59 protein-coding genes, 1 tRNA gene and 1 pseudogene (2 of these 61 only partly in view) are annotated in these 53909 nt (G+C 72.5%); 26 read left to right on the top strand and 35 right to left on the bottom strand.

All coding sequences use genetic code 11. The annotated features are described in order from the left end of the window. Positions 1 to 224: the 3' end of a trehalose-phosphatase gene (otsB, locus tag AB0J33_RS26445; protein WP_363617110.1), read on the top strand. It extends 2338 nt beyond the left edge of the window; only the last 224 of its 2562 coding nucleotides appear in the window; its start codon lies beyond the left edge, outside the window; the stop codon is at positions 222 to 224. Between the two features lie 153 nt (positions 225 to 377). Here the strand turns inward: otsB and cobA are convergent, their stop codons facing one another. The 3 genes from cobA to cobC are packed head-to-tail and all read right to left on the bottom strand — an operon-like array spanning position 378 to position 3875. Further along, entirely contained in the window at positions 378 to 1664 is a 1287-nt protein-coding gene (cobA, locus tag AB0J33_RS26450; protein ID WP_363616999.1) for a uroporphyrinogen-III C-methyltransferase, read from the bottom strand. A 40-nt stretch (positions 1665 to 1704) separates the two neighbouring features. Then, entirely contained in the window at positions 1705 to 2790 is a 1086-nt protein-coding gene (gene cobT, locus AB0J33_RS26455; RefSeq protein WP_363617112.1) for a nicotinate-nucleotide--dimethylbenzimidazole phosphoribosyltransferase, read from the bottom strand. After that, positions 2790 to 3875 (bottom strand): Rv2231c family pyridoxal phosphate-dependent protein CobC, encoded by a 1086-nt coding sequence (cobC, locus tag AB0J33_RS26460; protein WP_363617001.1) that lies wholly within the window; start codon positions 3873 to 3875, stop codon positions 2790 to 2792. The genes cobT and cobC overlap by 1 nt, the downstream gene beginning before the upstream one ends. Before the next feature lie 121 nt (positions 3876 to 3996). Here cobC and AB0J33_RS26465 point away from each other — a divergent pair, with 121 nt between their 5' ends. Further along, entirely contained in the window at positions 3997 to 6126 is a 2130-nt protein-coding gene (locus AB0J33_RS26465; protein ID WP_363617003.1) for a transglycosylase domain-containing protein, read from the top strand. Between the two features lie 51 nt (positions 6127 to 6177). Here AB0J33_RS26465 and AB0J33_RS26470 read toward each other — a convergent pair whose 3' ends face one another. Continuing rightward, positions 6178 to 6747 (bottom strand): GNAT family protein, encoded by a 570-nt coding sequence (locus AB0J33_RS26470; protein ID WP_363617005.1) that lies wholly within the window; start codon positions 6745 to 6747, stop codon positions 6178 to 6180. Next, on the bottom strand, positions 6744 to 8147 hold the full coding sequence (locus tag AB0J33_RS26475; RefSeq protein ID WP_363617007.1) for a cobyrinate a,c-diamide synthase: 1404 nt from the start codon (positions 8145 to 8147) through the stop codon (positions 6744 to 6746). Before AB0J33_RS26475 ends, AB0J33_RS26470 begins: the two co-directional genes overlap by 4 nt. A 262-nt stretch (positions 8148 to 8409) precedes the next feature. Between AB0J33_RS26475 and AB0J33_RS26480 the strand changes: the two genes are divergently transcribed. After that, positions 8410 to 9231, top strand: coding sequence for an SURF1 family protein (locus AB0J33_RS26480; protein WP_363617009.1), 822 nt, complete (start codon positions 8410 to 8412; stop codon positions 9229 to 9231). A 10-nt stretch (positions 9232 to 9241) separates the two neighbouring features. On the opposite strand, the gene AB0J33_RS26485 is transcribed toward AB0J33_RS26480, so the two are convergent. The 4 genes from AB0J33_RS26485 to AB0J33_RS26500 form a co-directional block, all read right to left on the bottom strand. Next, a complete protein-coding gene (locus tag AB0J33_RS26485; protein WP_363617011.1) occupies positions 9242 to 10834 on the bottom strand; it encodes an ATP-dependent DNA ligase in 1593 nt (530 codons plus the stop codon). A gap of 92 nt (positions 10835 to 10926) precedes the next feature. Further along, a complete protein-coding gene (locus AB0J33_RS26490; protein ID WP_030333429.1) occupies positions 10927 to 11133 on the bottom strand; it encodes a hypothetical protein in 207 nt (68 codons plus the stop codon). Positions 11134 to 11210: 77 nt separating this feature from the next. Beyond that, positions 11211 to 12554 (bottom strand): dipeptidase, encoded by a 1344-nt coding sequence (locus AB0J33_RS26495; protein WP_363617114.1) that lies wholly within the window; start codon positions 12552 to 12554, stop codon positions 11211 to 11213. 129 nt (positions 12555 to 12683) lie between these two features. Beyond that, positions 12684 to 13418, bottom strand: coding sequence for a hypothetical protein (locus AB0J33_RS26500; protein WP_363617014.1), 735 nt, complete (start codon positions 13416 to 13418; stop codon positions 12684 to 12686). 225 nt (positions 13419 to 13643) lie between these two features. Here AB0J33_RS26500 and AB0J33_RS26505 point away from each other — a divergent pair, with 225 nt between their 5' ends. Beyond that, positions 13644 to 14045, top strand: a complete 402-nt coding sequence (locus tag AB0J33_RS26505; RefSeq protein ID WP_363617116.1) for a rhodanese-like domain-containing protein — start codon at positions 13644 to 13646, stop codon at positions 14043 to 14045. Between the two features lie 269 nt (positions 14046 to 14314). Here AB0J33_RS26505 and AB0J33_RS26510 read toward each other — a convergent pair whose 3' ends face one another. The 3 genes from AB0J33_RS26510 to ssb all read right to left on the bottom strand — a co-directional run bounded on the left by AB0J33_RS26510 (position 14315) and on the right by ssb (position 17902). Further along, complete coding sequence (locus AB0J33_RS26510; RefSeq protein ID WP_363617016.1) at positions 14315 to 15856, bottom strand: cobyric acid synthase; 1542 nt, start codon at positions 15854 to 15856, stop codon at positions 14315 to 14317. Beyond that, a complete protein-coding gene (locus AB0J33_RS26515) occupies positions 15853 to 16839 on the bottom strand; it encodes a cobalamin biosynthesis protein (RefSeq protein WP_363617118.1) in 987 nt (328 codons plus the stop codon). Before AB0J33_RS26515 ends, AB0J33_RS26510 begins: the two co-directional genes overlap by 4 nt. A 301-nt stretch (positions 16840 to 17140) precedes the next feature. Continuing rightward, the gene (gene ssb / locus AB0J33_RS26520) at positions 17141 to 17902 is read right to left on the bottom strand and encodes a single-stranded DNA-binding protein (RefSeq protein ID WP_363617018.1); all 762 of its coding nucleotides are present in this window, start codon (positions 17900 to 17902) and stop codon (positions 17141 to 17143) included. A gap of 303 nt (positions 17903 to 18205) precedes the next feature. Here ssb and AB0J33_RS26525 point away from each other — a divergent pair, with 303 nt between their 5' ends. Together AB0J33_RS26525 and AB0J33_RS26530 are read left to right on the top strand one after the other, a co-directional pair. After that, a complete protein-coding gene (locus AB0J33_RS26525; protein WP_363617020.1) occupies positions 18206 to 18625 on the top strand; it encodes an HPF/RaiA family ribosome-associated protein in 420 nt (139 codons plus the stop codon). Between the two features lie 261 nt (positions 18626 to 18886). Beyond that, the gene (locus AB0J33_RS26530; protein WP_363617022.1) at positions 18887 to 19978 is read left to right on the top strand and encodes an alpha/beta hydrolase; all 1092 of its coding nucleotides are present in this window, start codon (positions 18887 to 18889) and stop codon (positions 19976 to 19978) included. 22 nt (positions 19979 to 20000) lie between these two features. On the opposite strand, the gene AB0J33_RS26535 is transcribed toward AB0J33_RS26530, so the two are convergent. Then, positions 20001 to 20564: a hypothetical protein gene (locus AB0J33_RS26535; protein WP_363617024.1), complete on the bottom strand. Its 564-nt coding sequence runs from the start codon at positions 20562 to 20564 to the stop codon at positions 20001 to 20003. Positions 20565 to 20856: 292 nt separating this feature from the next. On the opposite strand from AB0J33_RS26535, the gene AB0J33_RS26540 reads away from it, so the two are divergent. The 4 genes and pseudogenes from AB0J33_RS26540 (at position 20857) to AB0J33_RS26555 (ending at position 22060) form a co-directional block, all read left to right on the top strand. Beyond that, a tRNA-Arg gene (locus AB0J33_RS26540) sits at positions 20857 to 20929 on the top strand. Between the two features lie 53 nt (positions 20930 to 20982). Beyond that, positions 20983 to 21363, top strand: a complete 381-nt coding sequence (locus AB0J33_RS26545) for a VOC family protein (protein WP_363617120.1) — start codon at positions 20983 to 20985, stop codon at positions 21361 to 21363. Between the two features lie 306 nt (positions 21364 to 21669). After that, positions 21670 to 21792: pseudogene (locus AB0J33_RS26550) on the top strand (ankyrin repeat domain-containing protein); the annotation flags it as partial. Positions 21793 to 21814: 22 nt separating this feature from the next. Then, entirely contained in the window at positions 21815 to 22060 is a 246-nt protein-coding gene (locus AB0J33_RS26555; protein WP_363617026.1) for an ankyrin repeat domain-containing protein, read from the top strand. Between the two features lie 5 nt (positions 22061 to 22065). Here the strand turns inward: AB0J33_RS26555 and AB0J33_RS26560 are convergent, their stop codons facing one another. Further along, positions 22066 to 22632, bottom strand: a complete 567-nt coding sequence (locus AB0J33_RS26560) for a hypothetical protein (protein WP_363617028.1) — start codon at positions 22630 to 22632, stop codon at positions 22066 to 22068. A 160-nt stretch (positions 22633 to 22792) separates the two neighbouring features. Further along, positions 22793 to 23791, bottom strand: coding sequence for a hypothetical protein (locus AB0J33_RS26565; protein WP_363617030.1), 999 nt, complete (start codon positions 23789 to 23791; stop codon positions 22793 to 22795). 226 nt (positions 23792 to 24017) lie between these two features. Here AB0J33_RS26565 and AB0J33_RS26570 point away from each other — a divergent pair, with 226 nt between their 5' ends. The 5 genes from AB0J33_RS26570 (at position 24018) to AB0J33_RS26590 (ending at position 28389) form a co-directional block, all read left to right on the top strand. Then, positions 24018 to 24413 carry a VOC family protein gene (locus tag AB0J33_RS26570; protein WP_363617032.1) on the top strand — a complete coding sequence of 132 codons (396 nt, stop codon included), beginning with the start codon at positions 24018 to 24020 and terminating at the stop codon, positions 24411 to 24413. A gap of 118 nt (positions 24414 to 24531) precedes the next feature. Next, positions 24532 to 25710, top strand: coding sequence for an ATP-binding protein (locus AB0J33_RS26575; protein ID WP_363617122.1), 1179 nt, complete (start codon positions 24532 to 24534; stop codon positions 25708 to 25710). Continuing rightward, positions 25700 to 26908 carry a hypothetical protein gene (locus tag AB0J33_RS26580; protein ID WP_363617034.1) on the top strand — a complete coding sequence of 403 codons (1209 nt, stop codon included), beginning with the start codon at positions 25700 to 25702 and terminating at the stop codon, positions 26906 to 26908. Before AB0J33_RS26575 ends, AB0J33_RS26580 begins: the two co-directional genes overlap by 11 nt. After that, entirely contained in the window at positions 26881 to 27594 is a 714-nt protein-coding gene (locus AB0J33_RS26585; RefSeq protein ID WP_363617035.1) for a response regulator transcription factor, read from the top strand. The genes AB0J33_RS26580 and AB0J33_RS26585 overlap by 28 nt, the downstream gene beginning before the upstream one ends. A gap of 72 nt (positions 27595 to 27666) precedes the next feature. After that, complete coding sequence (locus AB0J33_RS26590; RefSeq protein ID WP_363617036.1) at positions 27667 to 28389, top strand: hypothetical protein; 723 nt, start codon at positions 27667 to 27669, stop codon at positions 28387 to 28389. On the opposite strand, the gene AB0J33_RS26595 is transcribed toward AB0J33_RS26590, so the two are convergent. From AB0J33_RS26595 to AB0J33_RS26620, 6 genes are all read right to left on the bottom strand, one after another. Next, positions 28271 to 29251 carry a DJ-1/PfpI family protein gene (locus AB0J33_RS26595; RefSeq protein WP_363617038.1) on the bottom strand — a complete coding sequence of 327 codons (981 nt, stop codon included), beginning with the start codon at positions 29249 to 29251 and terminating at the stop codon, positions 28271 to 28273. The genes AB0J33_RS26590 and AB0J33_RS26595 overlap by 119 nt on opposite strands. Before the next feature lie 4 nt (positions 29252 to 29255). Further along, positions 29256 to 29864: an isochorismatase family protein gene (locus AB0J33_RS26600; RefSeq protein WP_363617040.1), complete on the bottom strand. Its 609-nt coding sequence runs from the start codon at positions 29862 to 29864 to the stop codon at positions 29256 to 29258. An 80-nt stretch (positions 29865 to 29944) separates the two neighbouring features. Further along, positions 29945 to 30700, bottom strand: coding sequence for a lysophospholipid acyltransferase family protein (locus tag AB0J33_RS26605; RefSeq protein WP_363617042.1), 756 nt, complete (start codon positions 30698 to 30700; stop codon positions 29945 to 29947). Between the two features lie 96 nt (positions 30701 to 30796). Beyond that, a complete protein-coding gene (locus tag AB0J33_RS26610; protein WP_363617044.1) occupies positions 30797 to 32857 on the bottom strand; it encodes a glycogen debranching N-terminal domain-containing protein in 2061 nt (686 codons plus the stop codon). Then, positions 32857 to 33228 carry an SCP2 sterol-binding domain-containing protein gene (locus AB0J33_RS26615; RefSeq protein WP_363617046.1) on the bottom strand — a complete coding sequence of 124 codons (372 nt, stop codon included), beginning with the start codon at positions 33226 to 33228 and terminating at the stop codon, positions 32857 to 32859. The genes AB0J33_RS26610 and AB0J33_RS26615 overlap by 1 nt, the downstream gene beginning before the upstream one ends. Before the next feature lie 220 nt (positions 33229 to 33448). Next, complete coding sequence (locus AB0J33_RS26620; protein ID WP_334502076.1) at positions 33449 to 33865, bottom strand: CBS domain-containing protein; 417 nt, start codon at positions 33863 to 33865, stop codon at positions 33449 to 33451. A gap of 215 nt (positions 33866 to 34080) precedes the next feature. On the opposite strand from AB0J33_RS26620, the gene AB0J33_RS26625 reads away from it, so the two are divergent. Beyond that, positions 34081 to 34662, top strand: coding sequence for a nucleotidyltransferase family protein (locus AB0J33_RS26625; protein ID WP_363617049.1), 582 nt, complete (start codon positions 34081 to 34083; stop codon positions 34660 to 34662). Between the two features lie 15 nt (positions 34663 to 34677). On the opposite strand, the gene AB0J33_RS26630 is transcribed toward AB0J33_RS26625, so the two are convergent. The 4 genes from AB0J33_RS26630 to AB0J33_RS26645 all read right to left on the bottom strand — a co-directional run bounded on the left by AB0J33_RS26630 (position 34678) and on the right by AB0J33_RS26645 (position 39137). Continuing rightward, the gene (locus tag AB0J33_RS26630; protein WP_363617124.1) at positions 34678 to 35118 is read right to left on the bottom strand and encodes a PPOX class F420-dependent oxidoreductase; all 441 of its coding nucleotides are present in this window, start codon (positions 35116 to 35118) and stop codon (positions 34678 to 34680) included. Positions 35119 to 35324: 206 nt separating this feature from the next. Further along, positions 35325 to 36350 carry an aspartate-semialdehyde dehydrogenase gene (locus tag AB0J33_RS26635; RefSeq protein WP_363617051.1) on the bottom strand — a complete coding sequence of 342 codons (1026 nt, stop codon included), beginning with the start codon at positions 36348 to 36350 and terminating at the stop codon, positions 35325 to 35327. 163 nt (positions 36351 to 36513) lie between these two features. Continuing rightward, positions 36514 to 37851, bottom strand: a complete 1338-nt coding sequence (locus AB0J33_RS26640; RefSeq protein WP_363617053.1) for a pitrilysin family protein — start codon at positions 37849 to 37851, stop codon at positions 36514 to 36516. Further along, on the bottom strand, positions 37848 to 39137 hold the full coding sequence (locus AB0J33_RS26645) for a pitrilysin family protein (RefSeq protein ID WP_363617055.1): 1290 nt from the start codon (positions 39135 to 39137) through the stop codon (positions 37848 to 37850). Before AB0J33_RS26645 ends, AB0J33_RS26640 begins: the two co-directional genes overlap by 4 nt. Before the next feature lie 102 nt (positions 39138 to 39239). Here AB0J33_RS26645 and AB0J33_RS26650 point away from each other — a divergent pair, with 102 nt between their 5' ends. After that, positions 39240 to 39977 carry a phosphodiesterase gene (locus AB0J33_RS26650; RefSeq protein WP_363617057.1) on the top strand — a complete coding sequence of 246 codons (738 nt, stop codon included), beginning with the start codon at positions 39240 to 39242 and terminating at the stop codon, positions 39975 to 39977. On the opposite strand, the gene AB0J33_RS26655 is transcribed toward AB0J33_RS26650, so the two are convergent. Then, complete coding sequence (locus AB0J33_RS26655) at positions 39944 to 40162, bottom strand: hypothetical protein (RefSeq protein ID WP_363617059.1); 219 nt, start codon at positions 40160 to 40162, stop codon at positions 39944 to 39946. The two genes, AB0J33_RS26650 and AB0J33_RS26655, sit on opposite strands and share 34 nt — an antisense overlap. Before the next feature lie 273 nt (positions 40163 to 40435). Here AB0J33_RS26655 and AB0J33_RS26660 point away from each other — a divergent pair, with 273 nt between their 5' ends. The 5 genes from AB0J33_RS26660 to AB0J33_RS26680 all read left to right on the top strand — a co-directional run bounded on the left by AB0J33_RS26660 (position 40436) and on the right by AB0J33_RS26680 (position 43961). After that, positions 40436 to 41530 carry a 3-deoxy-7-phosphoheptulonate synthase gene (locus AB0J33_RS26660; RefSeq protein WP_363617061.1) on the top strand — a complete coding sequence of 365 codons (1095 nt, stop codon included), beginning with the start codon at positions 40436 to 40438 and terminating at the stop codon, positions 41528 to 41530. A gap of 289 nt (positions 41531 to 41819) precedes the next feature. Beyond that, positions 41820 to 42674, top strand: a complete 855-nt coding sequence (locus tag AB0J33_RS26665) for a helix-turn-helix transcriptional regulator (protein ID WP_363617126.1) — start codon at positions 41820 to 41822, stop codon at positions 42672 to 42674. Between the two features lie 107 nt (positions 42675 to 42781). Further along, complete coding sequence (locus AB0J33_RS26670; RefSeq protein WP_363617063.1) at positions 42782 to 43465, top strand: SDR family NAD(P)-dependent oxidoreductase; 684 nt, start codon at positions 42782 to 42784, stop codon at positions 43463 to 43465. A 54-nt stretch (positions 43466 to 43519) separates the two neighbouring features. Continuing rightward, positions 43520 to 43744: a hypothetical protein gene (locus AB0J33_RS26675; RefSeq protein ID WP_363617065.1), complete on the top strand. Its 225-nt coding sequence runs from the start codon at positions 43520 to 43522 to the stop codon at positions 43742 to 43744. A 22-nt stretch (positions 43745 to 43766) separates the two neighbouring features. Further along, positions 43767 to 43961, top strand: a complete 195-nt coding sequence (locus tag AB0J33_RS26680) for a hypothetical protein (RefSeq protein ID WP_091405645.1) — start codon at positions 43767 to 43769, stop codon at positions 43959 to 43961. Positions 43962 to 44015: 54 nt separating this feature from the next. On the opposite strand, the gene AB0J33_RS26685 is transcribed toward AB0J33_RS26680, so the two are convergent. From AB0J33_RS26685 to AB0J33_RS26695, 3 genes are read right to left on the bottom strand one after another with little or no spacing between them, the layout of a single operon-like run. Beyond that, on the bottom strand, positions 44016 to 44558 hold the full coding sequence (locus AB0J33_RS26685; RefSeq protein ID WP_363617067.1) for a DUF1360 domain-containing protein: 543 nt from the start codon (positions 44556 to 44558) through the stop codon (positions 44016 to 44018). A gap of 54 nt (positions 44559 to 44612) precedes the next feature. Beyond that, a complete protein-coding gene (locus AB0J33_RS26690; RefSeq protein ID WP_363617069.1) occupies positions 44613 to 44951 on the bottom strand; it encodes a hypothetical protein in 339 nt (112 codons plus the stop codon). Next, positions 44951 to 45292 (bottom strand): DUF6158 family protein, encoded by a 342-nt coding sequence (locus AB0J33_RS26695; RefSeq protein WP_363617071.1) that lies wholly within the window; start codon positions 45290 to 45292, stop codon positions 44951 to 44953. The genes AB0J33_RS26690 and AB0J33_RS26695 overlap by 1 nt, the downstream gene beginning before the upstream one ends. 134 nt (positions 45293 to 45426) lie before the next feature. Here AB0J33_RS26695 and AB0J33_RS26700 point away from each other — a divergent pair, with 134 nt between their 5' ends. After that, on the top strand, positions 45427 to 45849 hold the full coding sequence (locus AB0J33_RS26700; protein ID WP_363617073.1) for a hypothetical protein: 423 nt from the start codon (positions 45427 to 45429) through the stop codon (positions 45847 to 45849). 25 nt (positions 45850 to 45874) lie between these two features. Beyond that, positions 45875 to 46204, top strand: a complete 330-nt coding sequence (locus AB0J33_RS26705; RefSeq protein WP_363617075.1) for a DUF3817 domain-containing protein — start codon at positions 45875 to 45877, stop codon at positions 46202 to 46204. A 49-nt stretch (positions 46205 to 46253) separates the two neighbouring features. Here AB0J33_RS26705 and AB0J33_RS26710 read toward each other — a convergent pair whose 3' ends face one another. Continuing rightward, positions 46254 to 46775: a DUF6232 family protein gene (locus AB0J33_RS26710; protein WP_363617077.1), complete on the bottom strand. Its 522-nt coding sequence runs from the start codon at positions 46773 to 46775 to the stop codon at positions 46254 to 46256. A gap of 502 nt (positions 46776 to 47277) precedes the next feature. Here AB0J33_RS26710 and AB0J33_RS26715 point away from each other — a divergent pair. Further along, positions 47278 to 48255 carry an NlpC/P60 family protein gene (locus tag AB0J33_RS26715; protein ID WP_363617079.1) on the top strand — a complete coding sequence of 326 codons (978 nt, stop codon included), beginning with the start codon at positions 47278 to 47280 and terminating at the stop codon, positions 48253 to 48255. A 72-nt stretch (positions 48256 to 48327) separates the two neighbouring features. On the opposite strand, the gene AB0J33_RS26720 is transcribed toward AB0J33_RS26715, so the two are convergent. The 4 genes from AB0J33_RS26720 to AB0J33_RS26735 all read right to left on the bottom strand — a co-directional run bounded on the left by AB0J33_RS26720 (position 48328) and on the right by AB0J33_RS26735 (position 52640). Continuing rightward, a complete protein-coding gene (locus AB0J33_RS26720; RefSeq protein WP_203148097.1) occupies positions 48328 to 49317 on the bottom strand; it encodes a sigma-70 family RNA polymerase sigma factor in 990 nt (329 codons plus the stop codon). A 378-nt stretch (positions 49318 to 49695) separates the two neighbouring features. Continuing rightward, positions 49696 to 50637, bottom strand: coding sequence for an N-acetylmuramic acid 6-phosphate etherase (gene murQ / locus AB0J33_RS26725; protein ID WP_363617082.1), 942 nt, complete (start codon positions 50635 to 50637; stop codon positions 49696 to 49698). After that, positions 50634 to 51548, bottom strand: a complete 915-nt coding sequence (locus AB0J33_RS26730; RefSeq protein WP_363617084.1) for a MurR/RpiR family transcriptional regulator — start codon at positions 51546 to 51548, stop codon at positions 50634 to 50636. The genes murQ and AB0J33_RS26730 overlap by 4 nt, the downstream gene beginning before the upstream one ends. Before the next feature lie 75 nt (positions 51549 to 51623). Then, the gene (locus tag AB0J33_RS26735; protein ID WP_363617086.1) at positions 51624 to 52640 is read right to left on the bottom strand and encodes an NAD-dependent epimerase/dehydratase family protein; all 1017 of its coding nucleotides are present in this window, start codon (positions 52638 to 52640) and stop codon (positions 51624 to 51626) included. Between the two features lie 114 nt (positions 52641 to 52754). Between AB0J33_RS26735 and AB0J33_RS26740 the strand changes: the two genes are divergently transcribed. After that, positions 52755 to 53447, top strand: a complete 693-nt coding sequence (locus tag AB0J33_RS26740; RefSeq protein WP_363617088.1) for an SDR family NAD(P)-dependent oxidoreductase — start codon at positions 52755 to 52757, stop codon at positions 53445 to 53447. Here the strand turns inward: AB0J33_RS26740 and AB0J33_RS26745 are convergent. Beyond that, a protein-coding gene (locus tag AB0J33_RS26745) for a thymidylate kinase (RefSeq protein ID WP_363617128.1) crosses the window boundary here: on the bottom strand, positions 53432 to 53909 show its 3' portion. The gene runs 191 nt beyond the window's last position; 478 of the gene's 669 nt are visible here — the last part of the coding sequence; the start codon falls outside the window, past its right edge; it ends in the stop codon at positions 53432 to 53434. The genes AB0J33_RS26740 and AB0J33_RS26745 overlap by 16 nt on opposite strands.

A 53909-nucleotide genomic window follows, 5' to 3' on the forward strand; every position in this document is an offset into this window, starting at 1 on the left:
ACATCTGCACGGCGTGGCTGATCGAGGCGTACCTGCGCACCGGCCGCCGCACCGACGCCGAGGAGCTGTTCGCGCAGATGGTGCTGACCGCCGGCCCGACCGGGCTGCTCCCCGAGCAGTACGACCCGCTCGCCGAGCGCGGCCTGGGCAACCACCCGCAGGCGTACAGCCACCTCGGGCTGATCCGCTGCGCCCTGCTGCTGGACAACATGCTCAAGCAGTAATCCCGAGCACGCACGAAGGGGGGCCGGAGCGCAGATCACGCTCCGGCTCCCCTTTCGTCGATCTTGCACTTTCGGTTGCCGTTTTGCGGCGGATATCCCCTATGCCGCAACAGAAAGTGCAAGATCGCGGCGGGCGGGGGTGGGGTGTGGGGGTTAGCTGTTGAGGGCAGCCACCACGTCGCCGACCACGACGACTGCGGGTGGGCGCAGGTCGGCGGCGAGCGTCTCGGCCGCGACCTCGCCCAGCGTGGACCGCAGCACCCGCTGAGCGCCCGTGGTGCCCTCCTGGACGACGGCGGCCGGTGTCTGCGGGGACCGGCCGTGGGCGATGAGGGTGGCCGTGATGGCGTCGAGGTTCTTCAGCCCCATCAGGATCACCAGCGTGCCGCGCAGACCGGCCAGGGCGTCCCAGCGCACCAGCGAAGCCGGCGAGTCGGGTGCCACGTGCCCGGAGACCACGGTGAACTCGTGCGCCACCGCCCGATGGGTGACCGGGATCCCGGCCGCCGCCGGGGCGGCGATCGAGCTGGTCACCCCGGGCACCACCGTCACCGGCACGCCGGCCGCCGCGCAGGCGAGCAACTCCTCGCCGCCACGGCCGAAGACGTACGGGTCGCCGCCCTTGAGTCGGACCACGAAGGCGCCGGCCAGCGCGCGGTCGACCAGGATCTGGTTGATCTCCTCCTGGGCCCGGGACGGGCCGTAGGGGATCTTCGAGGCGTCCACCAGCTCCACGTCGGGGCGCAACTCGTCCAGGAGCAGCCCGGGGACCAGCCGGTCGGCGACCACCACGTCGGCCTCGGTGAGCAGCCGCCAACCCTTCACGGTGATCAGCTCCGCGTCCCCCGGCCCGGCACCGACAAGCGCCACCCGCCCGGCCTGTCGCCCGCCGGGCGCACCTGCCGCACCTGTCGTCCCGACCGCACTGGCCGCACCGGTCGCGGCGTCGGATCGGCTCTGCGCCGCAGCGCTCCCGTCCGAGAGCGGGCCGACGGCGAGCAGGTCGCGGATCGCGTCGCGGACGGTCATCGCGCGGCGGGGGTCGCCGCCGCCGAGCACCGCCACGGTGACCGGGCCGTGCCGGGTCACCGCCGGGGTCCAGGCGGTGGCGGCCGTCCGGTCGTCGGCCCGGACGCAGAAGATCCGCCGCTCGGCGGCCACGGCGCTGACCGAAGCCGCCGCTGCCGGGTCGTCGATCGCCACCTGGACCAGCCAGGCGCCGTCCAGGTCCGCGGGCACGAACCGGCGCGCAACCCAGTGCAGCCGGCCCGCGTCGACCCGGGCACGCAGCGCCGGGGTCAGCTCCGGGGCCACCAGCAGGACGTCCGCGCCGGCGTCCAGCAGCGCGGGCACGCGTCGGGTGGCGACCGCGCCGCCGCCCACCACGACCACCCGCCGCCCGTCGAGCCGCAGACCGAGGGGGTACGGGTTGGCGGTCACGCCGCACCACCGAGGCGGGCGGCTCGCTCGCTGCGCGTGGTCACTTCTCGGCCACCCCGGCGGAGTCGAAGGTGGCCACCTCGTGCAGCACCCGGACCGCGCCGCTGACCACCGGCAACGCCAGCAGCGCGCCGGTGCCCTCGCCGAGGCGCAGCCCCAGGTCGATCAGCGGGTCCAGGCCGAGGTGGCGTAGCGCCACCGTCGCACCGGGCTCGGCCGAGCGGTGCCCGGCGACCATGGCGCAGACCGCCGCCGGGGCGAACGCGGCGGCGGCGAGCGCGGCCGAGACCGCGATCACGCCGTCCAGCAGCACCGGTGTGCGGCGGGCCGCCGCGCCCAGGATCAGCCCGGCCAGGGCAGCGTGCTCCAGGCCACCGACGGCGGCCAGTACGCCCAGCGGGTCGGCGGGGTCGGGCGCGTGCCGGGCCAACGCCGCCCGCACCAGGGCCACCTTGTGCGCGTACGTCGGATCGTCGACCCCGGTGCCCCGGCCGGTGGTGTCGAGCGGATCGGCGCCGGTGAACGCGGCGATCAGCGCGGCTGCCGGGGTGGTGTTGCCGATGCCCATGTCACCGGTGAGCAGGATGCCGGCCCCGGCGTCGATCAGCTCGTCGGCGATCCGGATGCCGGTCTGCACCGCCGCCAGTGCCTCGTCCCGGGTGAGCGCGGCGGTCACCGCGAGGTCGCGGGTGCCCCGGCGAACCGACGCGACAACCAGCCGGGGAACGGCCGGGTCGAGGACCGTCGGCGTGGCGGCCGGCTCGCCGGGCAGCGGGGTGGCCACGCCGACGTCGACGACGGTGACCGAAGCGCCGGCCTGTCGGGCGAACGCGTTGACCACCGCCCCTCCGGCCAGAAAGTTGCCGATCATCTGCGCGGTGACCTCCTGCGGCCAGGGGCTCACCCCCTGGGCGTGCACGCCGTGGTCGCCGGCGAAGATCGCCACCGCGGCCGGCTCGGGCAGCGGTGGTGGGCAGGCCCCGGCCAGGCCGGCGAGGCGTACCGAAAGCTCCTCCAGCGAGCCCAGCGAGCCCACCGGCTTGGTAAGCCGGCCGTGCAGCTCCCGGGCGGCGGCCATGGCCGTGTCGTCCGCCGGGCGGATCGCCGCGATCGTGGTCTCCAGCATCATGCCTCCATGGTCTCGCGCAGCACCTCGATGAACGCGTCGGTGGTGTTTCGGTCGCGTACCGCCACCCGCAGCCAGTCCGGGCCGAGCCCGGGGAAGGTGTCGCCTCGGCGCACCGCCCAGCCGCGCTCGCGCAGGGCCGCCCGGATCGGGGTCGCGCCCGGCAGGTGCAGCAGCACGAAGGCGCTGGCGGGACGGCCGACGACGCGTACACCGGGCAGGTCGGCGAGGCGTGCGACCAGGTGGTCGCGGTCGGCGGCGAGGTCGGCGGCGATCGCGCGTTCGGCCTGGACCGCGACGGTGCTGGCGCAGGCCGACGCGGCGGCGAGCGCGGGTGTGGAGACGGCCCAGAGCGGTTGGACGGCGGCCAGCCGGGACAGCAGCTCCGCAGCGCCCAGCAGGTAGCCGATCCGCAGGCCGGCCAGCCCCCAGGTCTTGGTGAGGCTGCGCACGACGAGCAGACCGGGCAGGTCGCGGCGGTCGGCCAGCGACTCCGGTTCGCCGGGGTGCCCGAAGGCGATGGTGGTGTCGGCGAACGCCTCGTCGATCACCAGCACCCGGCCGGGGCGGGCCAGCGCGGCGAGCGTGTGGGCGGGGTGCAGCACCGAGGTCGGGTTCGTCGGGTTGCCGATCATCACCAGGTCGGCGTCGGCGGGCACCCGGGACGGGTCGAGCCGGAAGTCGTCGGCCGCGTCGAGCAGCACCCGCTCGACCGGGTGTCCGGCGGCCCGTAGCGCCGCCTCCGGCTCGGTGAACTGAGGGTGCACGACCACCGGGCGGCGGATGCCGCGCAGCGCCTGGGCGATCAACACGAAGCCCTCGGCGGCGCCGGCGGTGAGCAGCACCTCGTTCGGGTGACGGCGGTGGCGGGCGGCGATGGCCGCCCGGGCCGGCGCCGGGTCCGGATAGCGGGCCAGGTCGGTCAGGGTCGCGGCGATCGGGTCGGCCAGCCAGGCGGGGGGCCGCGCCCGCCGGACGTTGACCGCGAGGTCGATCAGACCGGCGGTCGCCTCCGCGTCGCCGTGGTGCGCGAGGTCCGGCTCGGTCCCGGTTGGCGGGTCGACCGCGCGCGGCTGATCACACATGTCCGCGATCCTGCCGGGAAGGTAGCCGGCGGAACAGTCGATCCCGACGTAAGCCGCGTCACCACTCGCCGGTTTAAGAGTTCTTCTCATGTACGAATCGGAAATGTCATAACTTGACCAGGTGAGCAACCGACCCCTTGCTGCCGCTGGTCGTCTCGTCCCTCTCCTGCGCGCCGGACTGATCGCCGGAATCGTGATCGCCGCCGCCGCGTACCCACTGGTCGCCTTCACCGGGCTCGGCGCGAAGGCCACCGCGCACGCCGTGGACCAGAAGACCAGGGTGCTGAAGACCGCCCTGCCCGCCGAGACCTCGTACGTCTACGCCCCCGACGGCAAGACCGTGCTGACCATGTTCTACGAGGAGTACCGGCAGTACACCAAGCTGTCGGACATGTCGCCGAACATCCAACAGGCGATCGTCGCCGCCGAGGACTCCCGCTTCTACCAGCACCACGGCGTCGACCCGAAGGGCGTCGCCCGCGCCTTCGTCGCCAACGCCCGCTCCGGCGGCTCCCAGGGCGCGTCCACGCTGACCATGCAGTACGTCCGAATGGCCCTGCGGGACAGCGCGACCACCCCCAAGGAGGTCCAGGAGGCCACCCAGCAGACCAGCGTTCGCAAGGTCAAGGAGATGCGGATGGCGCTGGACCTGGAGAAGGAGCTGAGCAAGGAACAAATCATGGAGCGCTACCTGAACTCGGCGTACTTCGGGCACCGCGCGTACGGCATCTACGCGGCCAGCGAGATCTTCTTCTCCAAGACCCCGAAGGACCTCACCCCGGTCGAGGCCGCCACCCTCGCCGGGCTGGTCAAGTCCCCGTCCGAGTACGACCCGGCCGACTCCGACCAGAAGGAGGCCACCGGGCGGCGCAACTATGTGTTGGACCGGATGAGCCAGCTCGGCTACCTCTCCCCCGACTCGGCCGCCGCCGCCAAGTCCGAACCGATCCGACTCAAACTGACCACCCCGCCGCACGACTGCGCCGCGGTGCCGGAGAAGTACAACAGCTGGGGCTTCGCCTGCGACTACCTGAAGAACTGGTGGAGTTCCCAGCCCGCGTTCGGGGCGACCCGGATGGAACGGATGGACAACCTACGCCGGGGCGGCTACCGGATCGTGCTCAGCCTCGACCCGAAGATCCAGGAGGCGGCGGAGAAGAGCGTCGGCACCAAGGACGCCACCGGCAGCCCGTTCGCCAACGGGATCGTGGTCTCCGAGCCGGGCACCGGACGGGTGAAGGCCATGGCGGTGAACCGGACGTACTCGCTGGACCTGGCCGAGAACCCGCAGAGCTCCAACCCCGAGGCCGGGCCGAAGGTGAAGGCCAACTACCCGAACACGGTGGCGCCGCTGCTCGGCGGTGGAGACCTCGCCGGCTACCAGGCCGGGTCGACGTTCAAGATGTTCCCGATGCTGGCCGCGCTGGACGCGGGAATGACCCTCTCCACCTCGTTCAACGCGCCATACCGCTACAGGTCGGCCGTCTACGACGGCTGGTCCCCCTCGAACGCCAGCGGCGCCATGACCGGCCAGCAGACCATGTGGTCCGGCTTCGGCAAATCGGTGAACACGTACTTCGTGTGGCTGGAGGAGAAGGTCGGTGCCGACCGGGCGGTCCGGTTGGCCGAGCAGCTCGGGCTGCGGTGGCGCACCGACGTCGACCGGGACCACGCCTCCCCGGAGAAGGCGAAGAAGTGGGGCGCGTTCACCCTGGGCGTCTCCGACGCCACCCCGTTGGAGATGGCGAACGCGTACGCCGCCATCGCGGCGGACGGCCGCTACTGTGAGGCCATCCCGGTACAGGCGATCATGAATCGGGACGGCACGCCCACCACGTACGCCACCCCGGGCGGCCTGCATCGGGAGGTGGCCAAGCCACGCTGCCGGCAGGTGGTCAGCGCGGACGCCGCTCGGGCGGCCACCGACGCGGCCCGCTGCCCGACCGGGGACACCCCGGCGCGCGGGAGCTGCGGCGGCTGGTCCACCGCCGACAGCGTGCGCGGCACGGTCGGACGCCCGGTGGCCGGCAAGACCGGTACGACGGACAGCACCCGGTCCGCCTGGTTCGTCGGCTACACCCCGGAGTTGGCCGCCGCGAGCTTCATCTCCGACCCGGACAACCCGTTCAACGCGGTAGGTGACGGGCAGTCCCAAATCCCGATCAAGGCGGTTTCGGAGACCCTGCGCGACGGCCTCAAGGGCACACCGACCCGCCAGTTCACCCCACCGTCGGATGCCATCGTCGGCTGACCGATGCCGGTCGGGTCAGCTCAGGTCAGCTCAGGGTCGGCGCGGGTCGGCTCAGCGCAGGTCCGCGGCGACGAACGACCACAGCTCCAGATCCACCCGGCCGCCTCCGGCGAACCCGGCGTTGCGCAGCAGACCCTCGTAGCTGAAGCCGGCCTTCTCGGCGACCCGGCGCGAGGCCAGGTTGCCGGGGGCGACCCGCAGCTCGACCCGTTGGAAGCCGTGTTCCAGGATCAACGCGATGGCCACCGCGTCGACGGCCTCGGCGGCGAAGCCGAAGCCCCGCGCGTGCGCCGCGATCGCGTAGGACACCTCGGTGAGCCGGGCGCCCCAGTCGGTGCGCCGCGTCCACAGCGTGCCCACCACCTCGTCGTCCTCCCGCCGGAGCACCGCGTAGTGGTCGCCGTCCCCGCTGTCGCGCCGCTGCCGGGCCAGATCGGTGCACCAGGCGTGCCCGTCGATCGGGCCGGAGTCGTCGGGCAGCGGCAGCCAACGCCGGGTCAGCTTGTCGGCGAAGACCTCCCCGGCCGCCGCCGCGTCCGCCGCCGTCAGCCGGCGCACCTCGGTGCGCGGGGTGGAGACGGTCAACTCCGGAAATCGGCGCACCGCCACCTGACCGATCACACGGACACCCCACCGGGCTGCGCGGGCACCACCTCACTCGCCGGGTCGGCCGCCGCCGCGGCGACCAACCGGGCGGCCGTCGCCGGATGACCGGCCCAGTGCAGGGTGAGCTGCGAGGCGTGCACGTTACGCCAGACGAAACCCTCCGGCGCACCGCCATCCCAGCTCCACGCCGGCCGTTGACCGGCGCGGGGGGTGAGCACCGCGCGGTGCGCCTTGTGCCCGACCAGGACCGTGCCGTTGGCGGCGACCACGCTGTCGGTCTGCGCCGTCGCCTCCCGGTAGCCGGCCACCACCCCGTCGCGGCTGACCCCGACCGCGTCCAGCACACCGCACATCGGCAGCCCGTCCAACTCCCGGGCCAGCCAGAGCAACCCGGTGCCCTCGGCGATCACCGGACGCCCGGTCCGCGCCAACTCGGCCACCGCGATGCAGAGCCGCCGGTTGGCCGACAACTGCTCGGCGTACGCCTCGGGCAGCGCACCACCGACGACCAGCGCGCGGGTGCCGACCGGCAGCGCCTCGTCGCGCAACGGGTCGACGACGACCACCTCCGCGCCGGCGGCCCGGAGCAGCTCGGCCGTCTCCGGGTGGCTGAAGCTGCCGCCCGGTCCACCGGCCACCGCCACCAGTGGGCGGTTCGCCGGGGGTGTGAACGCGCCAAGGGCCTCCTCGGGAGACCAGGCCGGCGCCGGCAGCGGCGGGGCGGAGCGGGCCAACCCGAGCAGCCGTTCCAGGTCGACGGTGGCGGCGACGGCCTCGCCCAGCCGGCGCACCGCACGGGCGGCGTCGGCCGAGTCGTCGACCACCGGCGCCACGCCGTGCCGCCGCGACGGCAGCACCGCCGGCAGGTCCTGGCGACGCAGCGCCCCGTAGACCGGCACACCCACGTCGTCCAACGCCTCGCGCAGCATCCCCTCGTGCCGCGACGACGCCACCCGGTTGAGGATCACCCCGCCGAGCCACAACTGCTCGTCGTACGAGCGGAAACCGTGCACCAGGGCGGCCACCGACTGACCCATCGCGGCCACGTCGACGACGAGCACCACCGGGCTGCGCAGCGCGGCGGCAGCGGCTGCCGTCGACTCCCGCTCCGGGCGACCACCGACCGAGTCGTACAGGCCCATGCTGCCCTGCACCACGGCGAGGCCGGCGCCGGCGGCACCGTGCGCCACCAGCGGGGCGAGCCGGTCGACGCCAACCAACCGGGGGTCGATCACCCGACCCGGCCGACCGGAGGCGAGACCGAGGTAGGCGGCGTCGACGTGGTCCGGGCCGAGCTTGAAACCGGCGACGTCGACCCCCCGCTCGGCCAGGGCGGCGAGCAGCCCGATCGCCAGCGCGTTCTTACCGTGCCCGGAGGACGGCGCGCTGAGCACCAGGCGCGGCACGACGGTCATCATCGACTCCTCGCGAGCGGCGGCGGGTACGCGACGGGACGACCGAGGCCGATCCGTCGGCGTGACGATACCCGCCCGGCTCCAGACGCGAGCACCGCCAACCGGGGCCGCCGACCCGGCCCTGGCCCGGGCCCCCCACGGCGGTCCCGACCCGATCCCGGCCCGCTCTCGCCCCGATCCCGGCCCGCTCTCGCCCCGATCCCGGCCCGCTCTCGCCCCGGTCCAGGTCAGTGGCGCCGGTCATACGAGTAGCCTCGGTGCCGTGTACCGGTTCCTGCTGAGCCCACGCTGGCTGGGCGCCCTCGCGCTGACCCTGGTCGCCGCCGCCGTCATGGTGTTTCTCGGCAACTGGCAGCTGGACCGCTACCGGGGGCGGACCGAGGTCAACGAGCGCATCGACGCCGGCCAGCGGATGGCCCCGACGCCGCTCGCCGACGCGCTGCGTGCCCCCACCGGCGGCGCGGGGACGGCCGGCCCGGCCCCCGCCGACGACAAGGTCTGGACCCGGATCACCGTCACCGGCCGGTACGATCCCACGAACACGGTGCTGGTCCGTGGCCGGACGGTGGACAGCCGGGTCGGCTTCGAGGTGCTCACCCCGCTGGTGCTCGCCGACGGCACGGCGCTGCTGGTGGACCGGGGCTGGATCCCCCCGGCGCCCGGTGGGGCGACCGCCCTGCCGTCGGTGCCCGCCGCGCCGCCCGGCGACGTGACGGTGGTCGGTCGGGTGCACGAGACCGAGAGTGGCGCCGGTGCGGTGGCCCGTCGCGACGGGGTGCTGGAGATCCGGCGGATCGGCGTCTCCCGGCTGGCCGGTGAACTCCCGTACCCGGTCTACGGCGCCTACCTGCTGCTGGACGAGCAGACCCCGGCGGCCGATCCGTTGTTCAAGGCGGTGCCGGTCGGGCACGCCAACAACTGGCAGAACTTCGGCTACGTCGTGCAGTGGTGGCTGTTCGCGGTGATGTCCCTGTTCGGTTACGGCTGGGTGGCCCGTCGGGAGGCCCGCCGCGCCGCCGGCCTCGGCAAACCCGCGGCTCCCCTGGACCGGGCCGCCGAACCGGCGCCGACCGCGTCCGCCTGACCTCGCTCCGTCAGCTGCTCACGCGGCCGGTGTGGATGGCCCGGACCGCGTCGATGGTGTCCGCCTCGGCGGCGGTCTTGTCGTCGCGGTAACGCACCACCCGGGCGAACCGCAGCGCCATCCCTGCCGGATAGCGTGAGCTGGTCTGCACCCCGTCGAAGGCGATCTCCACCACCTGCTCGGGCCGGACCCGGACCACCCAGTCGCCGCGCTCCACGGCGAGGTCGAGGAACCGGTCGGTCTGCCAGCGCAGCAACTCGTCGGTGAGCCCCTTGAACGTCTTGCCGAGCATGACGAACTCGCCGGTACGCGCGTCACGCGCGCCCAGGTGCAGGTTGGAGAGCCAGCCCTTTCGTCGGCCACTGCCCCACTCGACGGCGAGCACCACCAGGTCGAGGGTGTGTCGCGGCTTGACCTTGACCCAGGCGGCGCCGCGTCGGCCGGCGTCGTAGGGGGCGTCCGGTGCCTTGACCACGACACCCTCCTGCCCGGCGTCGAGCGCCGCGGCGAACGCGGCGGCGGCCTGCTCCGGGTCGTCGACCTCCATCCGCCCCACCAGCAGCGACGAATCCACCGAACCGGCGAGAGCGGCCCAGCGCTCCCGGCCGGGAAGGTCGATCAGATCCTCGCCGTCGAGGTGCAGCAGGTCGAAGAAGTACGGGGTGAGCACCCTCGCGCCCGTGCTGGCGGCCGCCGCGAGCACCGCCGGGGCGACCGGTGTGCGCCCGGTGGTGCTGGGAGTGGTGCGTCGGGCAGCCCGACTCGAGGTCTGCTGGAACGGCAGCGGGCGGCCGGTCTCGTCCAGGCCGATCGCCTCGCCGTCGAGGACCAGCTCCCGGCCGGGCAGGGCCCGGACCGCGGCAACCACCTCGGGCACCCGGGTGGTGATCTCGTCGAGGCTGCGGGTGAAGACGGCGATGTCGGCGCCGGAGCGGTGCACCTGGATGCGGATGCCGTCGAGCTTCACGTCGACCACCGCCGGCGTGCCGGTCGCGGCGAGCGCCTCGTCGACCGAGGGGGCGCTCTGCGCGAGCATCGGCGCCAGCGGTCGGCCGACCTGCAACCCGAAGCCGGCCAGCTCGGCGGCACCGCCGGACAACGCGGCCACCGCCACGGCCCGCAGGTCACCGGCGAGCAGCAGCGCCCGGCGGACCGTCGCCACCGGCACGTCGGCGGCTCGGGCCACCGCGTCGGCGAGGAGCCCCGCCTGGGCGCCCTGGCGCAGCTCGCCACTGAACAGGCCGGTGAGCAGGCGCTGCTCGTCGGCCGTGGCCGCCGCGTAGAGGGCGCCGAGCAGTGCCCGACGCCGCGCCTGCGAGCCCGAGCCGTGCACCGCGGCGATCTGCGCGATGGCCGCGTCGACGCCGGCCACGGTCAACGTCGGCTCGGCCGCCGGCGGTGGCAGGTCCCGCAGACTCGCGTAGCCGACGCCGGTCTGCCGTTGGCGCAGCTCACCGGCGAGGTAGCCGGCGCCCGGCTCGACCTCGCCGGGATCGAGCCGGCGCAGCGCGTCAGCGAGCAGCTCCACCTTGGCCCGCCGGCCGCTGGTGGCGGCCACGGCGGCGGAGGTGGCTGCCAGATCAAGGAACCGCACGCAGCTCATCCTGCCAGTCACCTCCGACACCGCCCGGGCATTGCCGTGCCCGGGCGGTGTCGGCAGGGTGTCGCCCGCTCACGCGGACGACGGATCAGGGCCTAGGCGGAGACGGGCTCCTCGATGCGCAACCCTCGGGCGCGGACCTCGCCGGCAACCCGGGAGAGCACCGAGTCGAGAGCGACCAGGGCGGCGGAGAGCTCACCGAGCTGTTCGTTGAGCGTGTCCTCGGACCACGCGGAGACATCGACGTCCCCCAGTGCGCTGACGGCGGCCCCCAACCGGGCCATCACCTCGTTCGTACTCATGTACGAAAGGCTATAACAGACGCCGGTCCGACACGCCGTAAACTGCCAGATCAGGCCCAAAGTTGCCGTTCTGACGCCTAACCCGCCGCAGCCGCCACCTTGCCCAGCAACAGCGCCTCGGCGAGGCAGACCCGGGCGAACTCCCCGAGGTGCAGACTCTCGTTCGGGCCGTGCGCACGGGCGTGCGGGTCCTCCACACCGGTCACCAGGATCGCCGCCTTCGGGAACATCTCCTGGAAGGTGGCGATGAACGGAATCGAGCCGCCGACGCCGATGTCCACCGGGTCGGTGCCGTCCCAGGCGGCCCGGAAAGCCGCACGGGCGGCGTCGAACATCGGCCCGGACGCGTCGATCACGCACGGGTCACCGTCGTGTTCGAACGTGACCGTCACCTGCGCGCCCCACGGCGCGTGCCGCTCCAGGTGCGCACGCACCGCCGCGTACGCCCGCTTGGGGTCGTCGCCCGGGGCGAGTCGGATGCTGAGCTTCGCCTTCGCGGCCGGGACCAGGGCGTTCGGCGCCTCGCCGGTGGACGGCGCGTCGACACCGAGGATGGCCAGCGCGGGTTTGGTCCAGAGCCGGTCGGTGATCCGGCCGGTGCCGATGAACTGCACGCCCTCGGCGAGCCCCGCCTCGGCCCGGACCCGATCCTCCGGGTAGTCGACGGTGGCGCCGTCCCGGCCGACCAGCCCGTCCACGGCCACGTTCCCGGCGTCGTCGTGCAGCGTCGCCAGCAGCCGGACCAGGGCGGTGAGCGCGTCCGGCACGGCGCCGCCGAACATGCCGCTGTGCACCGCGTGGTCCAGCGTGCGCACCTCGACGAAGCAGTTGACGATGCCCCGCAACGAGGTGGTCAGCGCCGGTACGCCGATGTCCCAGTTGCCGGAGTCGGCGATCACGATGACGTCGGAGGCGATCTCGTCGCGGTGCTCGGTCAGCAGTTGCTCAAGCGAGTCGGAGCCGTACTCCTCCTCGCCCTCGATGAAAAGGACCACGCCGACCGGCAACGCGTCACCGTACGCGCGCAGCGCCGCGACGTGCGCCATGATGCCGGCCTTGTCGTCGGCCGCACCTCGCGCGTAGAGCCGGCCGTCGCGCTCCACCGGCTCGAACGGGTCGGACTCCCACAGCGACCGGTCGCCGACCGGCTGGACGTCGTGGTGGGCGTAGAGCAGCACGGTGGGAGCGCCGGGCGGGGCGGCCCGACGGCCGATCACCGCCGGCTGGCCGCCGGATCGCACGATGTCGACGTCCAGGCCACAGCCGCGCAGCAGCTCGGCGACCGCCTCGGCGGAGCGTTCCACGTGTGAGTGGTCGAAACCCTCGAAGGCGATGCCGGGGATGCGGACGAGGCGTTCCAGGTCGGCCCGTACGCCAGGCATCTCCCGCTCGACGGCGGCCCGCACCTCGGACTCGGACATGATCGGTGAGGTCATGACCGGCATCGTATGCCGGCCTTACCGGGCGTGCCGGCGGAGCCCGTACCGTCACCACCTCCCGCCCGGCCGGCGGTGGCGCGGCCGGCCCCTGCCCAACGGCCGGCGTCGCGCTCAGCGGATCCGCACGTAGTACCGGTCCGCGTCGTGCCGCAGCGTCGGCGCGCCGTCGATCAGCAGGTCGGCGTGGGCCGCCGTCTCGTCGTCGGCGAAGTGCGCCCGCTCGCCCGCATGCCAGCGACGCAGCTCGGGCAGGATCTCCGGCCCGTCCCGGGCGACCGCACGATCCAGCCGCAGCGACGCGGGCGCGGTCACGAACACGGCCAGCGTCAACTCCGGCCGGACCACCGCACGGGCGGCGCTGACCCCCTCCAGCACCAGCACCGGAGCCACCGGCACCGGCACCGGCCGGGGCAGGAAGAGTTGCCGGACCCAGCTGTACCGCCGGTAGGCACCCGGCTGCCCGGCGCGCAGCGGGGCGAGCACCCCCTCGTCGAGCCGAGGCCAGAAGGTCAGCTGGTCGTCCCACCCGTCGAGCAGGTCGTCGGTCTGCACCACCGGCGGCCGGCCGCCGAGCGGCGCCGCCAGGGCATCCGCGAGCCGCGCGGCGAACCGGCTCTTACCCGCGCCGCTCGGCCCGTCGACCGCCACCAGCCGGGTCCGCCCCAACCGCGCCGGGCCCGCGAGCACCCGACGAGCCAACTCGGCGTACGCCTCGACGACCGCCACGGTCGACCCGCCGGTCTCCGGGTTCAGCGCAACCTCCCGTGGTGCATGACCGAAGTATGCCGCCGCCGCCTCGGGCGGCGTGATCGACTCCGGCTCATTCGTGATCGACTCCGGTTTCATCGACGTCGCGGTATCCCTGCTGACCGGACGCCGCGACCTACCGGGAAGCCGTGTCGATCACGCTGGTTGAGCGGTCGGCGTCGGCCATGTCGACCCGTCCGGCTGACCGCCCCGGCCGGGCACTGTCACGTCCGGGGGAATTGGGGCGGCGACGGGTGACGGGCGGCCCGTTCGCCGTCCGGCGTGCCACCGAATCGGCATGATCGGGTGGTGCTCCGAGACGTGATGAGCCCCGGTATAGACGCCCTGCTCGAACAGGCCCGCGCCGGGCTGCACCGACTGACTCCGCAGCAGACCGTCGAGGCGGTCCGGGGCGGTGCGTTACTGGTCGACACCCGTACCGAACCGCAGCGCCGCGACCAGGGCGACCTGCCGGGGGCGATCGTCATCGACCGGACCGTACTGGAGTGGCGGCTCGATCCGGCCAGCGCCTGGCGGATCCCGGAAGCCACCGGGTACGACCGGGAGATCGTGCTGGTGTGCCGGCAGGGCTACAGCTCCAGCCTGGCCGCCGCCAGCCTGCAAACCCTCGGGTTGCGCCGGGCCACCGACATGATCGGCGGTGTGGACGCCTGGCTGGCCGCCGGCCTGCCCACCACCGACCGCCCCGCCGACATCCGCCCCTGACTCCCTCACTTCGCCCAACCCGCCCACGCGCGGCGTCCAAGCCCGAACCGCGCCGCCCGCCGCCCGCCGCCCGGAGACCCTGCCCGGCGCCCGCCGCCCGGGGCGCGGTGTCCAAGATCGCGCTCGATCCTGGCAAGAGGGCCCTCCGTCGCCCGGGAGGCCACTACAACAAGGTTCGTGCGCGATCACGCCTGGCCGCCCCGGGGCACCGGCGTCCCCGCCACCAAGCTGGTCACACGCCACACCCTCCGCATTGGACGGCGGCCCGGTCAGGACGGTGGAGGGCCGGGTGGGATGAACGGAAGGTCCGTGGGTGGGCCGGTTTCGATGAGACGCCAGAGGGCGTCGGTGTCCAGGTGCTCCTCGACCAGGTCGCCGAGCAGGTCGAGGGAGCGTTCCCGGGCGGCGGCGAAGCTGGTGGCCGGTGCGACCCGGAACCCGCCGCGGCCGGCCAGGCGGGCCGCCTCGGTGAGGAACCACCTGCGGAACCCGTCCGACTCGAACGCCCCGTGCCAGTGGGTACCGTGCACCGCGCCGAGCACGGCTCCCTCACCGACGCCGTCGTCGCCGGTCAGCAGCGGGGTCAGGCTGGGGTCGGTGTGTGAGACGTACCCGTGGTGGATCTCGTAGCCACGCACCGGGAGGCCACCGTGGCCGGTGCCCACCGACTGCCGGACGGTCTTGCGCGGATCGAAGGTGATCTCGATGGGCAGCAGGTCGAGCCCCGGCACACTGCCCCGCCGGCTCTCCACCGGGTCGTGGATGGCGCGGCCGAGCATCTGGAAACCACCGCAGAGGCCGAGCAGGGGCTTACCGGCCGCCACATGGCTGAGCACCGCGTCGGCGAGGCCCGTCTCACGCAGCCAGGCGAGGTCGGCGACGGTGGACTTCGAGCCGGGCAGGACGACGAGGTCGGCGGCGGCCAGTTCGGCCGGCTCGATGGTGAGGCGTACGCGGACACCCGGTTCGGTGGCGAGGGCCTCCACGTCGGTGGCATTGCTGATCCGGGGTAGGCGGACGACGGCCACGTCCAGCCATTCGGTGCCGTGCGGGGCGGCGGGTCGGCCGAGCACCCGGCCGTAGGCGAGGGAGTCCTCCGCGTCGAGCCACAGGTCAAGTGCCCAGGGCAGCACCCCGTACGTGGGGCGACCGGTGACCTGCCGGAGCATGTCCAGACCGGGTTGGAGCAGCCCGAGATCGCCCCGGAACTTATTGATCACGAATCCGGCGATCAGTGCCTGGTCGGCCGGGTCGAGCAGGGCCACGGTGCCGAACATCGAGGCGAAGACACCGCCCCGGTCGATGTCGCCGACGACGATGGTGGGCAGGTTGGCGTGGCGGGCCAGGCCCATGTTGACGTAGTCACCGGCCCGCAGATTGATCTCCGCGGGGCTGCCGGCCCCCTCGCAGATCACCACGTCGTACGCCTCGCGCAGCTCGGCCAACGCCGCGTACGCGGTCTCGGCGAGTCGGGGACGTAACTGCCGGAAGGTGCCGGCGGTGATCGTGTCGACCGCCTCGCCCAGCAGCACCACCTGACTGGCCAGGTCGCTGCCCGGCTTGAGTAGCACCGGGTTGAACCGTAGGTCGGGTGCGAGCCCACACGCCGCGGCCTGCATGGCCTGGGCTCGCCCGATCTCGCCGCCGTGCCCGTCCGGCCCGACCACCACCGCCGAGTTGTTCGACATGTTCTGCGCCTTGTACGGCGCCACCTTCACGCCCTGCCGGTGCAGCCAACGGCAGATGCCGGCGGTGAGCACGCTCTTGCCCGCGTCGGACGTCGTGCCGGCGACCAGCAGCCCGCCGCTCATCGCCCGCTCCCCCGTCGTACCCCGATCAGTGCGCGCCTGCTCACGGCACCGACGAGGCGACCGAGAGTCACCGGGTACGCGGCGGCCAGCCCGACGGCGGCCAGCCCCACCGCGCCGGAGATGCGGACTGCCCGCTTCAGGTGTCGTGCCTCGGGACGGGGGCCGTCGCCGAGGAACGGCCGAACCTCCGAGCGCCCGAAGTAGACGTTGCGGCCACCGAGGCGAACGCCGAGCGCACCGGCCATCGCCGCCTCGCACTGCCCGGCGTTGGGACTCGGGTGGTCGTTGCGGTCACGCCGCCACACCCGCCACGCGCGCTGCTGGTCTCCGTGCGCCACCGGCGCGACGGCGACGGTGAGCAGCCCGGTCAGCCGGGACGGCACCAGGTTGAGCACGTCGTCCAGGCGGGCGGCAGGAGTGCCGAACCGCGCGTAGCGCGCCGACCGGTGCCCCACCATCGCGTCGAGGGTGTTCGCCGCGCGGTAGCCCAGCAGCCCCGGCAGACCCGCGACCGCACCCCAGAGCAGCGGAGCGACCACCGCGTCGGAGGTGTTCTCGGCGACCGACTCGACGGTGGCGCGGGCCAGCTCCGACTCGCCGAGCGTCGACGGATCCCGCCCGCAGAGGTGACCGAGGCGTCGCCGGGCAGCGGGCAGGTCACCGTCGCGCAGCGTCCGACCCATGACGGTCGCCTCGTGCCGCAGCGTGCGACCCCCCAGCACGGTCCACGTGGCGGTTGCCACGAGCACCGCCCGGGTCACCGGACGGTGCCGGGTAGCCGCCGCGGCGACCGCCCCGAGCAGCACCGGACCGCCGACGGCCAGCGCGGTGAATGCCGCACCGGCCGTCCGGTCCGGGCGGTAGACGCGGCGCTCCAGCACGCCTGCGGCCTGCCCGAAACCGGCCACCGGGTGCCACCGGCGTGGGTCGCCGAGCAGCCTGTCCAGCGCGTACCCGGCCAGCAGCCCCACCGCGTTCGCCATCGGCGCTGTCCGTCGCACCCGCACCACCTCCGGCCGGCCAGCCTAGACGAGCATCCCGGGAAAGGGCCCAACCCACGGTGCCGCACCCGCGACCAGAACCCCTGGAGCGAACAGGTGGGCGACGGCTCTCTGGCGGCTTGTTAGGGCGGTACTCCGATGCCACCCGCCGACACTTGTCACGCGGGGTGACGACGCTGGTCGCGTCGCCACCCCGCCCCCGTCGCGCCGCACCGCACCGCACGGCATGGAGACTCTGCGAGCTCGACCGTCGCCCCACCTCCGCGAAGGTCGAGCCGATCGGTCAGGCCGGCTGCGGGACGCGGCCCCGACCACGCCGCCCTCGACCGGGCTGCTCCGGCTCCGGTTGCCCCTCGTCCGGCACCGGCCCCAACTCGATGTCCAGGTCGGCGTCGGCGTTGTCGTCGGCGTTGTCGTCGTCCGCACCGGGCGGAGGCGCCAACTCGTCGTCGAGGCCCGGCGGGAGGTCGACCCGCGCACCGCTCGGAGAGCTGCCGTCCTCCGGGACGGTGCCGAGCGGACTGGTTCGCAGCTCGGCGTAGTCAGGCAGCTCGAAGTCGTCATCCAGCGGACGGTCGTCGGGCAGCACGGGCGCCTGGCCGGCCGGCACCGGCTCGGTGGGCTCGCCGTGCACCCGGCTCTCGGCCTCCGCGTCCTCGACGGTGCTGGTGGTCATGCTCGGCCGGTTGCGCAGGAACCGGGCCCGGCCCCGGGAGAGGTCGTGGCCGACGGCGACCGCCTCCAGCTCGTAGAGCGTGCGGTGGTTGCCGGCCTCGTCGGTCCAGTCGCGGGTGTAGAGCCGACCGCAGACCACCACGGGATCGCCGACCATGACGGAGGCGGCCACCCCCTCGGCGAGCTTGCGCCAGCAGTTGACGCGGACGCGGAGCGAGTTGCCGTCGACCCACCGGCCGCTGTCCCGGTTGAGTCGGCGGGCGGTGGAGGCGACCTTGAAGTTGGCCACCAGGGTGTTGCTCTGGGTCGTACGCCGCCATTCCGGCGCAGTCATGACGTTACCGACAATTGTTACGTTGGTGTCGAACATCGTCCCTCCAGGGGATCGGGGCCTGCCAGCGCGAGTCGACTCGACACCGAGCCTCGGTGCTGGGGCCGCCGATCGCCAGCGCCCGGCCCGGGCCTGTGGATGACGGACCCCCCTGTGGACAACGCCCTGATCACGCTCGGATGTGGTACGCCCGACCCGCCCGACCCGCCGTCCACGGTTTCCCAGGTCTGTCGAACTGGGTAAGGACTTGATCAACGCACCACCGACAGCTCCACGTCGACGAGAGGTCAGCGCCATGATGATCACTACCATCGGCTCCGCGAACGCTTCCGAGGCGCGGCGATGAGCGCCGTGGCGAACCCGGCCACCGTGGCTGAGTGCCTGCGGGTGGGCGCCGGGTTCTCGCAGGGCGACCGCAACTGGATCGCCGAGCAGTTCGCGACCCTCGACGCCCGGCTCGCCAGTTTCCACGCCGACGCCACCGAGCTGGAGGTGTCGGTGAAGGACCGGGAGGCGCGCGGCCAGAAGGTCACCCTGGAGTGCTGGATCGCCGGCCGGCAGAAGATCGTCACCACCTCCGCCGAGGAGGACCTGCACGCCGCCCTCAACGACGTCCGTGACGACCTGCGGCGTCGGCTCAACGACGCCAAGACCCGCCAGGAGCCCCGGCACAACAAGCACCTGCGCGACCTCCCCCAGCCGCAGATCGAGGCCGACGACTCCGAGGATTCGACCCCCCGCGCCGACGCGGAAACAGCCTGACCCACGCCCACCCCCGCCCGCCGCTCCCCGCGATGCCGCCCCGCGATCTTGCACTTTCAGCTCCCGAACAACGGCTTTCGCCCGTTATGACAGGACAGAAAGTGCAAGATCGCGGGGGGCGGGCGGGGCACGCGCGGCGCGGGGGCACGCGCGGCGCGGGGGCACGCGCGGCGCGGGGGCACGCGCGGCGCGGGGGCACGCGCGGCGCGGGGGCGCGGGCGGGGCTACCGCTGGGTAGGTTGGCGGCGTAGCGTCGCGTTCGTGGAACCGGACGTGTTGGGGCCGCCCTACGAGCGGCAGACGATCGACCTGGGCACCGACGACGAAGGCCCCGTGGTCGCGACTCTGGTCCGGCGGCGGGCCGAAAGCCCCACCGGGCGGGCCGTGCTCTATGTGCACGGCTTCGTCGACTACTTCTTCCAGACCCACCTGGCCGACTTCTTCGCCGCACGCGGTTGGGATTTCTACGCGCTCGACCTGCGCAAATACGGCCGCAGTCTGCTGCCCGGCCAGACCCCGAACTTCTGCCGCGACATCAGCGACTACTTCCCCGAGCTGGACGCCGCCGCCGAGATCATCCGCAGGGACGACGCGCACGAGACCCTGCTGACGATGGGCCACTCCACCGGCGGCCTGATCATCTCGCTCTGGGCGGACGCCCGCCGTGACACCGGCACCATCGACGGGCTGGTGCTCAACAGCCCGTTCTTCGACCTCAACGCCCCCTGGGCGGTGCGTCGACCCCTCGCGGCCGCCGCGTCCCGGCTGGGCCGCAGGGCGCCGCACCGCATCCTCCCGTTCGGGCTCGGCACGGTGTACGGCGAGAGCATCCACTCCGACCACCGCGGCGAGTGGACCTACGACCTGGAGTGGAAGCCGCTGGCAGGGTTCCCGGTCCGGGCCGGCTGGCTGAACGCGATCCGCACCGGGCAACGCCGGCTCCGCGCCGGGCTGGACATCCAGGTGCCGGTGCTGCTGGCCTGCTCGACCCGCTCCTTCCGGGGCACCAAGTGGCACGACAACGCGACCCTGGCCGACGCCGTGCTGGACGTCGAGCACATGGTCCGCTACGCGCCCCGCCTCGGTCGCCACGTCACCCTGGCCCGCTTCGACGGCGGGCTGCACGACCTCACGCTTTCCGGCCCCGCCGTCCGCAAGAAGGTCTTCGACGAGGTGGCCCGCTGGGCAGAGGCGTTCCTCGCCGCCGGCCCCACCGCCCCGGCCGACGAGGCACCGATCGACGCGGACACGATCGACGCGGACACGGTCAAGACGGACACGGTCAAGACGGACACGGTCAAGACGGACACGGCCAACCCGGACCCGGTCGACGCGCAGACGGCTGGCATCTGACCAGCCCACACACCCGCGCGGTTCAGACGTCGCCGGGCGTCGCCGGAAGCACGGCACGGATCCGGTCGAAGGTCGCCACGGGGTGCTCGCCCACGCCGGGCCGCACCAGGCCCAGGCAGTACGGCGACACCTCGCCGGTCGCGTCAGCCTGAACGATGAGGACCGGCGCGCCGACGTACCCCGGCGGTAGCTCCGTGGTGATCACCACGGCGTCCCCGTCGCGGACCACCCGCTCGATCGCGACCTCCAGCGGGCGCGACCCGTCCTCGCGTACCCCGTGGGCCAGCACGAAAGCGGAACCGGCGTCGGCGCCGAGCCGGGCGACCACCTCGGACCCGGCGGCGATCCCCGCCGGCACCGGCTGGACACGCCACCGCCAGCCGCCGTCGCCGGCGAAGCGGTGCAGGCCGGCGGTCGGCAGCACCGCGACCCCGTCGCCCGGAAAGCGGGCCCAGCCGGGCACGATCTCGGCCTCGGCGATGACGGCCGGCGCCACCCCCGCCGGTTCGGTGACGCTCGCCCGCAGGCCCAGCTCGCCACCGGACGCGCCCACCAGGTCGGCCGCCGTCAGCAGCGACTCCCCCACCGGGTCGTCGCCGCCCCGGAAGAAGAACGCGGTACCGAAGGCGTCCGAGGACCGGTACGGCAGGATGGCGCGACCAACGACCTAGCACAGCTCGTAGGCGACGTCGCTCTCGGCGTCGGAGTCCAGCAACACCAGCCAAAGGTACGGTCCGAGGCCGGGCCGGTCAGCGGGAACCCGGATGACCGCTACGCGGCGAACGTGAGACCCTGCTCGGCAACGTGGACGCGGGCACCCTTTTCACCGCCGGGCAGTGCGACGGCGGTACCCTCTGGGCGCGACATCCACGTCACACGCGCCCGTAGCTCAGCGGATAGAGCAGGGGACTTCTAATCCCAAGGCCGCAGGTTCGAATCCTGCCGGGCGCACCCTCTCCACCGCAGGTCAGCGACCGCTGCGCTGATAGCGTCGGGCCGTGTCGATGTTCCGGACGCCTCAGGTGATCCTCTTCAGCGAGGACGTCTCCCGCGCCGCCGCGTTCTACGCCGGTCTCGGCTTCACGGAGACCTTCCGGGTACCGGCCGAGGGCGAGCCCATTCACGTCGATCTCGTGCTCGACGGCTACAAGATCGGCGTCGCCTCGGTGGCCTCCACTCGCGACGATCACGGGCTCGACCCCGTACCCCAGGGCCAGCGGGCGGCGGTGATCCTGTGGACCGACGACACGGCCGGCGCGTACGGCCACCTCACGGCGAGCGGTGCCCCCGCCCTGGCCGCACCACACCGGTGGCTCGATCGCCTGCTGATCGCCTGGACCGCCGACCCGGACGGTAACCCGATCCAGATCGTCCAGCAGCTCTGACGGCCTTGCCCTCGCACATCGCGCGGCACCCGTCGTGGCGCCGCCGATCAGCCCGTGTGCGGCTCTCACAACACCCTGGGCGGCTCACCGGCGAGCCTGGGTGGCCGTCGAATGCGGCGTCAACCGACTCGAACGCCACCGGGCCGTGTCCACCCGGTTCGACAAACGCGCCGTGCGCCACCAGGCCACACTCCACGTCGTCGCGATCGACGAATGACTTCCGGGCGCCCGCCCGCTGAACCGTAGGACCTGCCTACCCTGAAGACCGTGAACAAGCGGAAGCGGAAGAAGCTCGCCAAGCGCCTGATGGAGGTGGTGCTCCGCGAGGACGCAGCGGTCGCCAGCGCCGTCCTACGCGTCGGAGCGGACCCCAACGCGGCCGACCGCGAAGGCACGACCCCGCTCTACCAGGCATCCGTGCACGGCGCGGTCGACCTCGTGCGGCTCCTTCTTGCCGCCGGCGTCGCCGGACACCGAAAGTGGGCACGGCCAGGAAGGCACGCCCCTGTGCGCTGCGGCGGCCTGGGGACATACCGATGTCGTACGAGAACTACTCGCCCACAACGCGGACCCGAACCTTCGAGAAGACCGAGGAATCGGCTACTCACCACTGGACTGGGCGCTACGCGGCGACCACTCACAGACAGCCGATCTGCTCCTGGCCGCTGACGCCTCCTCCGCCGCCGCTGACATCTGAAATGCCTAGCCGTGACGCTTCGCCAGATCAGCCAGGGCCGTGCATGGGCGCTCAGCCCCTTGGTGCCAAACGCTTCCCATCACCGCGACGGGGTAGCTGACCTCTCTGATCTGCCGGTCGGCGGTCTCCACAGAGAACCGTATCGACAGCGGCTCACTTCCGAAGGCGGAAGCGCACTCGAAGCGCAGCTTGACACCGAGCCAGGCGGTGCCGCCGGGACGCAGCAGTCGAGACTGGCCGGTGTCACGGACCTGGACGCCAGGTCGTTGACCGGTAGCCGAGTTGACCGTGATCGGCCTGGGCCCGGCGTTGATCACCGCCAGTTGCCCGTCCATCTGGAGGACGCCCGTGGCGTCCGCACCGCCACCACCGAATGAGGCAGGAAAGGCAACGAGCGAGACCGAGGCGTTCCGCTCCCGCGCCTCCCGCGAGTCTCGCAGCACACCAACACCGATACCGCCGAACGCGATGCCGACCACGAAGGCGGCCACGAGCCGGACATTCCCCTTTCGGCCGGCCGAAAGGCGAACCGGGTCGGTTCGGCCGACCAACTGACGATCCAGGTCAATCACGTTGAGCTCCGCCGGGTGCGCATGCAACTAGTTTCCGACATCCAACGCGCATGGTCGGCGCGGTTGGTCGTGACAGTCAGGCACCATGCGTCGGTGGAGTACGAGGGTCAGGGTGATGCGAGCTGCCACGAGCGGGACGGCGGCGGGCACCTCCGACCCTCTAGAGGGGCCCCAGCAGGGCGGCCAGCGTGTCGTCGCCCTGGCCGATGTGCGCCCCACCCGTCGGCGGGTTGACCAGGAACCGAAGGCAGCCGTCGAGTTCCACGTACCGGTCGGGGCCGGTCCCGTCGAGCGGTCGCAGCACCGCGAAGCGCGTGGCCGGGGTGGCGCAGTCGACCACCGCCCGACGGTTGGACAGCGCCCGGAGCACCCCCGCCTGGCGGTCGGCGGGCAGCGGCCCGCCGTACACGAAATCGCCCGCCGGCTTGTCGCCGCCCTGGATCGACTCGGGCACCTCGTAGACGCAGAGTCGCAGCGGCCCGGCGGCCGGTGCGGCGGCCTGGCCGGGCGGCCCGGGGCGACGGTCCCTGGCCTCCACCCACACCATGTCCGTCCACTGTTGCGCGCATCCGGCGGCCTCGGCCGCCGCGGATCCGACCTGCCGGATGGTACGGGTGTCAACGGTGGTCCATTGTGGTCCGGTCAACGCGGCGAGCACCTCGGCGCGCGGCTTGCCGCAGGAGTCCGTCGGCAGGCTGGGGCGCAGCCAGCGCGTCTGCTCGTCGACCAGGGCCAGCCACGGCGGGACGATCATGTCGAGGGTGCAGGCGACGTTCCCGCCGGTCTGCTGGCTGGGCAGGCGTAGCGCGGCGAGCAGCGAGGTGATCTCCTTGGCGTGTCGCTCGGTGGCGACCTGCTCCTGGCCGCCGTCGGGGCCGGGCCGGATCTCCCGCCCGCAGATCACTGCCGCGACCGGCGTGAACGCGGGGTCGATGTACCCGATTCTCGGGTCGCTGCCCGCCGGTGCGGGCGTCTCCGGGCTCGGCACCGAGATCATCTCGCCGGCCCGTGGGGCGTCCTTGGCACAGGAGGTCCAGGATTCGACGATCTGAGCCGGGTCCGGTTTCGCCGGACCGCCCGGCGTGGTGACCGTGTCGTTGCAGGCGACCAACGCCATGCCGAGCAGGGCCACCGCCAGTACCGTCCGAGACGAGCGCATCCGGCTCACCACCTCTCCACCAGAGGATGAGACGGACGACGAGGGCATCCGGTTCCGCCCCGTGCGGTCCGTGGCACCGCCGCACTCGTGATCGACTCGGCTTTCATGATGTCGGGGTGTCGCGGCGTCCCGGATGCCCCGACTTCCTGCAATGCGAGGGGATCATGCACCGACCGCCGGGGACGTCGCCGGCCGAGCCCGGGAAGCCCACCGGCAGAATGGCCGAATGGCACACCTGGGACTTGTCGCGCTGCTGGTCGAGGAGTACGACGAGGCGATCGACTTCTACGTCGGCGGCCTCGGTTTCGAGTTGGTGGAGGACACCCCCCGACCGGACGGCTCGCGCTGGGTGGTGGTCCGCCCGGCGGGTGCCCGGGAGACGGCGATGCTGCTGGCGCGGGCGAGCACCGCCGAGCAGCGTGCCCGGGTCGGCGACCAGACCGGCGGCCGGGTCGGCCTGTTTCTGTACACGGAGGATTTCGCCCGGGATCACGCCCGGATGGTGGAGGCCGGGGTGCGCTTCCTGGAGGAACCGCGGCACGAGGCGTACGGTTCGGTAGCGGTGTTCGTCGATCTCTACGGCAACCGGTGGGACCTGCTCCAGCCGACCAACGCAGAGTGACTCATTAGCGACACACTGCACACAAAGGGTCATCCCCTACCGTCGGTCATGCTATTGTCCGATGTCGATCTACGCCGTGTGGACCCGGACCGGGTCGTTGTCGGAAGGACACTTCCCGATGCCGGCCGTTGCCACCCCGACCGTGCCGCCGCCCACGCTGGACAATCCGGCCGGCGGGGCGCTGGGACTCATCTTCACCACGTTGCCGGCCTTGCTCCGGCTGACCTGCGGGCTGATCGGCGCGGGGGTGGCCGTGTCGGTGCAGACCCCACCGGTCGAGCGGGCGGTATTGCTGCCCGCCGTGGCCGTGCTGACCGGCTGGTCCCTCTGGTACGCGCACCGCGCGTTGCGCCACGGCATCAACCCCGCCCTGGTCGCCGGTGACGTGGCGGTCACCGCGCTGGCCTGCCTCCTCATCCCCGTCCTGGTGGCGCCCGAGGTGCTGCCCGGCGAGGGCAGTTGGATCGCCGTGCTGGCCAGCACCACGGTGATCAACACCCAGGCCACCGCTCCGGCGCGCTGGTCGATCCCGGCCGGCCTGCTGGTGATCGTCACCTACGTGACCGGAACGCAGACGGCCGGCAATCCCACCGAAGCTCGGGCCCACGCGGCCACGCTGCTGGCGCAGACCGCCTGCACGGCCATGATGGCGGCGGTCATGCGCCGACGCATCGGCCGGGCGGACCGCGCCTTCGCCGAGCACCAGCGGCTGACCCGCGAGGCGTTGGTCGCGCGCGCCGCCCGCGAGGCCGAACGCCAACAGAATCGCGATCTGCACGACACCGTGCTCGGGACGCTGACCATGGTGGGGCTGGGCGCGGTGACCGGGCCCTCGACCGTCTTCCGCGAGCGGTGCGCCGCCGACCTGCGTACCCTCGTCGCGCTCACCGACGTCGGCCCGGTGGCCGGCGACGGCCCGGTGCCGCTCGACGGGCGGTTGCGGTCGGTGGTCGACCGGCTGCCGGAGCTTGCGGTGCGGCTGGACCTGGCGTCCTGCGCCGTCCCGGTCGGTGTGGCCGACGCGATCAGCGAGAGCGCCTACGCTGCGCTGTCCAACGTGGTCCGGCACGCGCCGGGCGCCGGGGCCACGCTGCGGCTGAGCCGGGACGCGATCAGCGTCGTGGTCGAGGTCGTCGACGACGGCCCCGGCTTCAACCCGGCCACCGTCCCACCGCACCGGTACGGGTTGCGCGAGTCGATCCACGGCCGGATGGCGACAGTCGGGGGGCGGGCCGACGTGCGGTCGACGATCGGCTCGGGCACCCGGATTCGGCTGGAGTGGCCCGGTGTCGGCTGACCTGAACGCCTCGACGCACCCCACCGACGCGCCGGAGGCACCGCACCGGGCCGCCGTTCCGACACCCCGGGAGCCGGTCTCCACCGCGGCGCTCGCCACGCCGGCCGCCGTCGCGCACGCGTCCGACCGGGGCGCCCGCATCGCCGCCGTCGCCATCGCGTTGGCCTGGCACGCCGCGATCGCGCTGCCGGCGGTGCTGGGGGCCCGCGCGGAGTTCGCCGCGCCCGCGGTGGTGCTCGGCGCCTGGATACTGGTCGCCGTGACCGGCGCGGTGGCCGGGGTACGGCTGCTGCGGGGCTCGCCGCTGCCGCCGTGGCCGCTGGCCGGGCTGCTGCTTGTCGTCGACGCGGCGGTCTTCGCCGCGGCCGGTGAGCGGCAGCTGTTCACCGCCGCCAACTGGGTGTGGGGCACCCTCGGCTGGTTCTTCGTGCTGGCGGTGTGGGGTCGGCGCGTGCTGGGGCTGATCGCGCTCCTGAGCACGCACGCGTTGATCGCGCTGGTCGCCGTGCTCTGGCGCGGCCCCGACGCGGCCGACGTGGCCCGCTACGTGATGTACGTCTACGGCACGTTCTCGCTGCCGGTGGCGGTCTTCGTGGGCAGCACGGTCATCGTTGGCCTGGCCCGGGAGCGGGCCGCCGTCTCGGCCGCCGGTCACGCGATGGCCGCGGAGCGGGATGCCGCCGAGCGTGGCCTTCGCGAGCGCCGGGACCGACTCGCCCTGGTCGGCGCGGCGGCCGGGCGGGTCCTCGGGGACCTGGCCGCCGGCCAGGCCGACCCGGCCGACCCGGAGGTGCAGCGCCGGTGCGTGCTCGCCGCCGCCCGGCTGCGCCGCCTGATCGCCGAGTCCGACGATGTGCCCGACCCGCTGCTGCACGAGTTGCGGGCCGCCGCCGACCTGGCGGAACGCAACGGCCTCCCGATCGACCTGGTCACCATCGGCACCCCGCCGCCGCTGCCGGTGGAGGTCCGGCGCCGGCTGGCCGACCCGCTCACCGGCACCCTCGCCGACGCCCGGGGCTGGGCGCGGCTGACCGTGGTCTCCGGCGCGGACGAGGTGGTGGTCAGCCTGGTCACGCCGGACCGGGAGGGGCCCGAGGCGACCGGCCCGCCACCCGGGGTATACGACGACGGGCCGGTGCAGTTCCACTACGAGCGGGACGGGAACATCAGATGGGCGCAGACCCGGTGGCGGCGGTGACCGGCGATCGGCCGGTCGGGGTGGCGATCGTCGACGACCACCCGGTGGTGGTCGAGGGTGTCCGCGCCTGGCTCGCCACCGAGCCGCGCCTGACCGTGCTCGCCACCGGCGACGACCCGGACGAGGTGCTGCGGGCCGCGCCGGACGCCGACGTCGTCCTGCTCGACCTGCGGCTGCACGGGCGGATGGCGTTGGACAAGTTGGCCGAGCTGAGCGCCGCCGGGCGGCGGGTGGTGGTCTATTCGGAGCACACCGAGCCGCAGACGATGCTCGCCGCGCTGGACGCCGGGGCGGTGGCGTTCCTGGCTAAGCACGAGGGCCGGGAACACTGCGTGGCGACGGTGCTGGCCGCCGCGAGCGACCGCCCGTACGTGCCGCCGGCGCTGGCCGGTGCGATGGTCGGCGACCCGCGGCCGGACCGCCCGATGCTCTCCGACAAGGAGCGGGAGGCCCTGCTGCTCTGGTTCCAGTCGATGTCCAAGGCGTCGGTGGCTCGGCGGATGCAGATCAGCGAACACACCGTCAAGCAGTACGTCGACCGCGCGCGGATCAAGTACACCCGGGCGGGGCGGCCGGCCGCGACAAAGGCGGCACTACTCGCCCGTGCGATCGAGGACGGTCTCGTCCGCCCGGAGGAGATTGGCATCTACCGGTCACAGGCGACGCACGACCGGCCGACCCCCTAACAGGCGTCATGACAGGGGCGCTCCGGTCCGCAAGGCTTCAGTACACAGCCAGCTGACCGGAAGGTCGTGACGATGCACTCCGACGCGTCCCCCTTCTTCATCGGTCCCCACCGGTTCGACATCCCGGACGACGATGTGGGCCCGGCCCTGGACCGCCGCTACAACCTGCGACCGAGGCCCGGTGAGCGGCTGCTCGGGCGGCACCGGCTGCTGGTCGCGGGCTACCTGCTCGGGCCGAGCGAGGTGCGCCGCCGTTGGCAGCTGCCCGAGCCGGTCGCGGTGACCGTCACCGATCAACGGATCTGCTGGGTGGGCAGCGGCGCGCAGTTGTCGCTGGTCGCCGACGGCACGCACCGGGCCCGGCCGCCCGCTCGGCTCAACGGCCTGATGAGTGGGCAGATCCGCTGGCAGTGGCCGTCCCGGTTGGAGCTGCCGGCGACCGGACCGGACGCCCCGGCGCAGCTGCTGATCGTCTGCGACGCGCTGCGCACGATTCAGCAGCCGGCGTTGGCCCTGAGCGGTGCCGCCGCCGAGGTCGTGGCGCTGGCCCGGCAGGTCCGCCGGGCGGTGGCCATGTTCCGGCTCAACCGCCCGCAACTGGTCGACCTCTCGGCCCAGGAACGCGACGTGCTGCTGCTGCGGGCCGGTCCCGGCCTGCTCGCCGGTGACAACCGGATCACGCTGCCCGGCTCGTTGCCGGTGGAGTTCCACTCCCGCGACGACTACTACCGGTCAAGACCGGAGCCGACCTCGTGGGGCGGGCTCGCAGGCGGCGCAGCATCCGGGCATCGGTGAAGCCGACGGCCCGCGCGGCGGCCTCCACGGTCGTGCCGTGCCCGATCAGGTGCTCGGCCCGTTCCACCCGGAGCAGTTGCTGGTAGCCGAGCGGGGTGAGGCCGGTGCTCGCCCGGAACAGCCGGGTCAGCGTCCGCTCGGCCACGCCCCCGGCGGCGGCCAGCTCGGCCAGTGGCAGGGGCTCGGCGTACCGGCTGTCGATCAGATCCTGCACCCGGTGCACCGAGTCGGACAGGTGTGAGCGGTGCCGCATCAGCGCGCTGGCCTGCGGCTCGTGCCCGTTGCGGCGGGCGTGGACGACGAGCGTGCGGGCGATCTTCGCGGCGGTCGCCGGGCCGTGCCGGGTCGCCACCAGGTGCAACGCCACGTCGATGCCGCTGGCAATGCCCGCCGAGGTGACCACCCGGTCGTCCACCACGTACAGCACGTCCCGGATGACCTGGGCCGCCGGATGCCGACGGGCCAGGTCGTCCTGCACCTCGTGGTGGGTGGTGCAGCGGCGGCCGTCGAGCAGCCCGGCCCGCCCCAGCGCGTACGCCCCGGCGCAGACGCTGGCCACCGTGCCGCCGGCCGCATGGTGCTCGGCGAGCCGTCGCAGGTCCCCGGGCGACACCGGCCCCTGCGGCCCGTGCGCCGCCGGTCGCCAACCGGGCACGACCACCAGGTCGTCCGGGGTCAGCTCGGGCCACCGGGTGTCGGCGACCAGCGCTACGCCCTGCACGGTGGGCACCTGCTCCCGCTCCGCGACGTAGTGCAGCTGATAGTCGTACCCGAGGTCGGCGGCGCTGGAGAAGACCTGGGCCGGCCCGGCGAGGTCCAGCAGGTGCAGCTGTGGAACCAGCAGGAAGACGACCCGGGTCATGTCGTCAGCTCCGACTGCCGGCCAGGGTCGCGCCGGTCGCCTCGTCCACGGTCCGAATGGTCGCGAAGCGGCCAGCCAGCGCGTACTCGGTGCGGGTCATGATCTCCTCGTTGGTCAACGTACGCGGGTCGGCGAGGATCTCCGCGACCGTGGCGGAGGCCGGCAGGTCCCGGTGCGGGATGGGGAAGGTCATCGTCGCGTCGGTGACGAAGGTCATCCGGTAGCCGAGGTCCGCGCCGACCCGGGTGGTGGTCTCCACGCACTGCTCGGTGCGGATGCCGCAGACGGTGATGTCGGAGATGCCGGCCTGGGTGAGCAACTGCTGGAGGTTCGTGGTGGTGAACGCGTTGTGCGCGGTCTTGACCAGCGTCGGCTCCCCCTCGGCGGGGGCCAGCCCGTCGATCAGCCGCACGTGACCGAGCGTGGGGTCGAACAACCCGCCGGTGCCGGGCTCCGAGTGCAGCACCCAGACCACCAGGTCGCCGCGCTGCCGGGCGGCAGCCACCAGCCGGTCGACCTGGCGGATCAGATCGGGATTGGAGCCGTACGCCCAGATCGGGCGCCGACGGAAGGATTCCTGTACGTCGATCACGACGAGTGCTGCTCTGCTCATGACGTCGATCCTGGCCGGACGGCGTTCGCGCCGGCAGGCACCATCCTGCCCAGCTGCGGAACGATCCGGCCAACCCGGTGTCAGACGGTGGGAGTGCGTTCCTGCTCGCCGGCGGCGTCCAGGGCGGCGGCCTCCTCCGGCGTGGGCGCGCTGCCGCCCAGGTGCGCGGGCTGCCACCAGGTGTCGTCCGGGCCGGCCGGGGTGTCCGGGTACTCCCGCTGCGCCCGGTCGACGAGGGCGCTGAGCTGGGTGGTCAGCTCGGCCGCCAGCACGTTCGGGTCCGGGAAGTCCGCCGGGTTGATCGGTTCGCCGATCAGGATGGTGATCGGGGTGTGCCGGCGGGTGAGGGTGCGCGGGCGGCCCTTCGTCCAGAGGCGCTGGGTGCCCCAGAGCGCGACCGGCAGCACCGGCACCTTCGCCGAGCGGGCCATCCGGACCGTGCCGCTCTTGAGCTCCTTGACGGTGAACGACCGGCTGATCGTCGCCTCGGGAAAGACGCCGACCACCTCGCCCTGCTTGAGCGCGCTCACGGCGGCGCGGAACGAGCCAGCGCCGGCCTGCCGGTCCACCGGGATGTGCCGCATCCCCCGCATCAGCGGGCCGGAGATCCGGTGCGTGAAGACCGACTCCTTGGCCATGAAGCGAACCAACCGGCCCGACGCGTTCGCGCCCAGACCGGCGAAGATGAAGTCGAGGTAGCTGACGTGGTTGCTGGCCAGAACGGCCCCACCGGTACGGGGTACGTGATGGGCGCCCTCGATGGTGATCTTCAGGTCGAGGAGACGGAACATCGTCTTGGCGGTGGCGATAACGGGCGGGTACACGAGCTCCGGCATCCGCAGAATCTACCCTGTCGAGTTGGGGTTCGGCTGGGTGCCGAACCGGCGGCGACGCGCGCTGCGCGCCACCGCCGGGTCCGATCGCCGAATCGGTCAGTCGGTGAGCTTGTCCAGCTCCAGTCGCCCACGGGCGAACGCGTCCACCCGACCCCAGCGACCCGGAATGTCCAGCACCTCGATGCGCCCCATCCCCACCGGCAGCCGCGGCTCGACCGCCAGGTGACCCTCGTGCGGCTCCAGACCGAGCATGGTGCGCAGCAGCAACAGCGGCGCTCCGGTCGACCAGGCCTGCGGGCTGCACGCCGTCGGGTACTCCACCGGAAACTTGGTCAGTTCCCGCGGGTAGCCGCCGAACGCCTCCGGCAACCGGCCGTCGAAGTACGTGGCCGCGTCCAGGATGCCGCTGGCGATGGTCGCGGCCTCCTCGGCGAAGCCGTACCGGCGCAGACCCCAGGCGATGAACGAGTTGTCGAACGGCCAGATCGTGCCGTTGTGGTAGCCGATCGGGTTGTACCGCGACTCCCCCTCGGCGAGCGTGCGCACCCCCCAGCCGGAGAAGAGCCGCGGCCCGACCAGGTGCGCGGCGAGTTTCTCCGCTCGCCCGGGTTCGACGATCCCGCTCCACAGCAGGTGACCGATGTTGGAGCTGAGGATGTCGCACTGGCGGCCGTCCGGGTCCAGGGCCAGGGCGAAGTACTCGCCGTCGGCCACCCACCAGTCCCGGTTGAACCGCTCCTTCAGCTCCGCCGCCTCCCGCTCCAACTGGTCGGCGAACTCCGGGTCACCCCAGAACTCGCGAGCCAGCCGGGCCGCGCGGACCTTCGCGTCGTACGCGTACCCCTGCACCTCGCAGGTGGCCCGGGGGAACGGCGGCAGCGTGCCGTCGGCGTAGGAGATCGAGTCCCAGGAGTCCTTCCAGCACTGGTTCTCCAGGCCGGTCTCGGTGTTGCGTCGCTCGTACCAGATGTAGCCGTTGCCGACCAGGTCGGCGTAGTTGTCGATCCACCGCAGCGCCGCCCGGGACTCCTGCTCCAACTCCTTGACCAGGGCGACGTCCCCGCTCCACCGCTCGTACTCGTCGAGCAGCACGACGAACAGCGGCGTCGCGTCCACCGACCCGTAGTAGGGCGAGTGTGGTTGTTCCTCGAAGGCCGCGGTCTCGCCGTAGCGCATCTCGTGCAGGATGCGCCCCGGGTCCTCGTCCCGGAAGTCGTCGAACCGGCTGCCTTGCAGCGACGCCAGGATGCGCAGCGTCGTCTTCGACAACTGCGGGGTGAACGGCAGCGTCTGTAGGCAGGTGAGGATGCTGTCGCGGCCGAACATGGTCATGAACCAGGGCAGGCCGGCGGCCGGCAGGGTGGCGCCGCCCAGCGACAGCGGTGAGAACCGCAGCGCCGCCAGGTCGATCAGGCTGCGCCGGTACGTGCTGGCCACCCGGCCGTGCTGACTGTTGACCTTGGGTGCGTCGGCGATCCACCGCTCCAGGTCGTGTTGCAGGGCGAGCCGCTCCGTACCGTGCACGTTCAGCCCGAGACGCAGGTCCCGGCCGCCAGGCCCGACGGCGTGCGTCTCGACCTCGATCGTCGCTTCCCACTGCTCGTTGGGCTCCAGGTGGACGGTGTACGCGAAGCCCTTGTCGTCGTACCGGGCCGAGACCGTCGAGGTAATCGCCGTCTCCCGCCGGAAGTTGCCCCGCCGGTACCCCAACCGCAGCTTGTCCGACTCCACCTCGGTGTAGATCTCGCCCTTCTTGTTCAGGATTTCGTCCTTGACCTGGAACAGGTCCGCGAAGTCCGACGCGGCGTCCATCCGGACTTCGAGGTCGACCGGCTTCTCGTCGTGGTTGAGGATGGTGAGCTGCTCCCGGAAGCTGCCGCCCACCGCGCGCTCCCGGATGATCGACAGCTTCGCGTCCACGTAGTGCGTCGCCATCCCCGGGACGAGAAAGAATCGTGACTCGAAGTACTGCAGGTCGTCGAAGGAGAGCGAGTTGAGCCGCTCGCCGTTGACGGTCAGCACCCAGGTCGACAGGAACCGGGTGTCGATGGAGAAGAGCCCGGTGGGCTCGCTCGGCGTCGCCTCGATGTCACCGGTGTCCTCGCAGACGACGAACGTGTTGCCGTCCAGGATCCGGATCGTGTTGCTCTGCCCCATCAGTGCCCCTCCCCCACGAAACGCCGACGAGGCCCTCGGGAGTCCGGGGAACCCGGAAAAATCCGCTCCACCTGTACGACGAGACGAGCGTCGCCGGACACCGTCATGTCCCCCCGCAACAGCGCCGCCAGGCCGTGCTCGCGGCCGGAGGCGATCTCGTCGAACAGGATCGGGCTCGCACCGATCACCGTGTCGGCCTCCTGGTTCTCCTGACTCACGCTCAGCCGGCCGTGGTTGATCCTCAGCAGCCAGTGCCGGGTCCGCGGCCCCTCCTGCAGGTCGATACGCAGCGTCCCGGAGGTCTTGGCCAGCAGGGGCTCGTACCCCCGCCGGTCCAGATCCTCGAAGAACCTCGTGGTCGCGTCCACCATCGGGTCCACTCCTCCCAGTTGCCGGGCCCGGGATCCCACCCACCGCGCTCGCGTCACGCGGACGGCCGGCGTTGCACGTCCCCGCACGGGTCCCCGCCGCTTCTCCGGTCAACCTCGCCCAGATCGGGTGAACCCCACCCTGCCGCCTGGTCCGCCAGGGGTGGGTAGCGCAGCGCCGGCTCTCCCGGGAGGGAGAGCCGGCGCGCGCCGCGGCGGACGGTCAGTTGTTCGGGTCGTCGGCGCTGATGTCGGCCAGGACCGACTGCGGTTCGCGCTCGACCGCGAGGTCACCCATCGACACCAGGCCCACCAGACGCCCGTCGTCGATCACCGGGAGTCGGCGTACGGCGTACGTCCGCATCAGGTCCGCGGCGGCCACGGCATCGTCGTACTGACTCACCGTGATCACGTCGCGCGTGGTGATCTGGTTCAACCGGGTCGAGCCCGGATCCATGTTCTCCGCGACACCTCGGACCGTGATGTCCCGGTCCGTGACGATGCCGACCACACTGTCGCCGTCGGTCACCACCACATCGCCAATCGCGCTGTCACGCATTTCCTGCGCGGCTGAGATGAGCGTGTCGTTGCCGTCCATCGTCACCAACCGGGTCGTCATGAACTCTCCGACCGTTGTCATGGTGCTCCCCTCTCGGTGTCGGCACGGCCCGTCTACCCGCCGCTCGGGTGGAGGTAACGCCGAGCGGGGGCCGGGCCCGCCGGGCCGGCCTCGTCGCTGCTCGTGCCGGCGCCCACCGCCCGGCCCCTTTCCATCTGCCGCGACAGCGAGGCAGGGTGTACCCGGCACACCCTCCCACCAGCGACCGTGTCGGCTCCGCTGCCTACCGTGGGCGGATGATGACGGGCGAGGAAGAGCTGCGCGAACTGGTCGCCGGCAACGGTTGGCTGACCCGGGCGCTGACCGTGGTGCGGGACTCCGGGCTGCCGGACGCCTGGATCGGCGCGGGAGCGGTGCGCGACCTGGTCTGGGGCGAACGGTACGGCGACGGGTTCGACCCGGCGCAGATCCACGACGTGGACGTGGTCTTCTTCGACCCGGCGAAACTGACCCGCGCCGACGACGACCGCGCCACCGCCCAACTGACCGGGATGTGGCCGCAGCCGCCGTGGCAGGCGCGCAACCAGGCGGCGGTGCACACCTGGTACGCGGCGACATTCGGCGGCGACCCGATCGAGCCGTACCGCAGCGTGACCGAGGCGGTCGCCACCTGGCCGGAGTACGCGACGGCGGTGGCCGTCCGCCTGGACTCGGCCGACCGGCTCAGGGTCTGCGCCCCGTACGGCCTGACGGATCTGCTGGGCGGGGTGTGGCGGCACAACCCGGCCCGGGTGGACGTGACCCGGTCCCGGCAGCGGTTGGCCCGGCACCGACCGGACCGACGTTGGCCCGGCGTGACCGTGATCGAGCCGGGCTGATCGGCGCTGGGCGGGTCAGCCTCGGGGCGGCATCCCGTAGAGCCGCTCGACGTGCAGACGTAGCACGATCCGTCCCTCGTCGACCATGGCCTGCCGGTACTCGTCCCAGTCGGGGTGCTCTCCGCTCAGCCCCCGGTAGAGCGCCACCAACTCCTCGACCGTGTCGTCATCCAGCTCGGCGGCCGGCGGGGTCAGTTCGGCGCGGCCCTCGACCACCGCGTACGCCCAGCCGTCCTGACTGCTGACGTGGAAGCTGGCACGCGGGTCGCGGCGCAGGTTGGCGGTCTTGGCGCGGCCGTCGGTGACCGAGACCCGGATCAGGCCCGCGTCCCGGTCGAAGGAGTAGAGGACCGTGGACAGCTGCGGGCGCCCGTCCCGCTTGATGGTGGCCAGCACGCCCATCGAGTGGTCGGCCACCAGATCAGTCAACGCCTGCCGGGTGCGGTCGTCGGGCATGGTGTCCTCCAGGTTGGACGATCGTCTCCGACCCATCCAAGCACGACCTGCCGGCCGTCGCGGGCGACCACCCGGAACGGCAGGACGACCACCGGGAACGGCACCGCCCCGGGAACGGCAGGACGATCACCCCCGAACGGCACCGAGCCCCCGCCGACGAACGACGAGGGCTCGGTGACAGCTCGGTGCGCTGGCGACCGTGCCGGTCAGCGGCGCTCGGCGGCGACCAGCTCGGCCAGTTGCACCGCGTTCAGCGCGGCGCCCTTGCGGAGGTTGTCGTTGGAGCAGAACAGGGCGAGCCCGTACTCCACGGTCTCGTCGGCGCGGATTCGACCGACGTAGGTCGGGTCCTGGCCGGCGGCCTGCAACGGCGTCGGGACGTCGGTCAGTGCCACCCCGGGCGCGTCGGCCAACAGCTCGTGGGCGCGTTGCGGGGTGATCGGCCGGGCGAACCGGGCGTTGATCTGGAGCGAGTGACCGGTGAAGACCGGCACCCGGACGCAGGTGCCGGACACCTTCAGGTCGGGGATCTCCAGGATCTTGCGGCTCTCGTTGCGGAGCTTCTGCTCCTCGTCGGTCTCGAACGAGCCGTCGTCGACGATCGACCCGGCCAGCGGGAGGACGTTGAAGGCGATCGGTTGGGCGAACGAACGCGGCGCGGGGAACTCCACGGCCGAGCCGTCGAAGGCCAGCCCGGCGGCGTGCTCGGCCACCTTGCGAACCTGCTCGTCCAGCTCGGCGACGCCGGCCAGCCCGGCCCCGGAGACCGCCTGGTAGGTGGAGACGACCAGGCCGACCAGGCCCGCCTCGGCGTGCAGCGGACGCAGCACCGGCATCGCGGCCATGGTGGTGCAGTTGGGGTTGGCGATGATGCCCTTCGGCCGGTCCAGGGCGGCGTGCGGGTTGACCTCGGCGACCACCAGCGGCACCTGCGGGTCCATCCGGAACGCCGACGAGTTGTCGATCACCACGGCGCCGGCCTCGGCGACTCGGGGTGCCAACTCCCGGGCGGTGCCCTTGCCGGCCGAGAAGAGCACGATGTCCAGCTCGGAATAGTCCGCGGTCGCGGCGTCCTCGACGGTCACCTCGCCGTCGCGCCACGGCAGCGTCCGCCCGGCGGACCGCGCCGAGGCGAACAACCGCACCTGCTCCGCCGGAAACTCCCGCTCCGCCAGCACCTGCCGCATCACGCCACCGACCTGGCCGGTGGCCCCCACAATGCCGATCCTCATGCCCGCGAGGCTACCGACCGCACCCCCGGAACCGGGAGCCCTTTCCCACCCCCCGGGTCCCGCATCACACCCCACCCAGCCCTCGCCCCACCCAGCCCTCGCCCCGACCCCACCCCGACGGGCAGGGGCCGGCGGGGTGGGCAGGGGCGGGCGGGGGCGGGCGTTAGGGCAGCAGGTCGCCTAGGGCGGTGGAGCGCAGGTCGTCGCGGATCACCGCCGCGTCGCCCTCGATGACCAGGGTCAGCGCATCCGGGTGCAGGTGGGTGGCTGCCGCCGCGGAGACCTGGTCGACGTCGGCGGAGAGCAGCGACTCGCGCAACCGCGCGTGGTAGTCGTCCGGCAGGTCGTGCACGACCAGGGTGGTCAACGCGGAGGCGATCGCCCGGGGGCTCTGCAACTCGACCGAGAGCTGGCCGGCACGCCAGGAGCGGGCCACCGCCAGCTCGTCCTCGGTCACCCCGCCGGCCTGGGTACGGGCGATCTCGCCCACCGCCTCGACCAGGGCCGGCGCGGTGACCGCCGTCTGTACGCCGGAGCTGACCGCGAATCGTCCGAATCGCCGCGACGAGGCGAAGTCACCCCGGATGCCGTAGGTGTAGCCGTGCACCTCGCGGAGCAGGTGGTTGAGGCGGGAGGTGAACGCCCCGCCGATCACCGTGCCGGCGAGCGTCATCGGCACGTGGTCGGGGTGTGCCCGGTGCGGTGCCGGGTGACCCAGCCGCAGCGTGGACTGCACCGAGCCGGGCCGGTCCACCAGGATGATCCGCCGACCGTCGTGCAACGGCACCTCGATCGGGCCGCCCCGCTCGACCGGGCCACCACCGGTGCCGGCGAACGCGGACGCGGCCAGTGCGTCCAGGTCGATCCGGTCCAGGTCACCGGCGACGATCAGGGTGCCGGGGCGCAGGAACCACTCGGAGTGGAAGACCGTCACGTCCTCGACGTCCAACGCGGCGACCGAGTCCGGGTCGCCGTGCATCGGCCGTCCCCAGCGGTTCTGCGCGCCGAACAGGTCGGCGCGCAGTGCCGCGTCGGCGCGCGGGCCCGGGTTCGCCCAGTCCATGCGGAGCGCGGTCGCCTCGTCGTCCCGGACCCGGCGTACGTCGGCGGGGTCGAGCCTGGGCGTCCGGACCGCCTCGGCGAGCAGCTCCACTGCCGCGCTGAGCCGGTCCACCGGGATCACCACGCTGGCCTGGAACGAGTCCCAGTCCAGACCGGTGGACAGGGCGGTGCCGAGCCCCTCGACGGCGAGCGCGTACGCGGCGGCGTCCCGCTGCGCGGTCCCCTCCTCCAGCGCCTTGGCCAGCACCCCGGACAGGCCCTCCTTGCCGACCGGCTCCTGGCCCGCGCCCACGTCGAGCAGCAGCAGGGCCACGGCGAGGTTCTGCCCCGGCAGGTGCGCGGCGACGACCTGACCACCACCCGCGGCGCGGCGGACCACCGGCGGGAACCGGTACGGGCGGGCGGCACCCGGGCCGGGACGGTCGGCGATCAGCGTCATGAGGTCTCCTCGGGCAGGTAGGTCAGGGTCACCCGGTCGGTGGCGAGTACGTCGGCGGCGGCCTCGGCGATCTGCTCGGCGGTGACCGCGAGCAGGGCCGGCAGCTGGTCGGCGACGCGGGCCGGGTCACCGAACTGCGTGGCGTACCGGCCGAGCAGGTCCGCGCGGCCGTCGACGGTGGACAGTTGACGCCACCATCCGGTGCTGAGCAACGCCTTGGCCCGATCCAGCTCGGCGGTGGTGACCGGCACGGTGGCCAGCTCGTCGACGACGTCGGCCAGCCCTTCGGCCAGCCGCTCGGCGCTCACCCCGGGACGGGCCGTGGCGGTGGCGATCAGCGGTGCCGGGGCGTGTGCGAGATCCACCCCGTACGCCCCGACCAGGTCCGGCTGCGCGATCCGCTCTCCGTCGGCGAGCCGCTGGTAGAGCCGGCTGCCCCGGCCGCTGCCGAGGACGGTGGCGAGCACGGTGATCACGTCGTACTCGGGGCTGCCGAACGGGTAACTGCGGTGGGCGACGTACACCCTCGGCGCGGGCACGTCGGCGCTGACCGACTCGACGGCCGTCTGCCCGGTGGCCGGGACGTCGCGGCCGTCGGGTGCCGACGGGATGTCGTCGCGGGGCGGCAGCGCGCCGAAGTATTTGTCGGCCAACGCGAACACGTCGGCCGCGGTGGCGTCGCCGACCACGGTGAGCACCGCGTTGTTGGGCGCGTAGTAGGTCTGGTGGAACGCCTGGAAGGTGGCGAGGTCGGCGGCGTTCAGGTCGGCCATCGAACCGATCGTCGCGTGGTGGTAGGGGTGTCCCGGCGGGTAGAGCAGCGGCAGCAGACGCAGCCAGGCGTCGCCGTACGGAACGTTCTCGTAGCGCTGCCGGCGCTCGTTCTTGACCACGTCCCGCTGGTTGTCGAGCGTCTCCTGGGTGAGCGCGGGCACCAGGCCGCCCATCCGGTCGGCCTCCAACCAGAGCGCCAGCTCCAGGTGTTCGGCCGGGACCGTCTCGAAGTAGTTGGTCCGGTCCGGGTTGGTGGTGGCGTTGAGCGAGCCGCCAGAACCCTGGATCAGCTTCATGTGCTCGGTCTTCGCCACGTTCACCGAGCCCTCGAACATCAGGTGCTCGAAGAGGTGGGCGAAACCGGTCTGCCCGGCCGGCTCGTGCCGGGAGCCGACGTCGTACCACAGGTTGACGGCCACGGCGGGCGCGGTGCGATCCTCACTCACCACCACGCGCAAGCCGTTGTCCAGGCGGGACGTCTCAATGGGCCAGGGGTAACCGCTGTCGGGCATGTCCCGACGCTATCCGATCTCGCGGGCGGAAAGGTGACGTGCGGTCGGTCGGCGAGCCGGCCCCGCCCGCATCGGTGCCGCCGCTCGGGGTACCGGAGAGCAATGACCGTCACCCCACCGCCGTCCCGGGTCGCCAGCACCGTCGAACGCGCCAGCGCCGCACTCGCCCGGCTGCGCCGTGGCCGTCTGCTGCATCCGGCCGGTCGCTCGTTCGCCGGCGAGACGATGATCTGGGGTACGCCCGGACCACCCACCGGGGTCGACCTGCTGGATCAGCCCGGCCGGTACCGGACCACGGTCCGGCTCTCCAAGGGCACGCCCACCCCCGGCAGTTGGCCCGACGTGCTGGGCCTCGCGCTGCGGCTGCACCGCGACGACGGGCGCCCGTTCGACCTGCTGGTCAGCTCCAGCGGCGCGGCCCCGGTACTGCGGAACCTGCCGCTGCCCCGACGCCGCTTCACCGGCACGTACAGCACGATCATGTGCTACCGGGCGGGCCGTCGCCGCCTGTGGCTGGCCGCGCTGGCCGACCCCGACTCGGCCGATCTCGGTCGCAGCCTGGCCACGGCGGCCGCCGCGACCCGGACGGACACCCCGCGCCTGGTGCTCGCGGTCGCGTCGGCCGTGGGCCACTGGCGGCTGGTCGGGCAGGTCAGCCTCGGTGCGCAGCTCAGCGCCGCGCAGGACGCGGCGCTCGCGTTCGATCCGGTGCGCAACCTGCCACCCGATCTGCGGGTGGCAGGTCCGCTGGCCTGGCTGCGCGACCACACCTACCGGGGGTCGCGCCGGGCTCGCGGGGCGACCGCTCAGTCCGGCGGCTCGACCGCGGCCACGGTCTGATCCGAGGTACGGCGTTCCAGCACCGTGTCCGGGGCGGCGTTCTGGTCCGCCGCCCGGATGTCCGACTCGGCGAGGATGGCCTCGGCCTGCGCCTCCGGGTCGTCGCTGCCCACCGCCGTCTCCTCGGGCAGGAGGTGGTGTGCGCGGGACTCCACCCGGTCCTGATCGCTCTGCTGTTCAGTCATGGCACCCCTGTTACCCCGACCGTGCCGCCGGCACGCGATGTTCACTCCGCATCTTGGGACGACCGGCCGGGGCACCGCGCGCGGTCGGGTACGCTAGCCCGGTGACGCGTTCCTATCGATGGTTTAGGCAGCCGGCTCGCACGCCGGTGACTTCACCATGAACTGACGTCACCACGGACCGAGCCGGCTGGGCAGGAGCTGTCGTTCCTGCCCTTTTGCGTACGAGCAGCCGGCTCGTCCCGGGCACCGGCCCCGGGCACGGTCGGCGGAAGGATGCCCACCGTGACGACCCCGGAGACCGATCGGGTCAGCGATCAGCGGATCGACCGTGTCGTGCCGCTGACCACGCCCGCCCTGCTGCACCACGAGCTGCCCCTGGACGCCCCGCTCGCGTCGGCCGTGTTGACCGGCCGCCGCGCGGTGAGTCGTGTCCTGGACCGCGAGGACGACCGCCTGCTGGTGGTGGTGGGCCCGTGCTCGGTGCATGATCCGGCCGCCGCCCTGGACTACGCGCAGCGGCTGCGGACGGCGGCCGACCGGCTCGCCGACGACCTGCTGATCGTGATGCGGGTCTACTTCGAGAAGCCACGCTCCACGGTCGGTTGGAAGGGCCTGATCAACGATCCGGGCCTGGACGGCAGCGGGGACGTCAACACCGGCCTGCGGCTGGCTCGGGCGCTGCTGATCGACGTGCTGCGCCTCGGCCTGCCGGTGGGCTGCGAATTCCTCGACCCGATCACCCCGCAGTACATCGCGGACACGGTGGCCTGGGGCGCGATCGGCGCCCGCACCGTGGAGAGCCAGGTGCACCGCCAGCTCGCCTCCGGCCTGTCCATGCCGATCGGCATGAAGAACCGCCCGGACGGCAGCATCGGCACCGCCGTGGACGCGATCCGCGCCGCCGGGGTGCCGCACGTGTTCCCCGGCATCGACTTCTCCGGCACCCCGGCGATCATGCACACCCGGGGCAACACGGACGGGCACCTGGTCCTGCGCGGCGGGGGCGGCCGGCCCAACTACGACGCGGATTCGGTCGCCGGGGCGCTCGACCTGCTCCGTGCGGCCGACCTGCCGGAGCGGCTGGTCATCGACGCCAGTCACGCCAACAGCGGCAAGGACCACCGCAACCAGCCGTTGGTCGCCGCCGACGTGGCCGCCCAACTGGCCGCCGGCCAGCGGGGGATCACCGGCGTGATGTTGGAGTCGTTCCTGCTGCCGGGCCGACAGGAGCTCGACCCGACCCGGGAGCTGGAGTACGGCCGGTCGGTCACCGACGCCTGTCTCGGCTGGGACGACACCGCCGAGGTGCTCGACCACCTGGCCACGGCGGTTCGGGCCCGTCGGGCCACTCTGCCGACGACGGTGTGACCGCCGACACCGCGCCGCACGGAACACGAGCGGGGGTCGGCTCGTTGACCGGGGTGTCGGTGTGTCCAGTGTCCCCGGGCCTCACCTAAATAGCCTCGCGGAATACCGTCCGGCTGGAGCCGCGTAGTGCCACTCGCCGAGAGGCGACCTGCACACCGACACCAGCGCCGCCCCCGGCCCACAAGGCCGGGGGCGGCGCTGTCCGTAGGCGGTTCACAGCGAGCAGCCAGGGGTGCGACAGGCCCCCTCTGACCGCTTCGCCGGACCATACGATCGATTGGTGACCGAGATGTCGAACGAGCTTGGCGCCTTCCTGAGTGCTCGGCGGGCGCTGGTGACCCCTCAGCAGGCCGGTATCCCCACCGTGGGCGTGCGACGCGTACCGGGCCTTCGGCGCGAGGAGGTCGCCATGCTCGCCGGTGTCAGCGCGGACTACTACCTGCGCCTGGAACGCGGCCGCGACCGCAACCCGTCCGTGCAGGTGCTGGAGTCCATCGCACGGGTGCTCCAGCTCGACGACGAGCACCTGGCCCACCTGCTGAAGCTGGTCGCGGACACTCCCCGAAAGCGCAGACGTCGACCGCGTAGGGAGACGGTTCCCGGCGGTGCGCTCAAGCTGCTGGGCTCTCTCGTCCAGCCCGCCTTCATCGAGGGACGGTACTTCGACATCCTGGCCTCGAACAGCCTCGCCACAGCTCTTTCGCCAGGTCTCGTGCAAGGCGGCAACCAGCTCAGGGACCTGTTCCTGAACCCCGCCGAGCAGGCGCTGCACCCGGATTGGGAAGACATCACGGAGTGCTTCGTGGCGAACCTCCGACAGGCCGTGGGCACTGACATCGACGATCCACGGTTCATCGAACTCACCGGGGAACTCTCGTTGGCGAGCGCCCGATTTCGCCAGCTCTGGGCCCGACACGAAGTACGCGGACAACGCGGCACGCCGATTCGACTCAACCACCCGCAGGTTGGGGAGATCATCCTCAACCGGGAACGGCTGAGCATCGCCGGAGCGGACGGCCTGATGCTCGTCGTGTTCCACCCTGACGCCGGGTCGAGTAACGCCGACAAGCTGAGCCTCCTCGCCTCCATGGGCCTGCCCGCCAGCCGCGAGGCAGCGCCGACGGTGTCGCCGGCCAGCAGCTGAGCGGGGGTCCTCACAGACCCCCGGCTCGACAGGGCTCTGGGTAGGTCGGCGGGTCGTGCATAGCGTTCACGACAGCCTTTTCGGGCATGCGTTTCGAGAGGACGAACATGACTGTCACCCTGATCACCGGCGCCAACAAGGGCATCGGCTTCGAGACCGCCAAACAGCTTCTGGAACTGGGCCATGTCGTCTACGTCGGCGCGCGTGACCGGGAGCGGGGCGAGAAGGCCGCCGCGGCGCTCGGGGCGCGATTCGTGCAGCTCGACGTCACCGACGACGCATCGGTGCGCACCGCACTGGCCACGATCGACGCGGTCGAGGGCCGACTCGACGTCTTGGTGCACAACGCGGGCATTCTGGAGACCGACCTCGACGGCCCCGCCGCGCTGCGGTCCTTCGACACGAACGCGGTGGGAATCGTACGCGTCACGGAGGCGGCGCTGCCGTTGCTTCGCAGGTCGTCGAACCCCAACGTCGTCACCATCTCCAGCAGCGCCGGATCGTTCTGGGCGGTGAACAATCCTGAGCGGCCGGAGTTCGGCATGTCGCTGGCGTTGTACTCGGCGTCCAAGTCCGCGGCCACCATGCTCACCGTGCAGTACGCCAAGTCGCAGCCGGGCATCAAGTTCAACGCCCTCGAACCGGGCACCACTGCCACCGACATGACGGCTGCCTTCGGGATCGGTCGACCGGTCGAGGAGAGCGCCCGACAGGTCGTACGCCTGGCGACCCTGGCCCCGACCGGGCCGACCGGGACCTTTCAGGACGAAGCAGGGGAACTGCCCTGGTGAAACCGGTACGTCGTCGTGACGTTTGACCGATTCCGCCCCGGGTAGCTGATCGACGTGACCGACGACGCATCCGTGGCCGGCGAGCCGGACACCCGGGCCCTCGACGACCTGCTCGACGACATCTTCCGGGCGCAGGAGCGGGTCGAACAGGCGGAGATCTACCGCCATGCGGTGGCCGCCGAGCTCCCGCCGGACCTGCTCGCCCGCATCGACGCGCTACCCGAGGGCGAGTACGCGGTGGACGAGGCCAGCGACCTGCTGGGCGGTTCCATCGGGTGAGCGACCGCAGAAGGGACACACGATGACGCATCACGAGGACCACGACGAGAAGGTGCCGGCGCTGGGTCAGCCCCCGAAGGGCAGGGACACCACCCCCGAGCCGGACTTCGCCAACGAACACGACCGCACGGCGGTGGACCGGGACATCATCACCGGCGCGGACGAGGACGAACGGGAGCCGGAGTCGCCGCACGGCTGGTCCGGGATGCAACGCTGAGGCGTACGACAGAGGGGGCCGGCGTCTGCCGGCCCCCTCTGTGTGTCCTGTTCGTCAGTCCTCGTCGTCGTGCCCACCCTCGGCGGCCTGCTGCGCCGTCGCGTACGCCATCTGGAGGAAGTCGGACGCGGCCACCGCCGTCAGCGCGGTGGCCACCAGCCGGGTCAGCCGGGGTGCGAGCACCAGACCGCCGGTCAGCCCGGTGGCCACCCAGACCGCCAGGCAGAACGGGCAGCTCAGCAACTCGCCGATGGCGTGCCGGGTAGGGCTGCCCGAGTCGCGGACCTGTTCCATCACCTCGCCGCTGCCGATCGGGCGGTCGTAACGGGTGAACGGGGCGCGCAGCGGGCTGGTCACCGCGTCCTTGGACAGCAGCCGGCTCAACTTGTGCGTGGCGATCGAGAGCAGCACCACGTCGGACGGGGCGGGACGCTCCGGCACCGGCCGACCGGTCGCCTTGACCAGGCCGGCGATGGCCCCGGTCACCCCGGCGTAGGCGCCCATCGCCACCAGGTAGCCGCCGAGCGGCCGGTGTTCGTGCGGCGCGTACGCGCGGCGCAGCCGTGTCGCCTTCTGTCGCAGGCCAGTGTCGCTCACCCGATCTCCTCGTGTGTCGTGATGGTGCGGAAGCGGCGCCCCGCGCAGGCCGACTCAGCCGGCCTGGAGGTTGTCGGCGACCTCGCGTGCCAGGTTGGTGAGCGCCTCGTCGGCCAACTGGTCCGGGCTGGCGTCGCCCGAACCGTCGGCCAGGTCGAGCTGGATCCGGGCCCCGCCGGAATCCGCTGGTTCCACCCGGATCTCGGCGGACCAGTCGTCGGCGTCCCCGTCTCCCCAGCGAGCCCGCAGTTCCTCGCCGCTGATCTCCGCGGCCGGGCTGCCGTCGCCGCGGAGCGGCTCCGGCAGCCAGGCCGAGGCCCGGTCAGGGTCGGTGGCGGTGTTGAAGACCACCTCGGGTGGCGCGGACATGCCGCGCACGGCGCGCGCCGGCATCACGCGTCCCGCAGGCGGCTGGGGTCGACCTCCCGGCCCGGGTGACGGGCCAGGTACTCGGTCTCCAGCTCCGCGGTGCGGCGCAGGTGGTTGGCGAGTGCCGAGTCCGCCGCGTGCCGCAGGGTGTCCAGCCGGGTGCGGTGCAGGCTGTGCATCTCGCGGATCAGGTCCTCGTCGGTCAGCTCGGTCGGGTCGATGCCGAGCAGGTCGCCGTCGAGACCCGGGGCGCCGGCCGGGTCGTCGGCGAGCTGATCGCCGCCCCACTCCGGCACCCGCTGCTCCGGGCTCATTTCCGTGCTGCCGCTGGACGCGAATCCGTCCTCACGTACCGATCCGGTCATGATCGCCCCCCTTGATCTCGTTTGGGCTGGCGTCTAGACGATTGCCCAGGCGTGCTGACGCCAAACCATCCCGGCGGGGCGACAACTACGACACGGTGTCGGAGACCGGCAGCGGTCCCGGTACCCTCGATGCCATGAGGCGGCTCTGGACCCCGGCGTGGATCGCGCGCCACGTGGCCATGGTCGTGCTGGCCGTGGGCTTTCTCGGGCTGGGCTGGTGGCAGATCAGCCGGGCCACCGCCGGCAACAGCCTGAGCTGGGGGTACGCGGTCGAGTGGCCGATCTTCGCCGGCTTCGTGGTCTACGTCTGGTGGCGTGAGGTGAAGCTGGCCCGGCGCCGGGTCGCGGAGGCCGACGCGCCGCCCGCGGATCCGACCGTCGAGCCGGCACCGGCGGTCACCGTGGGGTCCCGACCGGCGGTACGCCGACCGGTTCGGGTGTCCCGGGCGCCGGCCGCCGAGGATGTCGTGGAGGACTCCGACCTGGCCGCCTACAACCGTTACCTGTCATGGTTGAACGCCAATCCGGGTGCCAAGCCCGGTGACTATCCCGGCTGAGCCGGGCTCGGAAGGACGGACGAAGGTGGGCGCAGCCCTTACCCGGTACCGCGTGATCGCCTGGATCGTGGGCGTGGTGCTGATCCTGCTGGTCGTGATCGGCATGCCCCTGAAGTACGCGTTCGACAACCCGGTCGTGGTGGAGACGGTGGGGCCGGCGCACGGCTTCCTCTACATGATCTACCTGGTGGCCGCGTTCGACCTGAGCCGCCGAGCCGACTGGCCGCTGAAGCGGATGCTGCTGGTGATGCTGGCCGGCACCGTGCCGTTCGTCTCGTTCTACGCGGAGCGTCGGGTGAGCGCCTGGCTGGCCGCGCCGCGGCAGGAGCGTGCTCCGGAGCCGGTCGCGCACTGAGCGGCCGGCGGGCCGACGCCGACCCGGCGCCGGTCCACCGTCCGTCGGGTCAGCGGTTGGGCCGCCACGGGTCGGCCGAGGCGAGCGGGTCGACCCAGCCGCCGTAGCGGTTGACCTCCCGGGCCCGCAGCAGCGCCCGGGTGACCTGGCCGAACTGCCGCTCGTCGTCGGCGCTGAACAGCAGCACCTCCGATCCCCGGTACCACCCCCACAGCTCGTAGGGCGGTGGCCGCCAGCGATCGCCGACCAGGGCGAGCGCGGCCGGCAGCAGAAACACCGCGCCGAGGATGAGGTACGCCTCGGCGGTGAGTCGTTGCAGACCGCCGGTGAAGCCGAGGAGCAGCCCGACGCCGCCGAGCATGCTGGCGGTGATGACGACGGCCCGGACGGCGACCCGGTCGTGCGGGCCGCGGGTGGTACGCAGATGGGTCAGGTCGGCGACCTGGTAACTGGTCCGGCCGACGGTGAACCGGTCGACGGTCACGATGATGCCGGGCCGCGCGTACAGCAGGGTCGACCGGGCGCCCGGCACCGTTCGCGGCGGTCGCGTCCTTGCGCCTTCACGATTCACGGTTCCTCCCGCAGGGGACGGTTGGCCGAGTCGACCCGCCGGCGGCGGTCACCGCTCGCTGTCGACGGGATTCCCGGCTCCGGCCTTCATTGTGTTGCGGCACCGCCACTCGACCTGGGCATTTACGGGCTCCCGACAGTTACCCACACCCGGGTGACATCGCCGAGAAACAGCATCCATTTCAGGTTTTATCGGTTATGAGGCCCAGGAATCCGGCGGCATACGCCGGGAACGACGAAAGTCGCATATCCGTCATTAGTCCGCGAAAAGCGCGGTCCGTCCTCGATCGCAGGCGTCACCAGCCACGATGACCACGCCCCACCCAGCGTCCCGACGTGCAACTCTTCCAACTTTCGCCCCTGCTTCCACTGCGAGCGACAACCGTCCCGGGTTAGGTTGGGCGAGCCGGTCCGGCCCAGTGCCGTCCGCCCGGATGGCCCCGGCCGGTGTCGCCGAGGGCGTCAGCAGCCCCCGGCGGCCGTGGGAGAGGGGCCTTCCGCTCTTGTCATCCCTGAGAAATCTGCTGCGCACCATGGCGCTGGCCGGCATGTCAGCCGCGCTGATCGCCCCGACGGCGGTGGCCAGAGCCGAGCCGTCCCCCGCCGACCTGACCCGCCGGATCGAGACGTCCTCGGCCGAGTTGGAGCGGGTCGTCGAGTCGTACAACAAACTGCGTGAGGAGATCAAGACCAACGAGGCCGCCGTGGCCCGATTACAGACCCGCATCGGCCCACTCGAACAGCAGGTCGAGCAGAGCCGGGCCGACGTGGCAGAGATGGCCGCCACCGCGTACAAGAGTGGTGGGCTGCGTACCGCGGACGCCCTGCTGCGCCCCGGCGGCTCGGCCGCGCTACTGGACCGGCTCGGCACGATCGAGCAGTTGACCCGCCAGCGGCAGGAGAGCATCTCCGGCTTCACCACGGACCAACAGCGGTTGCTCGACGAGAAGGCCCGCCTGGGCGCCACCCTGACCCGGCAGGCCGCGCAGGCCCGTCAACTCGCGGCGGGTAAGAAGCAGATCGAGCAGGACCTGGCCAGGCTGTACGAGCTGCGTCGGCAGGCGTACGGGGCCGCCACCGAGCGACCCGAGCCCAAGGCCGCGGCCACCGAGGCCAAGAACGTGCCCGCCGTGGCCGGTGCCGCCGGCACGGCGGTGCGCTACGCGTTCGGCGCGATCGGCAAGCCGTACGTCTGGGCGGCCGACGGGCCGAACGGCTACGACTGCTCCGGGCTGACCTCGGCGGCCTGGCGGGCCGCCGGAAGGTCCCTGCCGCACAACACCCGGATGCAGTGGAGCGCGGTCGCGCACATCGGCCGGGGCGACCTGAGCCCGGGCGACCTGGTCTTCTACAGCGGGCTCGGGCACGTCGCCCTCTACGTGGGCAACGGCCAGGTGATCGACGCGCCCAGCGCCGGTCGCAACGTGCTGAAGCGCGGCATGAACATGATGCCCATCCAGGGCTACGGCCGGGTTCGCTGACCCGACCGGTAACGGCGAACGGCCGGCGTCCCCCTATCGGACGCCGGCCGTTCGCCGTCAATTACTACCAGGTCAGGCTGCCTGCAGCCCCTCCGCCCGAGCCAGCTCACGGAGCCGGCCGAGGGCCTGGATCTCCAACTGCCGGATCCGCTCGCGGGACAGCGAGAACCGGGACGCGACCTCGGTGAGCGAGTGCTCCCGGCCGTCCTCCAGCCCGTAGCGGGCCCGCATGATGCCGGCCGACCGGTCGTCGAGGTGGTTGAGCAGCCCCTCGATGCGCTGCCGCTCCAGGCCGCTGAGGACGATGTCCTCCGGCGACGGCGCGTCACTGTCGGCGACCAGGTCGCCGAGGTTCGTGTCGCCGTCGTCGCCGACCGGGGTGTCCAGCGAAACGGTGTCCTGCGACCAGCGGCGCAGCTCGTTCACCCGCTCGACGGTGACGCCGAGAGCGGCGGCGATCTGCTCCGGCTCCGGGTCGCTGCCCAGCTCACGGGTCAACTGCCGGGCCACGTTACGCATCCGGTTGACGTCCTCCACCAGGTGCACCGGCAGACGCACGGTGCGCTCCTGCTGGGCGATCGCCCGGCTGATCGCCTGACGAATCCACCAGGTGGCGTAGGTGGAGAACTTGTAGCCACGCTCGTAGTCGAACTTCTCGACCGCCCGGACGAGGCCGGTGTTGCCCTCCTGGATCAGGTCCAGCATGGGCATGCCCGAGCGCACGTAACGCCGCGCGATCGACACGACCAGTCGGAGGTTGGCACGGATGAAGAGGTCCTTCGCCCGCTCTCCCTCGACGACCAGCCACTCCAGGTCGGCCCGGTCGACACCGGCGGGAACGGCTTCCTCACCGAGCAGGTGCTCGGCGTAGAGGCCGGCCTCGATCGCCTTGGAGAGATCGACCTCCTTGGCGGCGTCCAGCAGTGGCGTCCGGGAGATCTCGTGCAGGTAGACGCCGACCAGGTCGCGCTCCTCGGCAACCTCGTCGGTTCGCATGCCGATGTTCTTGTCCACGTTGCCCACGGTCCCCTCGCTCGCGCCGGTTGCCCGGTTCCTTGCCATTCCCCACGTCCGTCAACCCCTGGTAACTTCTGCTGTGCCCATCGGTGCTGACACCTACACAACAGATGAGACGTGTCGGGGATTCCATGTCGTGAGTCGAAAGTGTCACGAATGCCTGAGTAGTAGCTGAGAGCACGGTCCATGTTTGCTGTCAGCACCCCATCGGGTGGCTCGCCACTGGGCACCACGTAGAGGGTTACCGCACCATGGCAACACCGCCCGCCGTGGGGGCACAGCGACCCGGGTCACCACCGGGCTGCGATCCTGGTCACTGCCAGATACGCACCGCGGGACCGGTCGGTTCATCCACGGGGAGTTATTACCCCCCGGCCAGATGAACAATCCGAGGCCCCGTTCGCTTCCCGGGGGCGGGTGACGCTAGGAGGCGAGCAGGGCGAGAGCGCCGCGCACCTGGTCGGCCGAGCGGGCCAGCGCGGCCCGGGCGGCGTCGATCTCGGCACCGGAGACGAGGGAGACGAGCGCCGTCTTCAGGTCGCCGTCGGCCTGGGTGAGGGCCTGCTGGGAGATCTCCTCGGAACAGCCGGTGGCCTCGACCAGGATCGAGATCATTCGTCCGCGGAGTTTCGCGTTGGTGGCCACCATGTCGATCATGAGGTTCGAGTAGACCCGCCCCAGTCGCACCATGACGGCGGTCGAGAACGTGTTGAGCACCAACTTCTGCGCCGTGCCCGCCTTCATCCGGGTCGACCCGGTGACCACCTCGGGTCCGGTGTCCACCCCGATGAACACGTCGACCGACCGGGCGGCCTCCGCCTCCGGATTGGCGCAGAGCAGCACCGTCGAGGCGCCGTTGGCGCGGGCTGCGGCAAGCGCCCCGAGGACGTACGGGGTGCGGCCGCTGGCCGCCAGACCGACCACCAGGTCCCCGGCGCGTACACAACTGGCCGCTTCGACCGCGCCGCCCCGGTCGTCGTCCTCGGCGTCCTCCACGGCCCGCCACATGGCGTCCGGGCCCCCCGCGAGGTGCGCGCAGAACCAGTGTCGGGGCGAGTTGAAGGTGGGGGCCAGTTCGGCCGCGTCGAGCACACCCAGGCGACCGGAGGTGCCGGCCCCGAAGTAGTGCACCCGGTGACCACCGCGAAGCGCCGCGACCGCCAGGTCGACGGTGATGGCGATCTCGTCGAGCACCGCGGCCACCGCCGCCGGCACCCGGCGGTCCGCCTCGTTGATCACGGTGAGCACGTCCCGGGTCGACATCAGGTCGAGGTCGACGCTGAGCGGGTTGCGCCGTTCGGTGGGTGCGCCCACCCGGACCGTCGGGCGGGCGGGCGGTGCGGGCATGTCCGCACCCGCCGTCATGCCCGCCTCCGGTTGGCACCCACCCGGTGCGACTGGACCGCCTCGGCGGTCGCCTCCAGGGCCTTGCGGGCCCGCGCCCGGTTGCGGGCGGCCACCCCGACGAAGAGACAGTCGACCACGGTGAGCTGGGCCAGTCGACTCGCCGTCGCACCGGAGCGGTAGGTCGTCTCCCGGGCCGCCGTGGTCAACACGAAGTCGGCCACCTCGGTGATCGGCGAGCGTGGGAAGTTGGTGAGCGCCACGGTCGCGGCACCGCGGGTGCGGGCCTGCTCCAGCACCTCGATCACGTCGGAGGTGGTGCCGGTGTGCGAGATGCCGATCGCCACGTCGCCCCGGCCGAGGAGGGCGGCCGAGGTCAGCGCGGTGTGTACGTCCGGAAAGTAGAAGGCGATCCGGCCGATGCGGTGCAGCTTCTGCTGGAAGTCCGAGGCGACGAACCCGCTGGCGCCGGCGCCGTAGATGTCGATCCGACCGGCGCCGCTGATCGCCTCGACCACCTGCTCGCAGACGGCGGGGTCGAGCTGCTCGGCGGTCTCCTCGACCGCGCGGGCGTCGTTGAACGCGATGGTGGCGATGATCTGGGCGAGGTCGGCGCCGGGCGGGATGTCCCCGCCGACCACCCGGGCGTCCGGTGGCTCGACCCGGCGGGCGGCCTCGGCGGCGAGCCGGATGCGCAGCTGGGGATAGCCGTCCATGCCGACCGACCGGCAGAACCGGATGACGGTCGCCTCGGACGTCTCCGCTGCGGTGGCGAGGTCGGTGATCGTCCGCCGGGCGGCGGCCGCCGGGTCGGAGACGACCAGCCGGGCGACCCGCTGCTCGGCGGGCGACAGCGACGGCAACAGCCCGCTGATGTGGACGATCAGCCCACCGGGCTCGTGACTCGCAGAAATCTTCGGACTCTTCGCCACGGGTGAAACTTACTTTCACCAAGCGTGAGCGTCAACTATGACTGTCCGAGGTGGGGGAAACTCGCGCGGCCGGGATCACCGGTCCCGCACAGCCTGCCACTCCCCCAGGATCGCCGCCTCATCCGCCGGGTCCAGTCCACCCTGCCGGACGGCGGCGGGATTCGCGCTCATCCAGGACACGGTCGCCCGAACGGTGTCGGGTAGCGGACGGACCGTCAGCCCGGCGTCCAGGGCCGCTCGAACGTCCCGGTCCATCAGGCCACCGGCCTCGGGCAGCCGCACCCAGAGCGGCAGCGACCGCTCCCCCGACCACTCGCGTACGTCGTGGGACAGCAGGAACTCCTGATCGACCCAGGTGAGGACCGGATCGGCGACGCCCAGCCCGGCGGCCACCCCGGCCAACAGCTCCGCCCGGGTCAGCGCCGGACCGCTGCCGTCGTACGTGCCGGCGAGGCGGGTGGCGGCAGCGTGCAGCAGCCAACGCGCCAGATCGGCGACGTCGATGAACTGCACCCGGTCGGTCGGCCGTCCGGGCGCCAGCACCTCGCCACCGGCCGACAGCCGCCGCACCCAGTACGGGAAACGGTCGCTCGGGTCCTCCGCGCCGACGATGAGCCCGGCCCGGCAGACGAACGAGCGGTCCGCCCCCATCCGCTCCCGGACCAACTGCTCGATGCTCACCTTGCACTCGCCGTACCACCGGTGGTCCGGGCCGATCGGGCCGTCCACGTCCGGTGGGGCCGGCGCCAGCACCGGCGCGTCAGCCGCGCTCTGGCCCGGGGTGGTGTGGTCCGCGTACACCGAGACCGTCGACACGAACGACCAGTGGCCGACGTGGTCGGCGAGAGCGGTGAGCGCATGCCGGGCGTGGCTGACCTGGCGGGTCACGTCGATCACGGCGTCGAAGCCCTCGGCGGCGAGCGGGACGAGCGCCCGGGGGTCGTCGCGGTCGGCCGCCACCAACCGTGCCCCGGCCGGCACGACGCCGGAGACGCCGCGGGCCACGCAGGTCACCTCGTGCCCCTGCTCGACGGCGAGCCGGGCCGTCGCCCGGCCGAGGAATCGGGTACCACCGAGAATGAGGATGCGCATCCGCCGATCCTGCGCCGCCGCGCGACGATTCGGCCAGCCACTCTGCTCTCGGCAGAGCGCCCGGCGACCGGCCAGCGCGAGGTGCCCGGCTCTCCAGGTACTAGCGTGAGGCGCATGGCAGCGCGCAGCGTGTTGGTGACCGGAGGTTCCGGCGGGCTCGGCGGGGCGGTCGTCACCGCCTTCGCCGAGACGGGCTGGCGGGTGGTCGTACCGGAGCGGAAATCCCGGTCGGGGTCGCAGCCGGCGGCGGCCGGACTGGTCCGGGTGGTCGCGGACGTGGGCCAGCCGGCGGGCGCGGCCCAGGCCGTCGAGACCGCCGCCGGCGAGCCGGCGGCGCCGCTGCGGGCGGTGGTCAACCTCGTCGGGGGGTACGCTAGCGGCGGGCTGGTGCACGAGACACCGGTCGACGAGTTCGAGCGGATGCTCACCGTCAACCTGCGGCCGACCTACCTCGTCACCCAGGCCGCGCTGCCGCACCTGGTGGCATCCGGCGGCGGCGCGGTGGTCTGCGTCTCGGCCCGCGCGGCGCTCGCCCCGTTCCGTGGCGCGGCCGGCTACTCGACGGCCAAGGCGGCCGTGTTGGCCTTCGCCAACGCCGTCGCGGTGGAGTACCGGTCGCAGAACGTGCGCTGCAACACCGTGCTGCCCAGCGTCATCGACACCCCGGCGAACCGGGCGGCCCAGCCGGACGCCGACCATTCCCGCTGGGTGACCCCGGACGAGATCGCGCCGGTCATCCGATTCCTCGCATCGCCGGAGTCCGCCCCGACCAGCGGCGCCACCATTCCGGTCTACGGGCGGGCCTGAGCGACGGCCGGGTCCACGTCCGCACCGCCCGGCCCGGACTGCGGCAACCAGGTTTCCAGGTGCGCCTGGATCTGCTCGGTGACCTCCTCGGCCGGGAGGCCCGCGTCCACCAGCACGAAGCTCGGGTATTCGGGCAGCGCCCGGTAGGCGGTGTCGGCCGCGGTCAGCCATCCCATCGTCTCGTGGTCGGTGCCGCGTTCCTCGATGCGCCGGTACGCCTCGGCCGGGTCGACGGCGAGCAGGAAGGTCACCTGCGGTGTCGGGAACAACCGGTAGCCGGCCCGCGCGAGCCGTTCCCAGCGCTGCCCGCCGTGCGCCCGGATGCTCGCGTACTGGCAGGCTGAGTAGCGGTCCATCACCGCTGTCCGGCCGGTGAGCAGGCAGGTGAGCAGCGCGATGGCGATGGCGAGCCAGCGCAGCACCGACTCCACGGCCAGCACGCCGTCGCGCCCGACGAGCCGT

The sequence above is a fragment of the Micromonospora sp. NPDC049645 genome, from assembly GCF_040675155.1.
In the GTDB taxonomy this organism is placed as follows: Bacteria; Actinomycetota; Actinomycetes; order Mycobacteriales; family Micromonosporaceae; genus Micromonospora.

What these genes read in the sequence shown, in the direction of transcription:
- AB0J33_RS26575 (WP_363617122.1), top strand. Translation starts at nt 24,532, where the DNA reads ATGCCGGCCGTTGCCACCCCGACCGTGCCGCCGCCCACGCTGGACAAT.
- AB0J33_RS26565 (WP_363617030.1), bottom strand. Translation starts at nt 23,791, where the DNA reads ATGCGCTCGTCTCGGACGGTACTGGCGGTGGCCCTGCTCGGCATGGCG.
- AB0J33_RS26645 (WP_363617055.1), bottom strand. Translation starts at nt 39,137, where the DNA reads ATGCCCGACAGCGGTTACCCCTGGCCCATTGAGACGTCCCGCCTGGAC.
- AB0J33_RS26515 (WP_363617118.1), bottom strand. Translation starts at nt 16,839, where the DNA reads ATGGCGAACGCGGTGGGGCTGCTGGCCGGGTACGCGCTGGACAGGCTG.
- AB0J33_RS26600 (WP_363617040.1), bottom strand. Translation starts at nt 29,864, where the DNA reads ATGAGCAGAGCAGCACTCGTCGTGATCGACGTACAGGAATCCTTCCGT.
- AB0J33_RS26585 (WP_363617035.1), top strand. Translation starts at nt 26,881, where the DNA reads ATGGGCGCAGACCCGGTGGCGGCGGTGACCGGCGATCGGCCGGTCGGG.
- AB0J33_RS26495 (WP_363617114.1), bottom strand. Translation starts at nt 12,554, where the DNA reads ATGTCCGAGTCCGAGGTGCGGGCCGCCGTCGAGCGGGAGATGCCTGGC.
- AB0J33_RS26485 (WP_363617011.1), bottom strand. Translation starts at nt 10,834, where the DNA reads ATGAGCTGCGTGCGGTTCCTTGATCTGGCAGCCACCTCCGCCGCCGTG.
- AB0J33_RS26500 (WP_363617014.1), bottom strand. Translation starts at nt 13,418, where the DNA reads ATGAAACCGGAGTCGATCACGAATGAGCCGGAGTCGATCACGCCGCCC.
- AB0J33_RS26635 (WP_363617051.1), bottom strand. Translation starts at nt 36,350, where the DNA reads ATGAGGATCGGCATTGTGGGGGCCACCGGCCAGGTCGGTGGCGTGATG.
- AB0J33_RS26510 (WP_363617016.1), bottom strand. Translation starts at nt 15,856, where the DNA reads ATGAGCGGCGGGCTGCTGGTCGCCGGCACGACGTCCGACGCGGGCAAG.
- AB0J33_RS26615 (WP_363617046.1), bottom strand. Translation starts at nt 33,228, where the DNA reads ATGGTGGACGCGACCACGAGGTTCTTCGAGGATCTGGACCGGCGGGGG.
- AB0J33_RS26505 (WP_363617116.1), top strand. Translation starts at nt 13,644, where the DNA reads ATGAGCCCCGGTATAGACGCCCTGCTCGAACAGGCCCGCGCCGGGCTG.
- cobT (WP_363617112.1), bottom strand. Translation starts at nt 2,790, where the DNA reads ATGCTGGAGACCACGATCGCGGCGATCCGCCCGGCGGACGACACGGCC.
- murQ (WP_363617082.1), bottom strand. Translation starts at nt 50,637, where the DNA reads ATGACGGCGGGTGCGGACATGCCCGCACCGCCCGCCCGCCCGACGGTC.
- AB0J33_RS26650 (WP_363617057.1), top strand. Translation starts at nt 39,240, where the DNA reads ATGACCGTCACCCCACCGCCGTCCCGGGTCGCCAGCACCGTCGAACGC.
- AB0J33_RS26545 (WP_363617120.1), top strand. Translation starts at nt 20,983, where the DNA reads ATGTTCCGGACGCCTCAGGTGATCCTCTTCAGCGAGGACGTCTCCCGC.
- AB0J33_RS26525 (WP_363617020.1), top strand. Translation starts at nt 18,206, where the DNA reads ATGAGCGCCGTGGCGAACCCGGCCACCGTGGCTGAGTGCCTGCGGGTG.
- AB0J33_RS26680 (WP_091405645.1), top strand. Translation starts at nt 43,767, where the DNA reads ATGACGCATCACGAGGACCACGACGAGAAGGTGCCGGCGCTGGGTCAG.
- AB0J33_RS26735 (WP_363617086.1), bottom strand. Translation starts at nt 52,640, where the DNA reads ATGCGCATCCTCATTCTCGGTGGTACCCGATTCCTCGGCCGGGCGACG.
- AB0J33_RS26595 (WP_363617038.1), bottom strand. Translation starts at nt 29,251, where the DNA reads ATGACCCGGGTCGTCTTCCTGCTGGTTCCACAGCTGCACCTGCTGGAC.
- AB0J33_RS26590 (WP_363617036.1), top strand. Translation starts at nt 27,667, where the DNA reads ATGCACTCCGACGCGTCCCCCTTCTTCATCGGTCCCCACCGGTTCGAC.
- AB0J33_RS26740 (WP_363617088.1), top strand. Translation starts at nt 52,755, where the DNA reads ATGGCAGCGCGCAGCGTGTTGGTGACCGGAGGTTCCGGCGGGCTCGGC.
- AB0J33_RS26690 (WP_363617069.1), bottom strand. Translation starts at nt 44,951, where the DNA reads ATGCCGGCGCGCGCCGTGCGCGGCATGTCCGCGCCACCCGAGGTGGTC.
- AB0J33_RS26720 (WP_203148097.1), bottom strand. Translation starts at nt 49,317, where the DNA reads ATGGCAAGGAACCGGGCAACCGGCGCGAGCGAGGGGACCGTGGGCAAC.
- AB0J33_RS26610 (WP_363617044.1), bottom strand. Translation starts at nt 32,857, where the DNA reads ATGGGGCAGAGCAACACGATCCGGATCCTGGACGGCAACACGTTCGTC.
- AB0J33_RS26605 (WP_363617042.1), bottom strand. Translation starts at nt 30,700, where the DNA reads ATGCCGGAGCTCGTGTACCCGCCCGTTATCGCCACCGCCAAGACGATG.
- AB0J33_RS26640 (WP_363617053.1), bottom strand. Translation starts at nt 37,851, where the DNA reads ATGACGCTGATCGCCGACCGTCCCGGCCCGGGTGCCGCCCGCCCGTAC.
- AB0J33_RS26630 (WP_363617124.1), bottom strand. Translation starts at nt 35,118, where the DNA reads ATGCCCGACGACCGCACCCGGCAGGCGTTGACTGATCTGGTGGCCGAC.
- AB0J33_RS26625 (WP_363617049.1), top strand. Translation starts at nt 34,081, where the DNA reads ATGATGACGGGCGAGGAAGAGCTGCGCGAACTGGTCGCCGGCAACGGT.
- AB0J33_RS26475 (WP_363617007.1), bottom strand. Translation starts at nt 8,147, where the DNA reads ATGACCGTCGTGCCGCGCCTGGTGCTCAGCGCGCCGTCCTCCGGGCAC.
- AB0J33_RS26700 (WP_363617073.1), top strand. Translation starts at nt 45,427, where the DNA reads ATGAGGCGGCTCTGGACCCCGGCGTGGATCGCGCGCCACGTGGCCATG.
- ssb (WP_363617018.1), bottom strand. Translation starts at nt 17,902, where the DNA reads ATGTTCGACACCAACGTAACAATTGTCGGTAACGTCATGACTGCGCCG.
- AB0J33_RS26670 (WP_363617063.1), top strand. Translation starts at nt 42,782, where the DNA reads ATGACTGTCACCCTGATCACCGGCGCCAACAAGGGCATCGGCTTCGAG.
- AB0J33_RS26490 (WP_030333429.1), bottom strand. Translation starts at nt 11,133, where the DNA reads ATGAGTACGAACGAGGTGATGGCCCGGTTGGGGGCCGCCGTCAGCGCA.
- AB0J33_RS26655 (WP_363617059.1), bottom strand. Translation starts at nt 40,162, where the DNA reads ATGACTGAACAGCAGAGCGATCAGGACCGGGTGGAGTCCCGCGCACAC.
- AB0J33_RS26570 (WP_363617032.1), top strand. Translation starts at nt 24,018, where the DNA reads ATGGCACACCTGGGACTTGTCGCGCTGCTGGTCGAGGAGTACGACGAG.
- cobC (WP_363617001.1), bottom strand. Translation starts at nt 3,875, where the DNA reads ATGTGTGATCAGCCGCGCGCGGTCGACCCGCCAACCGGGACCGAGCCG.
- AB0J33_RS26620 (WP_334502076.1), bottom strand. Translation starts at nt 33,865, where the DNA reads ATGACAACGGTCGGAGAGTTCATGACGACCCGGTTGGTGACGATGGAC.
- AB0J33_RS26660 (WP_363617061.1), top strand. Translation starts at nt 40,436, where the DNA reads ATGCCCACCGTGACGACCCCGGAGACCGATCGGGTCAGCGATCAGCGG.
- AB0J33_RS26695 (WP_363617071.1), bottom strand. Translation starts at nt 45,292, where the DNA reads ATGACCGGATCGGTACGTGAGGACGGATTCGCGTCCAGCGGCAGCACG.
- AB0J33_RS26665 (WP_363617126.1), top strand. Translation starts at nt 41,820, where the DNA reads ATGTCGAACGAGCTTGGCGCCTTCCTGAGTGCTCGGCGGGCGCTGGTG.